This window comes from Vibrio proteolyticus NBRC 13287, from assembly GCF_000467125.1.
Taxonomy (GTDB): Bacteria; Pseudomonadota; Gammaproteobacteria; order Enterobacterales; family Vibrionaceae; genus Vibrio; species Vibrio proteolyticus.
Map to the genome: position 1 here is coordinate 113,511 of NZ_BATJ01000006.1, position 57,671 is coordinate 171,181.

Consider the following 57,671-nt stretch of genomic DNA (forward strand, 5'->3'; position numbering starts at 1 on the left):
ATCCGTATTGTCAAACATGATCATCGAACCTTGTTTGATTGACGCTCGCAACTGAGTCTGTTTGTGCTCATCAAAGGGATAATCTGTGGTACTGATGTAGCTCACTTCTTCCGCTTCAATGAAGTCGTACAGTTCATTACTCAGTGGTGTGATTGGGGCTGACAACCATGGGGTGGTTTCAACCGTCTCAGAAACCACATCGACGTGAGCTGGTATGGGTGAGACGGACGCGACAGTTTGGGTGTCATCGGAGTTTGAGGCTGGCACCACTGCTGTCTCAGTGGGGGGAGTCTCATTTTGTGCCTCGATGGCTGCTTCAATGTCGGCTGGCGACGTCGCTGGTGTCGAACTCAACCAGAGGATGCCGAGTGCGGCACACACGGTCAGCGCGCTACCAATCAGGAGTGATTTTTTGTTTGCCATTGGAATTATCTTGCCGTTATTCGTCGCAGGAAAAAGCCGGCAACCACACGTCATCAGTTTGTGGCCACCGGCAAAACTGTTAATGGTAGAGCGCGTCGTTCCAGGCGATGGTTACGGCTCGGCTGGTTTCGGTCCACTGACTGTTGTCGTGGTTTTTCTTCCAGGTATTTTCTGGAGTGGTGTACCAACTGCACCAGTCGCGACCAAAGTAGTAGTTGGTTTTACGCCAGCCTGCGACCAGTTTGATCTCTGTTGTTTCCTGACCATCCTGAATGTCATTTTTACGGTAAACCGCGCCGACCTGTGGTTTGAAGTCAGAACGCATGACAACAGGCAGTTCGTTATAGTCAATCAGGTTGCCCATGTCGCAGCTGGTCCAGCGATACAGTAACCAGTCTTTTGCTGGCGTGTGGTTACGGATGGTGCGGTTTTCGATTAACCAACTGATGCTCTCGTTGGTCTGGTTAAAGTCCGCAACCGTCTGGAACTCTGGTTGATCGTAAGTCACTCGATTGCTCCAGGAAATACCACCGTTTATTGATGGAGACTGTGACGCGGTAAAGCCCAGGTTAAAGTCCAGCGATTCGCTTACCGATGCTGTCGCAATGGTATTTTCCGGAGCGTGACTCATATGACGCAGAGGTGCACCATTGAGGTAGCTTAACGCCAACTTAAACGCTGTTGGAACCGTGTAGCGGTAATCCCCACCGAACGCGAACCCATAGATTTGTTCTTTGTTCGGAACGTTCGTCATATCGAAACCTGAGCCGCCGTTTAGGATCAATTTCGCTTCTTTGGCGCCATTAGGCAGTAAAGTCTGATTCCAGACGTTTTCCAGGGAGTAAATTAAGCGGATTTTTTTAGCGCGAGCGTCGCTATCATCCAGTTCTAGCAGGGTAGAGGTGTAAGCTTTCAGCGTGTCTTCAGCGTGTGCAGGTGCCAAAGCGCCAACCAAAGCGAGTGCAATGACACTCGCAGAAAGGTGCCGTTTTTTCATTGTTGTGTCCTATTTTAGGCTGCTCATAAAGTTTATTTATTATTTTCTAATAAGCTTTATGAGTATTTTCTTATATGGATGTTTATTGATTTTCACTTAATAAATAAGCCCGTGGAGTTTGCTTTTTATATTTTAATAAAAAAAGGAAAATAACGAATTAGTGGGATTAAGATCTCATTATGTGCGACTCTACATCTTAAATAACAATGAATTAGCATTGGTTTAATAAGTTTATTCTATTTAAGTTTATTCTATTTAAGTTTATCCTGTTTTTGTTATCGCTTATTTAAATGGTTTATTTGAAAATAAAACAGGAAGAAATAATTAATAATTTTTCGTTGTTTATTTATTTTATTGTAATTGTTAAATAATAAAGGCAGGTGCTGCCTGCCTTTATGGGGGAGATATTTGAAGGCGGTATTTATTCACATGGTGGTGCCATATGAATAATAGCGAGACCACCCAGTGATGTTTCTCGGTATTTTTTATTCATATCTTTACCGGTTTGATACATAGTCTCAATGACCTTATCTAAAGAAATAAGGCATTTACTGGTTCGTTTGAGTGCCATTCGGGATGCATTGATGGCTTTGACGGCACCCATGGCGTTTCGTTCTATACACGGTACCTGCACCAATCCGCCGATTGGGTCACAGGTCATACCCAGTGAGTGCTCCATGGCGATTTCCGCAGCGATGCACATCTGCTCGTTACTGCCGCCACGCAGTGCTGTCAGGCCCGCGGCCGCCATGGAGGAAGACACGCCAACTTCGCCCTGACAACCGACTTCAGCTCCGGAAATCGATGCATTAGTTTTGTACAGGATCCCGATGGCTCCAGCGACGGCCAAAAAATCTTTCAATTGTTTGGTATCAAGTGTTTTGATAAAGCGGTGGTAGTACATTAAAACCGCAGGTATAACGCCCGCGGCTCCATTTGTCGGTGACGTGACCACTTGACCGCCCGCTGCATTTTCTTCGCTAACGGCAAAGGCAAACAGGTTAATCCAGTCCATGATTTCCATCGGGTCATTTTCGATAGCGGCGTTCGCTTCAAGCTTTTTGAGCAGGTTGGGGGCCCGGCGTGTTACGTTCAGTCCTCCTTCCAGAATACCTTCGGTTTCAAAGCCACGTTCCATACAGCGGCTCATGACCCGCCAAATCTGCTCCGCCTTCTGGTCAATGGTATCCATGTCTTGAAACGCCAATTCGTTGCGCAGCACCATGCCGCCGAGGCTCAGCCCGTTTTGTTCAGCCAGCTCCAGCATTTCTTCGGCGCTACTAAACGGGTACTCCACGCTGACGCTCTCTTCTTTACTGCCGTGTTCAAGTTCATCGGCGGTGGCGATGAAACCGCCGCCAATCGAGTAATAGGTTTCGAAACCAACCTGATTACCGTGCTGGTCAAATGCTGTAATCGTCATACCGTTTTCATGCAACGGCAGGTTGTCACGATGGAACAGAATGTCACTGTCGTAGTTGAAGGTGATGATTTTGTCGCCGGACAACGCGAGTTTGCCGTCATCAATGGCGGTGCGCATCGCTTCATTGGCACTGGTAATTTTAATGGTGTCCGGACGGTTACCCAGCAGACCGAGAATGACGGCACGATCCGTATGATGACCTTTGCCAGTCAGAGATAATGAACCGTAAAGATCGACTTGAATACGCTCAACGAGCCGGAGTTGAGGCTCTATCAGGCGGGTAAACTGATAACCTGCGATCATAGGCCCATTGGTGTGAGAACTGGAAGGGCCGACGCCAATTTTGAAAATATCGAATATTGACAGCATATAATTTTTACCTACTACGACAGTGCTAAGGGCAACCACAGCGATACAACAGTACTGAGCATCAGGTGGGTTGTGCGAATAAGTGCTTCTGGTTATTTATAAATTTTAGTTGTTGGTCAGGCTTTTTGCTCTCTGGTGGTCTGACAGACTTCTTATGGTGTGTCATTGACCTTCGCCTGCTTTCCTACAGAGAACATTTAGTCAACTGGCCGTTTATTGAGCAAGGCTAAACCACGTTAGCACAACGACAGAGGTGCAAATACCGACGAAGTTTGAGGTTACTTAAAAAATGCTTGAGCGATCATTGTTTCTGCGGGGGAGGGATGGCTCAGACGAGCTGAGCCATAATGATAAGCCGATGGCTTCAGGCACGAGTGCGTTTTTTCATCCACCAGCCAATCGTCACACTGATAATGCCGATGGCGAGCGTGATCAAAGGGGCCAACATCAGTAGCATCGTCACGGGTTTGGATAACGATTCTGGCAGGAATTTAAGGCTGTATCCCAGCAAGACCAGAATGGCAATCCATAATGCTGAACTGATGGCGGCGAGATGGATAATACGGTAACCGTTTTGTTCCCGTAGCCCCATGACCAGAGGCACTAAGGAACGCACAACCGGCAGAAAGCGTGCCAGAAAGAGTGCCACCAAGCCGTACTTACCCAGCAATCGGTCGGTAGTGGTGAGATGTTGCTCGGGAACGTGTGTGAGCCACTGTCTTACACGCGGCCAGTATTGCAGTTGACGCCCCTGATAATACGCCAGCAAACTGCCCAGCCAGGCGGCGACCGTCAGCACCGCAATGATGGTGTACAAGTCGATGACGCCGAGTGCGGCAAGGCTGCCACTGAGTATAATGACACTGTCGCAAGGCAGAGGAGCCGCGGGTAGAAAAGCGCTCTCTAACCAGATGATTACCCCGATACACACGTATAAAGAAAGCATGCTAGTTTGCGTCAGCGCGTCGATGTTTTGATGCCACAAGGCATCCACAATATTGATTACAGAATGAAACATAGGCTTACCTGAAATTGAAATGGGAACAAATAGCGAGGTAAAGCGGTTGTCAGGCCTGTAAGTAGCGGTATTGCAGGTGCAGGAATCGATAGCGTTTATGCCAGTGTCGGTCTCGGCATACGACCTGGCGCAACACGACAGAGATCAGAGTCGCGAGCAGTAAAATCACGCAAGCCAGATTGGTCAGATCGCTGAGTAAATCACTGTCGGCTGAGAGCGTATTCTTATCCGGTGCTTTGCCATAGTGGCGTGAATTGGCAGCAGGAAGAATCGCTTGTTGGAGATAAAACGCTTCGTTTAACCAGTGAGAGGAATGGTGTTGTTCGGTCAGTGACTCTGGGGTGAACCTTGCTTCGCCACGCTCATTTTTTAGGTGTGGCAAGGCAGATGTCATCAGCGACATCAACATCACCACCAATAAAAACGGGCCTGCGCGAAACAGTTTACAACGAATCATACTTCACAACTCACTCCGGTCTGGCCCGAGTATGTGGCGGGAATCGAGAAAAAGCAACGCAAAACTCGGTTGGGTTGTCATGCTCTGCAATAATGGGACAAATCGGCCTTTACATTGGAATGGGTATGATAGACCGCTTAGTGATCGTGTTGGGTAAACGCTTGGTCGGCAATCAGTTAACGCCTGAAGGCGAAGCGAGAATCTGTGCCGCGTTTGAAGCGCTGAGTCATTACGATGTGAATCGTACGGTGTTGGCAATATGCGGCGGCTACAGCGATAGTCAAACACAATCTGAATCGGCGGCGATGAAAACGCGGTTTGAGTCTTTGTGCCTGGAAACAGGATGGGATTTCCCGCCCGCTCAGGTTGTGATCGAGCAGCGCTCAACCAATACGATTGAGAACATGACCTGCATGGCACAAACGCTGCTTTCATCTGGCGTGGTCAATGCCAGTCAAACGATAGCGGTTACCTTGGTGTCTACTGATTACCATCTGAAACGGATTTTGATGGTCGAAAAGCAGATGCCCGAGCAGGGGTTACTGCGTCTTTTGATTGAGCGTTGCGCGCAGCATGGCTTGCATTTGGACATCAGCCTCAGTCAGGCCCAACACGTGGCTGCGCCTTATCCGTATGCAGGCGAGCGCGGGCAGCTATTTGCACTGGTTGATCAGTTAACACTTTATCGTGTGTTTCTGGAAGGTTACCAGAATCGCTGCTTTCGTGACAATGTCACAAATCGGCATCAGGCCGTATTTTATCAGACGCGAGATACGTTGCAGAGTGTCAGTGATCGCTTGAATGATGCGCAAGCACCAGCACTGGTGAGTGTGGCTGGGCTGCTAGGCGAAATGATGATGCTGACTAAACCGCCGCTCAGACCAGAATTAGTCAGCGATGCGTTGATGGTGTTTGATCATAATTTGACGCTGTTGAATCGCTGGTGTGACCCAGAGCAAGGCCATGTTGGGCGCTGGTGGGGAGCTCGCTGAGGTCAAATCGAAAAAGGACACCCTGATGGTGTCCTTTTCTCATTCTTGCCAGGTGATCGATTACTGAGCGTCTTGCATCGATGTATTGTCGGCTTTTTTCTGATGTTCGCGGTAGTATTCCCACTGTTCAGTGCGGTCATTTTCAGAGAAAACACAGTAGGTGACGCGTTGGTCGTTCTCGGTGACGGTTTCCAGTTTGCCATCTTGTTGAACACAGTACACCGAAGCCGGGTTAGCGATAGAGGTATACTCTTTTACGTCGTATTTATCAGGTTCATTCGAACAACCTGCCAGCAGTGCAGCGGCTGCCCCTAGCCCCACCAATAGATAGGATTTCTTCATTTTGTACTCCAAGGTAACTGAAAGATTGGCCTTGCCAGTATAGACAACCTTATGAAAAACATTGTCTTAAGTGTGTCAAAAACGCCGAAGAGGTCTAAGAATTCGCCGACATATACCAGTGGCACGGCGCCAAAATTCCTTCAGTCGCAATTTCACGACAGCTGTTATGGTGAAAAAAAGTCGCTAACTCCCAGTCTGTACTAAAGTTTTATGAACAGAGACGGAGTGCCGCAATGATCAGGGTCGACCATAAGAAACGTTTTTCTTTTCCGTTGCACATACACATATCGACGCTGTTTGTGGTGTTGATTCTCTGTATGAGCCTGACGCAAATCTGGCTCACTAACCGCAGTATGGAAAGCGTGCTGCTTGAGGCAAATAAAAAAATCTTTTCTCGGATTGCCAGCGAAACACACGGCACACTGAAAGCTCAGTATGATCCTGCCTTGTCCGCCATCAGTGCGTTCCGACAAGGTAACTTAGCCAGTGCCAGCTCTTTTAACCAACGGATTGAATACGTGTATGAAATTGGCAGCTTGTTACTGGAGTACCCTCACATCACCTCTTACACAGTCAGTTATCCAAATGGTGACTTTTTTGTGGTGAGCCACCTGAGCACACCGCAATACAAAGAGGACATGAAGGCACCAGCACATGCTCGTTTCGTTGCCGCCAGCTCCAGCGTGTATTCCAACCGCTTTGTTATGGCGTTTTATGACACGGATTTTCATGAACTGTACCGGACGACTGAACCCTCCGACAACTTTGATCCCCGCACGCGGGACTGGTTCAAGCAATCTGTAGTTGAGGAAGCGCGCATCTCAGATCCGTATTTCTTCTATCGACTGCAAAAGGTGGGGCTGACCATCCACCGTAAAGCCGCAAATGGCACCGTGTTTGCAGCCGATGTACTGTTGCAGAATCTCTCCGACTCGCTGCGAGAAACCTTAGTAGAAAAGTCTTCGGTCAGGGTGCTGTTTGATGATCACCAACAGGTTTATGCCTTTAGTGACCCGAGCTATTTTGACGTTCAGAACCGCAGTCTCAACAATCGCCGCATTTATCTCAGTGATCTCAACTCCCCGATGATCACCAGCGCGGTACAACAGCAATCTAAAACCAACGCTCTGGGTGAGTTTGAATACAATGGGGAGCAGTGGTTCGGCGCGCTGGCGGATGTGGAGTTTTACCCAGGTAAAACATTACATTTGCTGATGGCGGCAAAATCGGATGAGCTGCTGCACCAGGCACAAGTGATTCGACGCAATACCGTGTATTTGTCGGTTGCTCTGATTTTAATTGTGATTCCGTTGGCGTATTTGATTTCGCAGATGATAGCAAAGCCGATTCGCCAGGAAACGAATCGGGCACGCGCGATCGAACGGCTCGATTTTTCGACAGAAAATGGCATTTACTCGCGCGTCAGAGAGATTTATCAGTTGCGTTCATCATTACAAAGTATGCAGGCGACACTGCAACGCTTTGTGATGCTGACCAGCCGGATTGCGCATGAAGCGGACACTGACAAACTGCTGCATATGGTGTGTGACGAAGTGAGTGATGCGATCGAAGCCAAAGGCGTCTTTCTGTATCTGCTGGATTCCGAACATCATCTGCTGAAGCCCCGGCATGTTTGGTGGGAGGAGGCAGACCCTTTGGAGCTGAGTGCATTCGAAAAGAAAAACATGCCTACTCAACGCGCCAGTCATTTTGTCCGCGATGTTTTTATTGCCAAGCAACGCACGGTACTGGACGGTAACAAGGTGCGAGGTATGCCGTCGTCGGTGCTTAAATCCGGTGAGCAGGGCGATTACGTCTTTTATCCTTTGCTGGACCGACAACGTCAGGTCATCGGCACTTTTGGGGTATTGTACAAAGGAGAGCAGCGACAGCAGTATTTGGAGCGCTATACCCACTATATCGAAATGTTGATCAGTTATTTATCGGTGACACTTGATACGCGCAAGTTACTCAAAGATCAGAAGGCGTTACTGGACTCAACCATCAAGTTGATGGCGAGTGCGATGGACACCAAATCCCCATATACTGGCAACCACTGTCAACGTGTCCCGGTGTTAACTGAATGGTTGAGTAAGGCGGCGCATGATTCCGATCGTGAGCCATTCAAAGCATTTTCGATGAGCCCCAACCAATTCGAAGAGTTACACATCGCGGCGTGGTTACACGACTGTGGCAAGATCACTACGCCAGAGCATGTGGTCGACAAAGCCACCAAACTGGAGACTATCTACAACCGGATTCATGAAATACGTACCCGGTTTGAGGTGCTTAAGCGCGATGTGGAACTGGAAGTATGCAGACGATTTCTACCGCCGGTACTGCCTAATGAAGCGATGCAAGAAATGGAGCAAAGAATGGGTGAACTGGACGAGGAGTTTGCCTTTATCGCGGACCTCAATCAGGGCGAGCAGTTTGTCATGGACGAAGATGTTGAGCGGCTTAAGCGCATCGGACAACGAAAATGGTTGCGGACCATGGATAAGTCACTCGGATTGTCATGGGAAGAGAGCGACAGGCTGGTCCAATCCACAGTGAAAACCCCAGACTTTGAACACTTGCTGGAAGACAAACCAGAACACCTGATTGCGTGGAAAGGCGATCGGACTCGTGACGCACGCTTTAACCTCCAGCCAACGCAATATCAGGCGAATCAGGGCGAGTTGTATAATTTGTCGGTCAAGCGCGGGACGTTGAATGAAGAAGAGCGCTTTATCATTAATGATCACATTGTACAGACCATTGTGATGTTGGAGTCATTGCCGTTTCCGAGTCACATGCGCCGGATCCCGCAAATCGCGGGTGGGCATCATGAGAAGATGAACGGGCAGGGGTATCCACTGGGGCTAAAAGCGAGCGAGATGCCACTGACTGCACGGGCTATGGCGATAGCCGATATTTTTGAGGCGCTGACCAGTACAGATAGGCCTTATAAAAAAGCCAAGACCTTATCGGAATCGCTGCAAATCATGACGCGCATGGTGGCCGATGAGCACATCGACCCGGATTTATTTCGTTTGTTTATTGAGTCAGGGGTATACATGCAATACGCGCGGGCATTTTTAAAGCCCGAGCAGATTGATGACGTTGATGAAGCTCAGTACTTATCGTACTGAGCGGGGCCGTTGGACTAGACTGGCATAACGCGATTTCGGCCGAGGTGTTTGGCCTCGTACAACTGCTGATCTGCCCGGTCGACCAGAGACAAAGCGCTTTCACCCGCTTCCAGCTCAGCGACACCAAACGACGCGGTGATATTGCCGACCGGATCGCCAGTACGTTTATTCTTGATTGACAGCTTTTCAATGGCCCGGCGCAGTGTTTCGGCGAACTGGCGTGTGATTCGCAGTGATTTGTTCGGCACAATCACGGCAAACTCTTCACCGCCATAACGATAGGCGGTAATGCCTTCACGGCAGGAGAGTTGCAAGCGACGAGCGAGACTCTTAATGATGGTATCGCCAAATAAGTGGCCATAGGTATCGTTAAAGCCTTTGAAATGGTCGATATCGAGCAGGATCAGACTCAGATTCTGGTTGGCCGCGCACAGCGTTTCCAGATCTTCATCAAACGCACGGCGGTTGTAAAGGCTGGACAGGCTATCGAATAGCGCGTCCTGCTGTACCTCAGCCAATTGCTCTTTGAGGCGACGGATCTCGCCACTGGCCGTGTTGAGCTGGCTGTTAAGAAAACGAGTGGAATGACGAATTTCACGTGATTCGGTCACCAAATCACGTACTAATCCCATCACGTCTTCAATGGACATGTTTCCGTTATGCGCTGCTTCGAGCTGATCAATTTTCTTATCAATCATCGTGGAAAATGCAGACGTATCATCCAGCGTGTCTGACATGGTGCTGGAGACTTCGTGCACCAGCACTTCGATATTCGAACGCAGATCCGAAATACTGGTCTCGGCTTTGGTGGCTACATAGTTGTTGTACAGCATTTTGTTGGTTGCTGGCGGGCAAATACCCAGCTTGTCCAATACGTTATCCATTTCCACTGTCAACTGTGGAATCGCATTGTCAACATAGGTATACCAAAGCGCATAATTTGCAGGAGTCGCTGCGACATGATTTTTCATCATCAGCGGCACTGCTTTCCGTAGGTTAGCAGTGGATTTTTTAAACTCGTCGTTGGCCATCTGTCGTTATTGTCAGGCAATCCTTTATTAGAACGCGTAGGTTACCCTAAAAATTGGCTATTTTCTTTAGTATTAGTAGGGTTTTTGAGAGGAATTAGACATTTATTTGATGTCTGATATTCCGGTGACTTTCGATCTCTGACGTTATCATTAATTTGTTGCAGTTAAACATGATCAAAACCAAAAAAAATGCGTAATCATTAGAAAAAGTTACTCATATTTATCATGGCAAAAACAGGCATTTATTGAATCGCAATTGATTGATTACGATGTGGCCTCAAACTGGGGAAATTGGCAATATCTAGCAGGAGTGGGCGCCGACCCAAGAGGGCATCGTCATTTTGATTTGGAGAAGTAGACTCAGATGTATGACCCGAAACAGCGATTTATTCAACGTTGGAAGACTGTCACCGGTATTGACGGGCGAGATGTGGCTGACTGGCCGCGGGAATACCCGGGGAATTCGCAATGAAATTTCGGCGTGTGCGATTCATTCTCGGCGAGCAACTCAATCACCAACATTCCTGGTTCGAGCAGGTTGACACGCAGACATTATACGTCATCGCGGAACTGCACCAGGAGCAGAATTATGTCCTGCATCATGTTCAGAAGCAGTGTGCGTTCTTGGCGGCCATGCGTCAGTTTGCCAATGCGCTGACAGAGGCCGGTCATGAGGTGCACTACCTCGATTTGGACCAGACTGCACGCTACCGGGCTCTGACAGAGCTGTTGGCTGACGTCTGTCAGCAGGCTGGGGCCGAACTGTTGCAGTATCAGCGGCCGGATGAGTACAGGTTGTTGACTCAGTTGGCCGATTTTTCGCCGCCCAAAGTGGTTGTCGACTGTGTGGACAGCGAGCACTTCCTGTTGAATTTTGATGAGATTGACCAGCAGTTTCCGTGTGGAAAGCACGTACTGATGGAGCATTTCTATCGCCGCATGAGAACCCGATTTGATTTGTTGATGGATGAACAAGGCAAACCGCTGGGTGGGAAGTGGAATTTTGATGCAGAGAATCGTAATAAACTTAAGACCAGCGACCTTGAGTCATTGCCTCAACCTTTGCAGTTTGCCAATGACGTCAGTGAAATCTTGGAGCGACTACAGCGTCATCAGATCGCCAACTTTGGCCGGGCCGAGGTGGCTTTGTTGTGGCCGGTTAGCCGGGCTCAGGCGCTCACACAGTTGGCGCATTTTTGCCAGGTCTGCCTGCCAAACTTCGGGCGATTTCAGGATGCGATGACGTGCCAGCATCCGAGCCAGTGGAGTTTGTACCACAGTCGCCTGTCATTCGCACTGAATTGCAAGCTGCTCTCGCCGCTCGAAGTGGTTGAGGCAGCGATTGATACCTTCCATCATGCCAAAGGCGCTATCAGCCTGGCTCAGGTTGAAGGCTTCGTTCGACAGATCGTGGGCTGGCGGGAATACGTACGCGGTATTTACTGGGCAAATATGCCGAGTTATGCGAAGCGCAATCTTCTGAATGCCGGCCGACCGTTGCCAGAGTACTTCTGGAACGCACAAACACACATGAACTGCGTCCATCATGCGGTGTCGCAGTCGCTTAACTATGCGTATGCCCATCATATACAGCGCCTGATGGTGACCGGGAACTTTGCCATGCTCGCCGAACTCAATCCGGATCAGGTGGATGCATGGTATTTGGGCATTTATGTCGATGCTCTGGAGTGGGTAGAAATGCCCAACACTCGCGGGATGGCGTTGTTTGCCGATGGCGGCATCATTGCGACAAAACCGTATGCGGCCAGCGGCTCTTACATTAATCGGATGAGCGACTATTGCTCATCGTGTCGCTATCGAGTGAAAGAGCGCAGTGGTGATCTCGCTTGCCCGCTAAACAGTCTGTATTGGCGATTTATGGTCAAGCATCGCGACCAACTGGCAAATAACCCGAGGATCGGCATGATCTACCGCAATTGGGACAAACTTACGGCGGAGGCTCAGGATGCTATTCTTGCTACTGCAGAGAAGAATCTACAACGACTTGAGAGTTTGTAAGGTGTAAGGGGAACAGTGCTACATGGAGATTCTGATTGTTGGCGGAAATGGCGGGATTGGCCGAGCGCTGGTGAAGGAGGCATTATCACGATTTTCTGGTGCGAATGTGCATGCCACTTATCGCCGTGAATGCCCGGAAATGGTGGCCGCTAATCTTATCTGGCATCGGATGGACGTGGAAAATGAATCTTCGATCGAGCAGGTGGCTTTATCCATGACCCGTTTGGATTGGATCATCAATACCGTCGGGCTGCTGCATTGTGATGGTCAGATGCCGGAGAAGAACAGTCAGTCCGTTGAAGCGGGTTTCTTTATGCATAATATGATGGTCAATGCGCTGCCGACCTTGCTACTGGCTAAACATTTTCGTCCTCTGCTCAAAGGCAGCCGTCAGCCACTGCTCGCAGCGCTGTCCGCCAGAGTAGGCAGTATTTCAGACAATCGGTTAGGTGGTTGGTACAGTTATCGAGCTTCGAAAGCGGCCTTGAATATGATCATTAAAACACTGGCTTTGGAATGGTCAAGAACCCTGCCTGCCAGCGTGGTGGTGACGTTGCATCCTGGAACCACAGATACGCCGTTGTCGGCGCCATTTCAAAGTAAGGTTGCACCTGATAAGTTGTTTACACCCGAACGGGTGGCCCGCGATTTGTTGACTGTGCTCAGCTCTTTGAAGGCGACAGATAGCGGGCGATTTCTGGCCTACGATGGGAGCGAGTTACCCTGGTAAATGAGTAAGGCCGCATGAGCGGCCTTGAATTTAGTGCTTGTCGGCAGATTTCTGGCGAGTACGACGACAACGTTCAGAGCAGTACTTGACGTCTTGCCAGCAGTGTTGCCACTTTCGGCGCCAGTAAAACGGTCGTTGGCATACCGGACAAATCTTACTGTTCAGATGACATTTTACGTGTGCCATATGGTTGTCCTGACTCAAGATTACGGATGAATACTTGGTCAGTCATACGTGCTTCGGCCGCCTGACAGATCACGCCGCGTGTTCGCTTTGGTAATTCCCAAGTAGCGCGTTGTAGAAGTCGCTGTCGTCCAGTACCCCCACCAGTTGCTGATTTTCAACCAGTAGGATTGGGTGGCCGCTGCGATGCTTGAGTTCAATCGCGTCTCGCATATCAATGTCTGGTGTTGCGGCCAGCAGCATGTCTGAATTGATGTCGTCCAGGCTCATGCTGTCGTCCCAGTGCACAAGCGTCAGGTCGCTATCGCTGTGGACATTAAATGCCGAGTTATCCGACTCCACCCAAGTTTCACTGCTCTGACAAACCTTCCAGCGGTTGCCCTGCTGTTCCAGTGCTGTGACTGGTTGCATCAGAGAGCGGCCCTTTAGCACGTTGAGCGGGTTGGTGTGGGCAACGAAGTCTTTTACATACTCAGTTTTAGGAGTCAGAACGATCTCTTCCGGTTTGCCATGTTGAATCAGACGGCCGGACTCCATAATTGCGATGTTGTTGCCGATTTTCAGCGCTTCATCCAGGTCGTGGCTGACGAACAGAATGGTTTTGTTCAGCTTGCTTTGCAGCGCCAACAGCTCATCTTGGAGCTGCGCTCGGATAAGTGGATCCAACGCGGAAAACGGCTCATCCATCAGCAAGATATCGGTGTCCATCGCAAAGGCACGTGCCAGACCGACACGTTGCTGCATACCACCGGACAATTCGTGAGGGAACTTGTCTTCCCATTCCGCCAGGCCGACCATTTCCAACTGTGTGCGAGCGCGCTCACGGCGCTCGGCTTTACTGACGCCCTGCATTTCCAGGCCAAATGCAACGTTGTCGAGTACGCTCAGCCATGGCATCAAAGCAAATTTCTGAAAAACCATCGAGACACGGTGGGTGCGCAGTTGACGCAGAGTTGCTTCGTCACACTGTGCTAAGTCAACCTGATTGTCTCCGTCTTTCACTTTAAGCGCACCACGGCTGATGGCATTGAGCCCGTTTACTGCTCTCAGCAGGCTGGATTTACCTGAGCCGGACAAGCCCATTAACACGCAAATTTCGCCTTCTTTGACGGACATGCTGACGTTGTCGACACCGACGACCTGACCGGTCTGATCGATGATTTCCTGGCGGCTTAAACCTGAGTCCAGCAGCGTCAGTGCTTTTTGCGGAGCGTCGCCAAACACGACGTCCAGTTGTTCAATTGTAATCGCGTCCATGGGTTAGGCCTCTTTGTTATTCTGATTCGGAGTTTTACACAGGCGGTCGAGAATGATGGCAACCAACACAATCGCTAAGCCCGCTTCGAAACCCTGAGAAATGTTCACGGTGTTCAGGGCTCGGATTACGGGTTTGCCCAGCCCGTCAGCCCCTACCAGAGCAGCGATTACTACCATAGATAGCGACAACATAATGCATTGAGTAATACCGGCCATAATGCTTGGGAGCGCCGCAGGCAATTCCACTTTAAACAGCAATTTCATTCGGCTGGCTCCGAAGGCTTTGCCCGCTTCCACCAGTTCTTCCGGTACACGTGTCATTCCCAGATAGGTGAGTCGGATAGGGGCGGCGATGGCGAATATGATCGTTGAAATCAAGCCCGGTACGATGCCTAAGCCGAACAAAACCAGTGTCGGGATCAGATAGACAAAGGTCGGTACGGTCTGCATCAGGTCCAGAATTGGCCGTAACAGGGTGTATAACCAGGGTCGATGGGATGCCATGATCCCAAGAGGTACGCCAATTAATACGGAAATCGTTGTCGCTGCAAACACCAGGACAAAGGTTTCCAGCATTTCTTGCCAGTAGCCCAGATTGAGTATCAACAGTAGTGCGGCGACAACAAAAACGACCAGAGATACTTTGCGATGCAGATACCACGCCAGCGCTGCCGTGATAGCGATGGGCAGTGCAGGGGGCATCCATTTAAATACGTCGACTAGGAATAAAATCACAGTCTCTAAGAAATACGAAATCGCATCAAACAGGCCGGAAGCGTTCATGGTTAGCCAGTCAACACCGGTCTCCATCCATTGGCCTAGGGGAATTTTGTGGTCAGTTATTATATTCACGGTATTACCTTTTGGACGGTGGATTTGCATCCACCGTCTCCTGTATGTCTTATGCGTTGTCCAGATACGTTGTTACGGCTTGAGTCGCCTCTTTGCCGTCGAGCGTCTTCACGCCTTTAAGCCAGGTTTGTACCTGTTCTGGGTGTTTCTTCAGCCATGCACGTGCCGCTTTGGCTGGTTTTTCGTTCTGGTTGAGGATGGCTTCCATCAACTCGTTTTCCATCTCAAGGCTAAACTTGAGATTTTGCAGCAATCCGCCGACGTTTTGGCATTCGGAGGTGTAACCTTTACGCACGTTGGTGTAGACGCTGGCACCACCATAGTTCGGACCGAAGTAGTCGTCACCACCGTCGAGGTATTCCATATCGATGTTGCTGTTCATTGGGTGCGGTGCCCAGCCCAGATAAACAATCCACTGATTGCGGCGTACTGCGCGTGCAACCTGCGAAACCATGCCCGCTTCGCTTGACTCTACCAGGCTGAATGAGTTCAGTTTGAAGGCATCAGAGTCAATCATGGATTGGATCAGGCGGTTGCCGTCGTTGCCAGGTTCGATGCCGTAGATGCGGCTTTTGAATTTGTCGGAATTTTTGGCGATGTCGGCGAAGCTTTTCACGCCAGCGTCGTACACGTATTTTGGCACGGCCAGTGTGTACTTGGCGCCTTCAAGGTTAGCGCGCAGTGTTTCTACCGTGCCTGCGTCGCGATACTTGGCAATGTCGCCTTCCATGGTTGGCATCCAGTTGCCAAGGAAGACATCAATATCACCGTTGGCCATTGAAGAGTAGGTGACCGGAACCGACAGCAGGTCGATCTTGGTTTTGTAGCCCATGCCCTTCAGCAGTTCGGTGGTGACGGCGGTGGTCGCGGTAATGTCCGTCCAACCAACGTCAGCAAAACGCACGGTTTCACATTGGTTGGCGTAGGCACCAAAGGCCGTCATCGAACACAGTCCGAAGGTGAGCAGAGTTTTTTTCGTCGTAGACATGATTTTTCCTTGTAATGATTACTGACTTTAAAGTGCTAAAAATTAAGAGATGTCTTCCAGCTCTCTTACTGGCGGATGGAGTCTTTGCTTGTCCTGCCAGTCAGGTGCAATCCATACGGGCACGTTGGATGGCGCCAATTCGGGTTTACCTAAAATGAAATCAGCTGCGCGCTCGGCCACCATGATGGTAGGCGCATTCAGGTTGCCGTTTGGAATGGTCGGGAAGACAGAAGAATCGACCACTCTCAGGTTGTTGATCCCGCGGACCCGACAGTGCTCATCCAGCACAGCCATTGGATCGTTGTCGCTGCCCATTTTGCAGGTGCATGACGGGTGATATGCGCTTTCCACGTTCTCTTTCACCCACTGGTCGATCGCTTGGTCTGATGTCACTTCAACGCTTGGCTGAATTTCCGTGCCCCGGTATGCATCCATCGCCGGTTGTGACAAGATTTCACGGGTCAAGCGTATGCAGTCCCGCCAGTCTTGCTTATCCTGCTCGGTGGAAATGTAGTTAAACAGGATCTCCGGTTTAACGTGCGGATCACTTGAGGTAATGGCTACGTGACCGCGGCTTTCCGGTTTGTTCGGACCGACGTGAACCTGGAAGCCGTGTCCATCGAATGCTGCCTGGCCGTCATAACGCATTGCGGCAGGCAGAAAGTGGTATTGAATGTTTGGCCATTTCAGACCTTTGCGTGAGCGGATAAAGGCACAAGACTCAAAGTGGTTAGTGGCACCCAGCCCTTTGCGAGTCAGAATCCACTCTGTACCGATCAACCCTTTACTGACCAAACCCAGCTTGCTATTAAGCGTGATCGGCTGCTTACACTCATACTGAAAATACACTTCTAAGTGATCCTGAAGGTTTTGACCCACGCCTGGCAGATCATGCTCAACAGGGACACCTGCATTCTCCAGTACAGTCTTCGGGCCGATGCCTGACAACTGAAGCAGTTGCGGTGAACCGACCGAACCGGCACTGGAGATCACTTCACGTGCGGCGAAAGCTTTCATCACTTTGCCGGACTTTTCGAATTCAATGCCATACGCAGTGCGGTTCTCCATCAAGATTTTCCGTGCCACAATGCCTTTCATCAGCGTCAGGTTCGGGCGTTTCAACGCACGGCGCAGATAGGCATTTGATGTGGAGGCACGAACACCGTTTTTGACCGTCATGTGCATCGGCCCAAAACCTTCCTGCTGGTAGGCGTTGTAATCGTTGGTGTCCGGGTAGCCCGCTTGCTGACCCGCATCAATAAATGCCTGATACAGGGGGTTTAACTGCATGTCATTGCCGTTGCAGGTGCCAAGTGGCCCATCGCCACCTCGGTATTCGTTTTCTCCGCCAATCCAGGTTTCCGCGCGGCGGAAGTAGGGCAGACAAGCCTGATAGTTCCAGCCAGTGGCGCCATGGGTTTCCCATTCGTCGAAATCGCAGGCATGACCACGCACATACACCATGCCGTTGATGGATGAGCTGCCACCCAGCACTTTACCCCGTGGACAGTGCAGGCGGCGTCCGTCCAACCCCGGCTCAGGTAGCGACTCGAACTGCCAGGCATACTTTTCCGTATTCATTGGATACGACAGTGCAGTAGGCATCTGGATAAAGATGCTGCGATCTGTGCCGCCGGCTTCCAGCAGCAGGACGCTATGCTCGCCGGATTCGCTGAGACGATCAGCCAAGACACAGCCGGCCGAGCCCGCGCCGACGATAATATAATCGTAGCGTAGTTGCATAGTTGTTGTTCTCCGGAGGTTTAAGCGTAAGGGCTGGCGAAGTCGCCGAGCTCTATCAGCACGCTTTTCGTCTGGGTATAGTGGAGTAGGGTTTCCGGCCCGTTTTCTCGGCCGACGCCTGAGTGTTTGTAACCGCCGACCGGCATCTCTGCTGGAGAATCACCCCAGGTGTTGACCCAACAGATACCCGCCTGAAGCTGGTGGATAACACGGTGAGCGCGTGACAGGTTTTGAGTGAACACGCCTGCGGCAAGGCCATAATCGGTATCGTTCGCACGGCGAATTACTTCGTCTTCATCGCGGAACGTCAACACCGACATCACCGGACCAAAAATTTCGTTTTGCACGTGAGGCATGTCATCGTTGCAGTCCGTAAACACTGTCGGTGCGACAAAGTTACCGTTTTCCAGGCCGTGACCTGTGACGCGGTAGCCACCGGTCAACAGCGTCGCGCCGCTGGCTTTCGCGGCTTCAATAGCGCCGAGTACTTTTTCAAGATGCTCGGTCGAGATCAGCGCGCCAATTTGGGTTTGCATGTCCATAGGATTACCGACAATCAGCTTCTCGGTACGGCTTTTCAATTGCTCGATGAAACGGCCATACAGGCTTTCGTGAACAAAAACGCGCGTACCATTGGTACACACTTCACCCTGAGTGTAGAAGTTAGCCACCATAGCCGCAGAAACAGCATGATCCAGGTTGGCATCGTCAAAGATGATCATTGGCGATTTTCCGCCCAGCTCCATCGTCACGGATTTGAGCGTTTTTGCGCTGTCAGACATGACGGTTTTACCCGTACCGGATTCACCCGTGAACGACACTTTTGCAATCAAAGGGTGGGCAGTCAGCATCTGACCGACACGGTAGTCGCCCTGAACTACGTTAAAAACGCCGTCCGGCATGCCGGCTTCAGTGAAGATCTCTGCCAGTTTCAATGCGGTCAGTGGGGTTTCTTCTGACGGTTTAAAAATCATGGAGTTACCGGCGGCCAGAGCAGGGGCGGATTTCCACATCGCGATTTGAATCGGGTAGTTCCACGCGCCGATACCGGCACAGATGCCAAGTGGTTCGCGACGGGTGTAGAAGAACTGGTTTTCACTCAGCGGTTGTTGTTCGCCTTGCATAGCAGGTGCCAGACCAGCGAAGTATTCAATGACATCGGCACCCGTCACGATGTCCACTTCGGTGGCTTCCTGCAGAGGCTTACCTGTATCGAGTACTTCCAGCTTTGCCAGTTCGTCATTTCGTGCTCTAAGGATTTCGACAGCTTTGAGCAAAATGCGGCTGCGCTCTACTGGTGTCATGGCAGACCAAACTTGAAATCCACGCTGCGCTGATTCGATCGCTGCTTCCACGTCGGATGCCGACGCTTGACCGATTTCTGCGATGGCTTCGCCGTTGGCTGGGTTGTAGCTGATAAAGCATTCGCCTGAGGTCGCTTCAGTGTGCTGACCGCTGATGTATTGTGATTTCTTTTCCATATGCATGCTGACTTAATTTATTTTGATTTAATGATGGAGTTGTCATAACTCTCGTCTGGCGACCGGAGACTCAATCAGTAAGCCTGGCCGGCGTAAAACGTGAGTTGTTTGTCCAGATAATCGTTGATGATGGTTCGGGCTTTATCTGCGTTAATACCGTCGGGGTTGAGCGCCCCGCGTAGCCAGATACCATCAATCAGTGATGCAATGCCGTGCGCAACCATCTCTGCGGTATCACCCGGCAACAACGCTTTTAATTCAATTCGTAAGTGAGAAAGCAGGCGTTTCTCGTTCACTCGCTGCAGGCGCTTTAATTCCGGGTCATGCATCGAGTAGGACCAGAATGCAAGCCAGGTTTTTGCGACTTTATTTTCTGCCTGATAACCGACGAAGTTGCCGTCGATAATGGCATTGATACGTTGTAGATGCGCTTCTTTGGGCAGAACTCTTAACCGAGAGGTTACCGTTTCAGACAACTGGCGCAGAATGGCGCGCATGGTCTCTTCCAGAAGGCCATGTTTGCCGCCGAAGTAATGATTGATAATACCAGTCGACACACCGGCCTCCTTGCTGATCAGGGAGATGCTGGCATTGTGTAGACCGACACGTTCAATCACGGTCATGGTGGCATTCACCAGTTGTGGTTTTCGGATGTCTGGCATACCGACTTTTGGCATTGTCAGGTCCTTTTTATTTTTAATTGAACGATCGATTAAATATAAAATGCCTCAATTATCATTAGAGTTCAAATGATAATTTGAATCGATAACCATGCTGGTGTTGAGTGGATAGGATGTTAAGTTGTTTTATAACAATGACTTGGTGTGTGATTTGATGATTTGTTTAGAGGTGTAAAAATTTGATCTGTGTTGACATGGTAAGCAGAATCTTTCGTGTTTTAACGAAATCAGGCTCCGTGATTGGAGCCTGTGAAAAGGGGGGGATCAGTGTTGGGTAGCTTGGTTATTTTCGCGCTTTGGGTGGCGAAGTGCCATGATGGCCTGAGGCAATAAAGACATGACAATCATGCCGATCATCAGGCTGTACTGGAACGGGCTGAACGATTCGTTCATCAATAACAGGCCAGTGACGATGCCGGCAATCGGGTTCGCAATGCCGCCAAAGGTGAAATCCACCACTGACATACGCTGTAACAGCCAAACGTACATGCCGTAGCCGAGCGCGGTATTGAGACCAATAACCCACATCAGGCCGCCCAAATTACGCAGCGAGAAGTGTTCAACGACGTTCGCGTATTGCTGTGGTGCCATGATTGCGTGCACACCAGATGCGATGCTCAGAATGATTCCTCCAAGGATCAGCTGCCAGGTGAGCACTGTCCACCAATGCATGCGATTGCCCAGAGATTTGGTGATGCTACTGCCAATCACAATACACATAATGGCAGCAAACATCGCGCCTAAACCAATGGGGTTGAGTGAGATGGAGCCGGGATCAAACAAGAACCACGCGAGAACGATCAGCACTGCACCGCAACTTGCTTGAATACCGTTTGGACGGCGTTTGCTGACCACCCAATGATACAGCATGGCAAAAACCGGGACGGACACCATTCCAACACCTGAGATGGCCGAAGGCAGAGTCAGCGCCATAACAAATATCAAGCCGAAGAAAGTGGCAATATTGATCAGGCCAAGCACAAACAGAATCTGCCAGTCTTGTTTTTTAGGCAGGGAGGGCCGAACCAGCAGCAACAGCAATCCAGCGGGTAACGCACGGAGCGCACCCAGCAACAGTGGCGGCCAATCGGGCAGAGTGAACTGCGTTACCGCATACGTCGTTCCCCAGAAAAACGCGGGGATCATTGCGAGTAGTATATTCATTTAAATATATCTTTATATCGAGATAATTTTGTGGTGAATGTAGCGCTAAAAGTTCTGTTTGTAAAGTATCTTTATGTTAAGATATTCACCGCTACAATAAATCACAGGCGGAGAATATTTGATGGACGCAATTGATCGTTTGGTGGATCAGTGGGCAAGAGAGAAACCAGAAATGGACACCGAACCGATGGCCATTATGGGGCGATTAATGCGCATAGCCAAGTACATGGAAGGTCAGGTTGCTGATCTGCATAAGCAGTATGATTTGAAACTTGGTGAGTTTGATGTGCTGGCCACTCTGCGCCGTAGTGGGGAACCTTATCGGCTTACTCCCTCAGAATTGATTGATTCGATGATGCTGACTTCAGGTGCAATGACAAATCGTCTTGATAAGCTGGAAACAAAAGGTTTGATTGCTCGTGAACACAGTAAAGAAGACCGCCGTAGCGTCACTGTTCAGTTGACACCTGACGGTTTCACACTTATTGACAGCATCATTCATGAACACCTTGACGTGCAGCACCGGTTGGTAAAAAGTCTTACTGCCAGCCAGAAAAAGCAAGTCAACCAAATCCTTAAAGTGTGGCTGGCTCAGTTCGAATAAATGTCAGGAGAGCACATGAAAATCAGTCAGTTGGAACTGCAGCTTAATCAGTATATGGGCGCTGAAGGTTCATATCCGTTCGGTCCAGAAGCGTTAGTATTCAAAGTTCGCGGCAAAGTATTCGCCATCCTGGCTGAACGGGAAGGAAAAGAGTACGTCACGCTGAAAGCAAAGCCGGAAGATGGCGAGGTGCTGACTTCCCAATTCAGTGATATAACGCCGGGTTACCACATGAACAAGCGTCATTGGATTACGGTCTATTTTAATGGGGATGTCGAGGACGGTATGGTCGCAGATTTGTGTGAACGCTCATACCAGCTTGTCGGCAGTTCGCTCAACAAAGCGCAGCGAGAAGCTCTGGGTTTGGTACCCAGAGCTTAGGGACATTACGCAGTGGCACGATTGCTTTCAAGTGTCGCTGCGCCTCTCAGCATGGCTTCAATCAATTCGCCAGCATTGAATTTCTCCAATGCTTCGTGCGCCCCGACCTGATGAGCTCGGTCAAGGCAGATTTCGCTGGAAAGGGATGTATGCAGAATAATATAAGCCTGGCTTAGCGACTTGTCGTTCTGAGTTTCAAATGCGAGTTCGTACCCATCCAGCCCCGGCATTTCAATATCACTCACCAATAAATCTATCGCTTCACCCTGTGCGGCGGCATCACGCATCAACTCAATCGCGTCCATCCCATTCTTACAGATCCGATAAGGGATATTGATGCTGTCGAGTGCATCGGACAATTGCTTACGTGCGATGGAAGAGTCGTCTACTAGCAGAATATTGAGTGCTTTCAGGCGCTCGCGCTCAATGTCTGTCAGCATCGGGATTTTGGCCGACTCGTACTGCGGGTAAATCTTAGACAGCAACAGTTCAACGTCCAGCATCTGCACGATTTTGTCTTCATAACGGGTAATGCCCGTGACAAATATGTTGTGCCCGGCACTGGTGGGGGCCGCTTCAATGGTGCGCCAGTTGCACTCAATAATCTTCTCTATCGAGCGGACCATAAACGCCACTACGGTTCTCAGGCAGTCGGTCACGATAAGGTAGCAATTTTTATACTCTTCCGGTTGAATAGCGCGAAAGCCTATCGCTGCGGCCATATCAATGACCGGAACCGTTAGATTGCGAATCGTTACCGTACCAACAACCAGATGATGAGAATAGGGGATCTGAGTCGTTGGCATATAAGGCACAATTTCCCGAACTTTGAGGGTGCCAATAGCAAACAGCTGTTTTTGCATGTTGAGTGTGAACATCAACATGCCTTGAGACTGGTTTGCTTTACTGATTGTTTTTGCCATAACGGTTCTCAAAACTGATACTTATGAATCATGTTACCCGAAACCTGGTCAGGTTGAAATCGGCCTGCAAGCAATAACCGGACTGAGTGCGGTTTTATTGATCTGTGCAAAGCTCCGCACAGGGTGAAGTACACCAAGACTTAGGCTACAATCCCCGCCATTGCATTTAACCGGGGTCTATCATGGCACAGACAGCAGCAGCACTGCATATATTGGTGAAACACAAAGAACAAGCTGAAGACATCATTAAACAGCTAAAAAAGGGCGCAAAATTTCAAACGCTTGCGAAGAAACATTCGCTGTGCCCCTCAGGTAAACGCGGCGGCGATCTTGGCGAGTTCCGTAAAGGCCAAATGGTGCCACAGTTCGATAAAGTGTGCTTCTCTGGAGAGACTTTAGTACCTCATTTGGTGAAAACCAAATTTGGTTGGCATGTTGTAAAGGTGTTGTATCGCACGTGAGGTTTAGAGTCTGCGTAGTCATTTTAATCTGACGGACGCATGCCTTAAACATATCTGTCCTGACTCGAACATGATTTAACATCATGGTAAGCATAATTTGAGCTGCCATGATCAACTCATTTATGCCCCAAAACGAGTTACGAACTAAAGCTCAAACAATGAAAATCAGGTAGCTTTCATATACAAAAGCAACGATTAGGCAAAAGGCAAGACATAACCCCGCTGTCGTTTTTCTTATCCTTTGCGCCCATGCTCTATTGGACTTGTGCATAGTACCTATAAGGCTTAGTAGTTACTGAGGGGGACTATAGGGGAACTATTAACCCGTTTGGGGTGTCGAAAGGTGAGTAGTAAAAACTGGTGTGTAGTCTAAAATTTAATCGTATAAAGTTTACTTATTGTAAACAATGGTGTAAACCTACTGTCAATGGATTAATCGGTAGGTGGGAGGAGAAAAATGATACTTGATAGTCCTTCAATGACTACTTCGGACAATGAACGTCTTCGCCACGAGTATGAGTTATACGCTCGTCGTAAACAAGAACTAGCAATTAAAGCTCGTTTGACTAGCAACGATGTAATCGACGTCGATGTTACCTCTCTCGTTGACAGCTTCAAAGTTAAAGCACAGCTAGAGGCTGCAACTACCACTGGTCAGTCGGGTGGTGTGAAAAGCGGTCGATAACCTGCAATTTTTATTTACAGACTCAAGGTTTTAGTTAAGGATGATTAAACCAACAGTACTTCTGTTGTTTGTATTTGGTATTGCAGGTTATGGTTTTCTTAGCCAATACCCCAAGTATGCCCACAGTCTCAAACGCAGTACAGGCTACCATACATTTTTTGTTACTACTGCTTTTGGACTCGTTTTATTTGCCATCTCTTCTGCTACCTACGCGCTGATGTACGAAGTGGGAGCACGGATAGGGATTGATTTTGATCTAGGTCGTTGGATACTAGAGGAAGCCCTTTTCCATGAGAACCCTAAGCAATCAGATATAGCTCTAATGGATATCTCACTTCTAACAGTAATGTTGGGGTGGACGACTCCCCATGTCTTGTATACTGACTCTCGTCGGATAGGTGAAGCTAAAGATTGGTTGAAAGAACTCATAGAGCGTTTTTGGGTTACTCGTCTACCATATGAGTCGATAGTAAACACTATAAGAAGCGTCAAGGATCGCCACGGTGGTAATATGACGGTTGCGTATACCAGTGATTCAGAAAGCACTGAAATTTCTAGGCTACTTGCAATGTCCCTAGAGCATAGGCTGCCAATACTTTTCACTATGTCGGATAACAAAGTTTTCGTAGGTTTTCCTCTCCACATCCCGATCAAGTCTCATAATGATATCTATATACTGCCTATTGTTAGTGGCTTTAGATGTACTAAAACTCGTAAGTTCAAAAAGGTCACGGAGTATATGCCTGTTGTTGATATGTTGGTGGAAAAAAAGAAAGCAGAGTTTAAAAGGGTTGTGATGACAAAAGGGGAAAGTGAGGATAACGTTGATTCATTTATTAACGAAAACTCCGAATTCTTTACGAGAGATGAGCAGTGGAAAAGTTCTCTGTAGCACTACCTTGTAGAGAAATTATCCATGCTCATCTTCATGATCTTGAGCTTGAGGCGACATTCCGTAAGTTGGAAATTGATGTAGATGAAGATGGCGTTACATCCTCTGACCAGACCAAACAACCTCACCAATGATGTCAAAATCAGCTCATATTATATCCTCACGACTCAAATCCCAAAGTTCACAGCTAATAAGGTCAGGTCTTTCTTATTTCTTAGTAGGTTTTTCCATACTTGAAATAGTCCATAAATCGCTAGTTTAGGTTGACCACTCACAAGGCTTTGACCAATTGTGAGTTTCGATATCGACACGCCGACTGTTCGATCTGATGATCGCAACTTTAATGCGTCAGTTGGCCTAATTTTGACTCAGCTTGAGGCTGTAACTCGAAAATGTCCAAAATGTGTTTGTGTAGATTCTCCGTCACAGTTACTGCATGAGATGCTGTGAGAGTGCATCGCAATGAACACGTTGCTAAGGTGTTGTATCGCACTTAAGCCCTGGACAACCTAAATACTTTGACCGAATATTCTGGTAAGCGTGATTTTAACGCTTCTAATCGCTTGCATAAATTGAGGTTTCCCCCTCTTCTTTTAGCGAGTTTTATCGCTCATTTGCATCTTGTTAATAGCAATTTTCCTGAACATATCTAATGTGTCTCAAAGCAGTAGTCTACCCTGGCTTATATTGGCTCTCGTTCACAAGCGTACGCTAAGTTAGAGAAAGAGGGTACAACGCAAATGGGTGAATCGAATGCGAGTGCTTCACTCGGCAAGGGCACTCTGAGTGTGTGGGAAGTACATGGCTCTAATATCGCGCCCACTGAGTAACTGAAAATTTCTAGGTTTGGTGGCATCTCTGTTGTACAAGGTTCTGAGCTTAATTTAATTCAGTGATATTGATATAACAAAAATTCGGAATAAAAAGGCCGCGCAATGACACATCATTGGCGGCTTTTTATATACGATTAGCCTTTCGAGTTCTCGGATACGTCGACAGAGAATTCTTTTTCAGCGATGGTTTGGTTGTTCAGTTTTACTGCCACAGTCCACTTACCGGCCACTAGTTCTTGATTGGACTCAAATTGCCACATCACGTAGTTTTGACGACCAAAATACAGTGTATCGTTCCAACTGCTGGACGTTGAACCATTAATAGCAGGATGAGTGACTTCGATGACGACTGGCAGGCTGCTTTCTACAGTCGCTTGTGTAGAGCCAGCGCTGAGTTTGATCGTTTGCGTTGCTTTGTAACGGAAACCAAAGAACTGACCTATTTTCGCCGTTACAGTGTCAGAGTCGTCCTGGAAGCTGTAACCCACAACCTGATTATTATTTACGATCGGCGTAGCCTGGCCAAATTGATTGATAAGAACGGTGGCTGCTGCGTTAGTTTTCGTTTGTTGCGCCTGAGTGGACTGCGTTTCAAGGGTAGATGTACAACCACCCAGCAGAGTTAAAATAGAAAGTAAGCCAATTACCGACATTTTATTGTGAATCATCGTTGTTCCTTTTTGCTCATATCAAACGAGCTTTTTGTTTATGTGAATAATAGATTGAAAACGGTTAAATAGTATATAAGTCCATATAAAATAAGACAATTAACAACAGAAAATATTTTCTTCTTCGAGTGAAGCTGTCCCGCTGTCACCAGCACATACCTATCTGATAGAAAGGTAATTCTTACCTTGTTTATTGAAAAGGCAATAGTCTTTAACTAATTGATTTTAATTTGTTTTTTAAGGATCTACTAATGCGAATCTTTCCGTGAATAGTCACAAGTTGATGCTATAATTGTTGCATATGGTGATGACTGAGAACGTAATGATGAGCAATGTTGAGCCAAGTACAGACTACCGACCAAGCAAAAGACTCAATGCAGAAGATATAGTTATTGTAGTGATCATCGTTACTACTTTGCTCCTGGCGCTAATATCAACGGCTTTATGGTTTCTCGAAGATCCTATACTTATCCCACCTCCAATTATTTCGATTTTTTTGGGTATTGCTGTCGCCGCAGTATTATATCGATTTTTAGGCGGAGTCAGTGACGCAACATTTAAAGTTGGTGCACTCAGAGTTACTGGAGCCGCAGCGATATTAATTTTCGTTGTGTGGTGGGCTGACGGTAAGTTGGAAGCAAACAAACCAATGCCAGCCGTAGTGCCTTTTGATTTAACTAAACATTCAATTCCAGAAGTGGCGACTTGGTTTGCTGTAGATAAAGAAACAGGTCGGCCCATCAAAGTTACCTTCCCGCCGTTTAATCAAACACATGAACCTCCCCAAATGGCCGAAATTAATGGGAAGAGGAGGAAAAACGTTTTAGCTTTGAACAAAGAAGGGGAGTTGATCATTGTTAAGTCAAATGAAAGTGAGGGTAGAGTTTTAGGCTCAGTAGATGTAAATGAAATCAATAAGCTCGATTTCTACGATACATTTTCTCTTCAATTAAAGTCATATAGGGTCGTGTCATTTGGACCAAATGATAAAGTAGATATCAATAAGGATCTTCCATTCATTCTCGAGTCAAGAGGATTTTACGATAACTATAGTAATATTTACGTGATTGATAAGACAACGAACGAAGATGTAAAAGAGCTAAATATGTATCTAAGGGAAGCGAAAGTCATTGAGTTTCTTAATCGATATTACCTAATTAGTGTTGTTCAGGTTAACCATGAAAGTTCTTCGGTAGATCCTTACGCCAAAATCTATGTGGCCGAAATATTGGTCAGTCATGATGACAAGTTATAGGCTTTCCACCTAACGTAGGAGGTGCCCAACAACAATAGTTTCCAAACCTTTGAGTAAACAGAATCCTGTTCAACGCTTAGAGGTGAGCCGCTTACACAAAGCGGGACGCTGAGCTATTCCTATGCTGAATTGCTCCGGTGATGGCCTCAGCAGCAATTTCAGAGACGCTGTCTCAGTGATACTGCATTTTCATGTCGATTGTGGTTAGTATTCTAGACACAGAATGGTTGTTTGTGCTTTTGTATAAGATGTGTGTCCCCCGCACGATGGCTTGTGGTGCGGGGGAGCGAGTACAGTTTCAACTAGAGATCAAAACGATCCGCGTTCATGACTTTGCCCCAGGCGACAACAAAATCTTCGACAAATTTATCTAAGTTGTCGTCTTGAGCATACAGTTCCGCGTAAGCTCTGAGTATTGAGTTGGAGCCAAATACCAGATCAACACGTGTTGCTGTCCATTGAACGTCACCGGTACTGCGGCTGCGAATTTCATAGAGATTATCACCAACCGGCTCCCACGTGTAATTCATGTCGGTCAGATTGATAAAGAAATCATTTGTGAGCTGTCCGACTCGGTCGGTCAACACGCCGTGTTTGCTGCCGTCATAGTTGGTGCCAAGCACACGCATTCCGCCAATCAGAACCGTCATTTCTGCGGCCGTTAAACCCATTAACTGAGTGCGGTCTAACAGCATCTCTTCTGGCGTTACCGCATAGCTCTGTTTTAGCCAGTTACGGTAACCATCGTGCAGCGGCTCGAGAACTTCGAAGGACTCTACATCTGTCATTGCTTGCGTGGTATCACCGCGTCCAGGAGAAAACGGCACCGTTATAGGAATACCTGCGGCCTTGGCGGCCTGCTCAATACCCACGTTGCCTGCCAGTACAATGACGTCTGCCACGCTCACACCGTTCTCACTGGCGATGCGTTCCATCACTGGTAATACCCTAGACAGGCGGTCTGGCTCGTTACCTTGCCAGTCTTTTTGAGGTGCGAGACGAATCCGGGCACCATTTGCGCCGCCGCGTTTATCGGATTGACGGAAGGTACGTGCGCTGTCCCATGCTGTTGAGACCATGTCACCGATCGACAGTCCACTGGCGACAATTTTTTCTTTGACTGCGTCTACGTTGTAGTTTGTATTTCCTTGGGGAGCCGGATCTTGCCAGATTAGATCTTCTTGAGGTACTTCCGGGCCAATATATCGGGCTTTTGGCCCCATGTCTCTGTGTGTTAACTTGAACCACGCACGGGCGAAAGTATCGGCAAAGTACGCCGGATCTTGCTGAAAGCGCTCCGAGATTTTGCGATATTCAGGGTCCATCTTCATCGCCATATCAGCGTCGGTCATGATTGGGTTGTGTCGCACCGACGGGTTTTCCGGGTCGACGGGTTTGTCCTCTTCTTTGATATTGACAGGCTCCCATTGCGAAGCGCCTGCGGGGCTTTTATTTAATTCCCAGGCGTAGTCAAGAAGCAGATGGAAATAGCCGTTGTCCCATTGAGTGGGATGCGTGGTCCAGGCGCCTTCGAGACCACTGGTGACCGCGTTGCTTCCAACACCGCGAGTGGTTTTGTTTAGCCAGCCCAGACCTTGATCTTGAATGTCTGCACCTTCAGGCTCTGGCCCCAGATTGGCCGGGTTGCCGTTACCGTGCGCTTTCCCGACGGTATGGCCACCAGCAGTAAGCGCGACCGTCTCTTCATCGTTCATTGCCATGCGGGCGAACGTGATACGAACATCGTGTGCGGTTTTGAGCGGATCGGGTTGACCATCGACGCCTTCAGGATTGACGTAAATTAAGCCCATCATTACGGCGGCAAGTGGGTTTTCCAGATCTCTTTCACCTGAGTAGCGGCTATGCGGATTGTCTGTCGGGGCTAACCATTCTCTCTCTGAGCCCCAATAGGTGTCTTTTTCTGGATGCCAGATATCGTCACGACCAAATCCAAAACCGAACGTTTTTAACCCCATGGATTCGTATGCGATTGTTCCGGCGTAGGCGATCAAATCTGCCCAACTGAGTTTATTGCCGTATTTCTTTTTGATTGGCCAAAGTATGCGACGGGCTTTGTCCAGGTTGGCATTGTCTGGCCATGAATTGAGGGGAGCAAAACGAAGGTTACCGGTGCCCGCGCCGCCGCGTCCATCGGCGATTCGATAAGTCCCCGCAGCATGCCAGGACATGCGAATCATTAGTCCACCGTAATGGCCCCAGTCTGCCGGCCACCAAGGCTGGCTATCGGTCATTAAGGCGATCAGATCCTGCTTCAATGCTGCAAAGTCGAGTTTTTTAACTTCTTCCCGGTAATCAAAGTCATGCGACATCGGATTCGTTTTGACATCGTGCTGGTGCAAGATGTCGAGGTTGAGGGACTTGGGCCACCAGTTTTTTTCAGTTCGATCCTGAGTGGTCATGGATCCATGCATTACCGGACATTGGCCAGCGGAATGCGCTTTTTCCTGTGACATGTGTATTCTCCCATTATTGGCGATGTGCGAGTGCTAGTCGGTACAACTGGTGAACAACACGGGCATAAGGTACGAGTCTGTACGGTTAACAAGATTAGATACATCCTTTTATGGTTGTGGATGCCAGTTATTTTTGTAAAGAACGTAACATCCAGGCGGTTTTCTCATGGATTCGCATTCTATCGGACACCAACGCAATGCTGGACTCATCATCGGCCTGCTGCGCAAGCTTTAGAACATGACGAGCGGTTTTCACTACGTGTTCATGGTTTCGGGTAAGGATGTCGATCATTTCCGTTGAGCTGGGTACGCCTTCGACTTCTCTGATGGCGCTTAACTGCTCGAAGTCTCGGAAAGTACCGGGAGCTGGCACATCCAGTGTGCGGATTCGCTCCGCGATGTCATCTACCGCAGTCGCAAGCTCTGTATACTGTTCTTCGAACATCAGATGCAGTTCTCTGAAATTCGGACCTTCCACATTCCAATGAAAATTATGCGTTTGTAGGTAGAGAGTGTAAGAATCTGCGAGAAGGCGCTTTAATCCTTCGGCTGTATTCAGTCGATGCTCTCTGTCAATCCCGATATTAATGTGTGTCATGTTCACTCCCTTTAATACCGCTCAGTGCTGTTATTTACTAAGTGCTACAAAAAGTATTGAGTACATGCAGTGATTTGTAAAAATGATAAAAATGAATGTTACGTTCGAAAATTTAGATGGCTGAGCGAACCTTGTGGAACTGATGCGCGCGTGTTCAATGTTGTTTCCTGCAGCGATTGGTATGGTGGTTAAGTGAGAGATTGTTTGGCGATACGAGAGAGCACCTCCAAGCTGGTCACATCCGCGTAATTGGGACGAAAGGCCAGTGCGATGCGACGATGTGGCCCGGGCTCATTAAGATGAACGGTCGATAGTACCGGATAGTGTGTCACCAGTTGCTCTAATGCCATTTCCGGGATCAAGGTCGTCCCCATGCCGCTCATTACCATCTGAATCAAGGTATTGAGGCTAGTTGCTCGGTATTCCTGATTGGCCGTTTGCTCAGAGAGCCGGCACGCGTCAAGGATATGATCTTTCAAGCAGTGGCCCTCTTTCAGCAGCATCAGGTTGGTATCCTGAAGCTCTTCGGACGCGATGTCAGTTTGGTCTGTGTGTTTTTCACCTTCCAGTGCAACCCAGTAAAAGTCTTCTTGCCAAAACTCCAAGGTGAGCAAGCCATCACAAGGGTAGGGAATGGCCAGCACTGCGGCATCGATTTCACCACTGTGTACCATGTCCACCAACACGTGTGATTGCTCTTCTACAATATCGATTTTGGCGTTTGGATACTGTTTTTTGAGCGTGAGTAAAAGCTTAGGCAGCAGGTAGGGAGCGATGGTCGGAATCATGCCAACAGAAAGCGGAAAACAGAAGGGTTGGCCATAGCTGTGATCGAGATGTGTCATATCTTCAAGTTGAAGCATGATGTTTGATGCTTTGTCGAGCACCTCTCGGCCGATCGGTGTGACGAGCACTTTCTTATTGTCGCGTTCAAAAATCTTAATGCCAAGCTGTTTTTCAAGCTCACTGATGCCCGTGCTTAATGTGGATTGACGAACATGACAGAGTTCGGCCGCTTTGCGAAAATGCAGAGTCTTCGAAACGGCCAAAGCATACGTTAATTGTTTAATGGATAGCATGCGGCCCGCCTGTCGGTATGATTTCGTTCCTTCATCAAAGTTATTTTAGATGATTGAAACGCGTTTATTTGGTGCTGCCGAGCAAAATCGATGGGTACCTACCATCCTTCGGCACGACACCGTTTTTCAATATCTAGCGCAACGAGTTGGACTTCGTGCTCAAGGTAATGCGTGGAGCTTGCCATTTGCAGCATATCTTCAACAAAATGATCAGGGCGGATCATGCGGAGTGTGCTTTCGTTTTTACAAATGAAATCGACGCACGGTGAGCCGTGGGCATCGCAGTACTCAACGATATACGTGGCGGCAGTTTGGCGGTTGAGCTGCTGATTGAGTTCGAGCATCCAGTTGAGGTACTGTTCCCCAAGCCAGCTGGAATAGTGCTGGTTAAAGTAGCGTTTGAGCGATTGGTAATTGAAATTGTCAGATCGTCGATACGTAATTTGTGAGCGGGTGGGTTGCTCATCGTCAGACGGGAAGTACAGCTCAGAGGGCAACTGATAAGGGTAGCGCTCTTCTATCCAGGTATCGATGGCTGATTTGACGTGATTGAGAATGTAGTGGAGTGCACTGTATAGCCGACCATAAACAAGTTGGGATTGATAATATAGCCGCAAGTGTTCCCCGTTGTACTGATTGATGTAATTTTGCGGGATCTTACAATTTAGGCTGGAGTCATTGACTCGCTTGAAACTGGTTGGGGGAATATCGTTATGCATCAGCCAATGTTGATGTTCTCGCCAAAACGCGATATCCATCGCCAAAAGATCTGGCCAAATTGATACACCGAGTTGGGCGCGCATTGGATCGCTCAGCGAAAGAAAATCAGCACCTTCACCATGCAATTTTTGCAATTCGCTGTTGAGCTGGTAGATGGTTTCGGGCGCGGCTTGCTGCCAGAGGCGCTGCTTTTCTTCGTTACTCTTGCTTTCTGAGTACCCTGGCAGATAACGTTCATAAAGTTGTTGTTTCAACATCACTACTCTCTGAAAAGGTATCTGTTGTTACCAAGTATATACGTTTAAATGGTACGCGTAGTTCTTTCGTGTGGGAGAGCGCGTTAGTTAGAGGGTGAAAATAAGCACTGACTTGAAGCGACTCAGCCAGACAAAAGAAGCCTTCACCGCAGTATGCGCGGCGAAATTTACAATGTCTGACTGATGGTCAAGATCTTTTCTCTCAACCAGCGGTGTGCCAGATCGGCGTTCATTCTTGGGTGCCAGAACATTGAAATGGTGATGGAGGGGAGGTTAAACGGCAGTGCAAAGCTATGCATGTTTTTCCTCAGGCTTTCCGTATGCTTTGCCGGAACGGTGGCGATAAAAGGTGTGCTTCGTGCTAATGCGACCGCGCTGCTATAGCTGCCAACCAATGCGCGAACATCAAGTTCATCTTCTGGTTTATCTAACAACGAGGCTAAGTGATGGCCGCGTTGACCGTTACGACACACGCCAATGTGACCCGCTTGCAGATACGATTTTTGTGTAATGGTCTTCCTGCTCAGGGAGTGACCTTTTTGAACCACGCCGATGAATTCGTCATCAAACATTCTTTGCACAATCAGCTCGGGATGAGACAACTCGCTGAGTTTACCCGTCTCAATATCGACCGAGCCATCTCTCAGGCTATTACCTTGGGCGGTTGCGTGAGAGAGAAAACGGATCCGAATACCGGGCGCTTCTTCGGCAATGGATTGGATCAGTGTGCCGCCGATACTTTCCACAAATCCATCGCTGGTTAAGAGTGTGAAGGTACGTTCGATCTCTCCGATGTGTAACGAGGTCACGGGTCTGAGTACCTCTTCAACCTCTGAACTTATTCGGGCCACCTGAGCCTGAATCTCCAGTGCACGTGGCGAGGGAACCAGCCCTCGGCCTGCTCGCACTAGAACAGGATCGTCCATCGTGTCACGCAAACGCGCCAAGGTCCGGCTCATTGCTGACTGACTCAAGTTCATTCGTCTGGCGGCGCGAGCAACATTTCGCTCTTCAAGAAGTACTTTCAGTGCCGGGATTAGATTTAAATCGATGTCTTTCATTATTCAGAGTGTGGCGTTCTGTGCATTTTATAAGTGTAGTTCATGCGTGTTCCGCCATTCAATGCTGGTGGATAAAATTGATCGAAACTTAGGTGACGAGCAAAAGGAACGCCCATGAAAGCCAAGATATCTAAACTTGAACAGCCCGATACATTACCATTTGGTAAACGACTGGCGCTCTGCGGTCTGGCGATGGTTGTGCTGTTATCTTCCTTCAATATCAGTGTAGTTAACGTGGCATTACCAGATCTTGCGAACACGTTTTCGGTGGCGATGTCCGGAGTTCAGTGGCTAACCATCAGCTATTTGCTGGCGATGACATTGTTGATGCCTGTTGCGGGAATGTTAGGAGACAGGTTCGGAAGAAAATCACTGGTACTAAAAGGATTAGGGATTTTTCTTGTCGGGACCGTAGGCTGTGTTTTGTCGGACAACCTCGTTCTTTTGATTGCCGCACGCGCTATTCAAGGCGTAGGGGCTGCATTGCTGATGAGCTTGGCGATGAGTTTTGTCAGCGATCTGGTTCCGTCGTCGAAAATGGGATCCGTTATGGGTTTGCTGGGCACTACTTCTGCAGTGGGTACTGCACTGGGACCTGTGTTGGGCGGTGTACTGATCAGTCATTTTCACTGGAATACGATATTTTACGTAAGTGTGCCAGTTGGAATCTTGGCTTATGTGCTGCTGAGTCGCTTATTACCCCATTCCGCCTCAGAAGTTCCGAGTACATCCATTGCTGCTTCTTGGGTTATTCAACTGCAACAAAATCATCACCTTTTACGTAGTTGCATGGCCAATTTTTTGGTTTCGGCGGTGATCATGTCTACGATGGTTGTTGGTCCTTTTTATCTAAGTAACGGGTTGCAACTGAGCCCCGAAAAAGTAGGGCTCCTGATGGCAATTGGCCCTATCGTTGCTGCGATAGCTGGTGCTCCGGCTGGTCAGTTAACTGACCGAAAAGGCGCTGCATTCGTTATTTGTGCTGGCCTTATCAGTATGATAGTTGGCTGCTTGTCCATCGCGCTGAGCGCCCAATCGACGTCAACACTAGGGTACATGGCATCGTTGGTCCTTATCACTGCTGGATATGCGATGTTCCAAGCTGCGAATAACACCGCGGTTATGAAAAATGTCAAAAAGAGCAACAAAGGCATTACTTCTGCTCTGCTTAATTTTTCGCGAAACTCAGGTTTAATGACCGGAGCTTCAGTGATGGGGTGGGTCTATATGACGGCCGCTGTTCGCATATATGGTGAACAAAATTCATCTATTTTCGGTTTTACGATTACATTTTTATTAGCGTCAGGGCTTGTAGCATTCGCAATGGCAGGAATCTTTACAGGGAAAGAAAAATAGGGAGTAACCACCTTGTTGTTATAAGAAACAGGAAGGGTTGAATTATACGAAATAAAATAATGAAAAAGTTGAAGTGACAATTTTAAAACTATCACTTCAACTTGGTGGCTATTTTTGTATAGATTGTTTTTGGGTGGGATAATCAATGGAATGTTTTTGTAGATGCTCATAGAGCACTGTTTGCTTTTACGTCAGCTTCTTATGTGTTTATTCTCTTCGTTAGTGTTGAATTTATATTGGCTAGTTATCATTGTTTCATTTAATTAACATGTGAGTATTTTGTCTATTAGTGGTAATGAGACCCTGTCCACAATATTAAAACATGTCTTAGTTTCATTTTCAGATAAAATGACAGGATGCTCCATTCTGATTTTCTAGTCTTTCCGTGTTATTTCATAAACAACCTCTCAGTTGGTCGTTCTTATCGGCAGTTTTATCTAGAGGTTCTGCAATTGCCAAGATTGTAATATCTGCTGGTAAAATCCGAGTTATTTTCGTCAGTGTTCTGTAGTAATGAATCCGTCAGATAACCCTATCTCACAAACAGAATTTTTATCTCGAATCGGCTGGATCCGCGAAGTGCATCCTGAAGGCAATCGCGTCAAGATCGATTTTGAAGGTAACCCAGTTGGACAAGCAGTATGGAGTGCCGTAGGAAGGGCATTTACCTATGCCGATATCCTACTTGCCATTGATAACCAGTTAGATTGTCGCATTGAATTTATGGCAGGGGATATCAGTTTGCCGATCTTAGTTGATATCTATTCCTCTTTGCTGGCTAAAGATGAACTGGTATTTAGAGCCAAGCGCATGACGATAGAGGGTAAAGAAGAAGTCATTCTTCGTTCTGGGGACGCTCAAACTCGGCTTCGTTCCAACAACGCTTCCGTGCGTACCGATGCGGTTTACATAAGCAGCACTGCAGAAAAAGTGCAGAAAATAAACGCAAAGAAAGTCACCTTAAATTAACAATCAACTGCCCAGGAGTCGTCAATGGCTGTCACAATTAATGCAAACGGACTGAGTGTTGTTCATAAAGGTTCTGGGGGAGAGGCGAATGCGTCCGTACCTGATGTTTGTCTTACCAAAGTAGGCAAACCTATCGTGCCTATCCCATATGGGAACAACGCCAAGTCATCCGACTTAGCTGACGGTAGCACGACTGTAGTTGCTGATGGGGGCAACAGCATTGCATTAAAAGGCAGTAAGTTCTCAAAAAGCACTGGGGATGCGGCTGGCGACAAAAAAGGGGTGGCGTCCGGTACGATCGAAGCGGAGGCTGAGTTTGTTACCGCCTCATCTAATGTATTGATTGAGGGTAAAGGCGTCGCGCGTCATTCGGACCAAATGACGATGAACAAAGCCAATACCATGTGTTTCGGTGTGCAGAATCCGTCAGTCAGTGTGGATGAGGAAGCTGAGAGCGAATGCGATTTGCACGTCTGTGTGCGCTATCCCAATGGGCAACGCCTGACGAATGCAGAATATGCCTTAAAAGACGAAGGTGGTGCGTCTTTGGGGGCAGGGCAACTGGATGCGCGTGGCAAAAGCAGTGTTTCTGGCCTGAAGCCTGGCAAAGCGGTGATTCAGGTAGAAGAAAGCCGAGACGACTATGCGCTTACCCCCGTGAGAAGAGAAAACCCTCATTATTTAGCATCCATTCCCGATGGTGACTTTTTTGATATTGCCAGCAAAGGTCAGCGTGGCTTCTGGCAGCCGACTCGTATCGAAACCGGTTTGACGCCATGGGGGAGTATCGGGCAGTGCTTGAGCAGCGACGTATTTTTTCAGGATATTGTTGAAGCCGAAACAAAGCGCCACTTTCGCCACTTGCATCCGGAAACCACATACAACTTCGGCACGGTGAGTGATGCAGTTATTGGTAATCTGAATATGCCGCTTCCTCATACGACGGAAACCTTGTTGGCCTATTCAATGCCATTGAGTCTGGAGGAAGGTGAGTTACTCTCGGTGTTATTGCGTCTTGCGCCTCACGAAACCACCGATCGCATGCTGGCTTATATGCGAGCTCGTGGAACGGGCAACCCGCAATCCTACCTCGGTGGTTATGATTGGCGTGGTGCCGAGAAAACCATGAACGATGAGCTGGATAGTTTAATCGGCAAAATCAAGCAGCGCTTGGCCTTCCTAAAGGGAGAAGCGAGCAAGTTGCAATATGCCTATCTGTCGGAAGAGGTGTTTGACAAGCATATTGATACGATCAGCACTTACGCCAAAGGGTTGCCAGAGCTCGTTTCTGGAGTCTTCACTAAAATGCAATCCAAGGCCTCGACACTGCTGTCTAACACCAGCAACGTGAACGTGATTAAAGCGCCTGGCAATACCTATTCTGCAGAGGCAGGTGTGATAGAAGCCGTTGTCAATACCACGCAAAGCGTCGATTTGGTTGAACCCTATATGAATGAAGTGCCCGGGAAGATAGATAATGTGTTGCCTATCTATCCCGTGCGTTACGGGTATGCCAACTTCTTTGATACCATTCTGCCTGCTCAGGCGCCGCCGACTTTGCCTGAAATGGCGAGTGCTTCCGGCCTCAATGAAACTGGTGGTTATATTCTGCGCCTGCTGCGTGAAGGTTGGATTTACATCAAAGAAGAGGGGGATAAAGACCAACTGCATATCTTCCACTACGCTCAAACTGAAACCGCCACAGGCGTGATCGAAAAGTTCGAAAAATACTACTTTACCAACGAAGAAAACGCCCAAGATGGCCTAACGCTGGATACCTCATCCGGTTCGAACTTCTATCCGTTTGCGTTTGTTACGGCTGGTACTAAACAGATCTCCATTGCGTATTCCGAGCATGAATGGTCTGCCGCCGTCATTGACAACATGAACGACGATGAAGAACTGCGTAAAAAGGCTATGCAGCAAGTGGATTTGAGTTCGCCGCAAACCGAGTTTAGCCAAGAGGCGACGCAAGAGAACATTAGCGCTTTGGTTGAGGACTATCGTAATAACGATGAAAAATGGTTAGCAGACAAAGACAGTGCTAAACCAATGCCCCATGGCCTTGATTTGGCAACCACCACACTAAGTTATCACCTTGCTGCTGAAGGTGTGGTAGAAACCATGCAAAAAAGCCATAGCGAGCATAAAGACGGCACATTGGTGGCTTTGTTTGACCCTGTCGGCCGTCAGCGAGATATTGCCAATAAGCTCAGTATGACGATCGCTGAGGGGCAAGCCTATCAACAAAACAACCTCTATCCATTGACGATAGGAACCTATGCCAAAGCCTGTATGGACAGTACGGTGCCTGAAGTCAGTAAAGCCGCGCAAGAAAACCTTGATACACAAGCATTAACTGACTTTATAAATGCAAGTCAAGTCAAAATGGACAAGATTGCTAAAGAAACTCAGCAGTGGCTGAAGATGATGGATTACTTTGTTGCTGGAGAGGGAGCAAAAGACGAGATAGGGTCGCTGACTTTTTACCTGCAACATTATTTTGATGTTCGCCAAGAGGGCATAGTTAAACCGGCGTTGGAGCTGGCTAAATTGATGTTCTTGCTGGGTACACTCTTTGAAGGCGTGACCGCCAGCGAAGAAGGCATGGAAACCTTGGACGATTGGGTAGGTCAAGCGTTTATGACTGAGGCACTAACACCTGAAGATAATGCGGTGGGTGCCGCCTTTAAAATCGCAGAACGTATTTTTACCCAGTGCCAAGGGGGAAGTTGGCGTCAGTTGACTGGTGATGCGGGCAATCATGTTTTGAGTTCTATGGGGACTTTTTTGGCACGGATGCCCATTGCTTTTGATTATGTGGGCAAGCAAAGCGGAAAATGGGCCAAAATAGCGGGCAATGCAGGGTTGGAGAGATTTTATCGGACGACATTTCCTTCGATGCTCGATGCGCTTTTGGGGTTAAAAGTAACAGGAAATCGAGTGTCAGTACCTTTTGATGAGGTTGAGTCGCTGCTTGAGAAGCAGGCAAGAAAAGGCCGAGCTGCCGCGATATGGCAAAAGACAAAAACCAACTGGCATGAGCGTTTAATTGATTGGTCGGAAGTGAAAGCGGATGCGAAAGAGCAGCGCATTTTACAGCTTCTTGAGTTTGAGCCCACACCAACCTGCCCGAAGATAATCAAAACAATAATTGATAATCTTGAGAAGGCAACAAAACCAGCCAGCAAAACAGCCGTTCACATAAGCGCTTCTGTCGCTGATGCGGGGTTTGCTGCTTGGTCTTTTTTCCTTAATGTGGGGGCAATGTATGAGATGGGCACTCAAGAAGAATTTGCAGCCCTAGACCCAATTACCAATAAAGATGAGCTTTATCGAATGCTTAAAGTAAGCTCTACATTAAGCGCTTTGGTTGCCGATAGTGCGGCGCTGGCTAGATATGGCGCGAAATCGATTAATGCCACCGCTTCAATGCTTAACAGAGGGCTTAACGCTAATATGATACAGAAATACCTGCCCACGTTGAGTACTCAACTAGCCGATAAGCTGGGGCTAGCTAATGTTATGGCCCATAGCCAACATATGAATAATACCCTCGCTAAAGCACCAATAAAAAGTCTCGTTGTAGTCGCAACCTTAACTTCTGCTTCTAGTTATGGTTGGGATGCTTTGAAAGCCAAACGAAGTGGGAATACTGATTTAATGATAGGGAACGTGATGGGGGCTGGCTTTACGTTATTTATGTTTGGAACTTTATTCAGTGGTCCTGTTGGTTGGGCATTCTTTCTTGTGGGAATGGCAGGCTTGATTTGGAGTGATAGTATTATCTCGCGTTATACAAAAACGGGAATAGAGAATCTGCTTTTCAGGTGCTTCTGGGGTAAAAGTGAGGATTATTCATTTTGGAGTTTTATCGAGAGAGAAGACGCAGAGTTAGTCAGACAAAGACTCGAGCTTTATTCGTCTAAAGATAAAAAAGACACTTATTCTCAGTACCTGAAAAAAGCCTTTGAGATAGAGTCTCAAGAGTTTATTAATTATTTCTACTGGCCACAATTAAATATCGAAAGCACAATTATTTCACCAGGGGTTATGAGAGCAGATAAGCTTTATACGTACCACTTTGTCTTGCCAGAGTTTAAAATGGGTATTTCTCAACTTCATGGCAGTATGGTTAAAGAGTTTTATGATAGGTCTGGGCTTGTATCAACAGTGCCAATGACAGAGAATTTTAAACTCGCTTTGCTTGATGCGCTAAATAACCCACAGCAGTATCAGTTGAAAGAGGACGGCCTGCATTTAACCGTGAAGGTTGAGTGTTTATTTGAGCAAAGTCGCGCAATCGCAAGTGACCTTAGCTTAAAATGGTGTTATGAGCCAGAACCGTCATTGGTGGTGCCTAAACGTAAGCTAACGTCATCAGGTGATATAGATGGTCTGATGATAGGTATGATTGATGAACGCCCTAACAATAATGATTAAGGATTTGCTATGAAACGTCGATTTTGGGGCATGTTTACCACTAAAGCTCAGCCTTTTTCCAAGTGGTGGCAGGAATTTCGCTCTGAGGTAATTGTCATTCCTATGGAAGACCCACTCGACCCTATAGTGTCGGTAGATGATAAAGTGCTAACGGTAAGAACAGGCTACCATAACCGGCGCGATGCGATCCTTATTCCGCTGATGCTGGTGTTTAGCTTTTTTTCGATTTTAGCGCTTAATGATTGGTTGCCTAATTTTGAGCATAAAAAGAAGAAAGCATACGAAACGCTAGAGTTTGTTTCTCAACAGAGGACTCTTAAAAATCCAATGTCTTACATTGATGACCTTGAGGAATATGCCAATGCAATACTTAATGAAAATGGTGAGGTGACATGGTCAACTTATTTAAGGGCTAAGGAAGTAGAAGGCAAACTTGAGAGTTTTATGATTGGTTTTCTTCTTTTATGCTTTTTTTTATTACCGAGCATTGCTATGTGGCTCATTTTCTTTCTGAAACCCAGAGATGCCGAAGTCTACTTTGACCGCGAACGCCAAATTGTTTACTCGTGGCGTCATGGAAGGGTTGGAGCGGCCTGCTTTGATAAAATGGGGTTGATTGAAAACCAAGTTGGTATCAATATCGTGTTGCAGTTTGAAAACAAAAAGCAGAAGGGCTATCGCCCGATGGCGATTGTCGGTATTGATACTGGTAAGCTCGCTTTTCATACCGAAGCCGATACTACCTATCCATTAGCGCAAATCCTCGCTTTTATGGACCATGGTAAAAGTGCAGTGATCACTGGCTCCTCTTTTAAGCGCAAACCCGCCAAGTTTTTCTGGCGCGTGGATCCTAAACCAGACAACCTTGAACAACGCGTTAACGCCGCTCTTAAAGCCGAAGGGGATTTGGTTCATCACTACCAAACCCGCAGACCAAAAGGGCACGCGATATAGTTGACAGGGCGCTTTAATATTTATCTTTGGGTTGGTGTTAAAGCGCAAGTTAGTCTGCTCGGGCTATCTCCACCTAGGATTAAAAATGCAAAGAACCGATCAATCAATGCCATGGTGGAAAAGGCGCCATGCTCAATGGTTAACTAATTGACGGCAAGAGTTTAAAGACACTATTAAGCTTGATGCATACGCAAACCCTGGTGAGCCGATAGTGTCAGTTGATGATAATGTTCTGTCGATTCGCAATGCAGGACATAATATCCGAAAACTTACTTTTTTGTTTCTAAGAAACCAAAGCTCTTCGAACAGAGGTTGGAGAGAATACTGAATAAAGAACATGAACTGCCCGCTATCTACAAGGCAAAGAAATTGTAGGGGATGCTTATAAATAATAGGTATGTTACAGAAACTAATATTAGGCATGATTGATGAACGCCTGAACAATAATGATTAAGGATTGATTATTAAACGTCGATTTTTGGGCATGTTTACTACCAAAGCTTAGCCTTTTTCTAAATGGTGAAAGAAGTTCCTTGCCGAGGTGAACGTGGTGCCCACGGAGGAGCCGCTTGATCCTATTATGTCTGTCGACGATGAAGTCTTGTCTATCAGAACTGGCTACCACAATCGGTGTAACTATTACCTAATGCCTTGGATGCTATAGAAGTTCAGGGACGCCTGGGTAGATTTATAGAGGGTGCTGTGCTTTTAGCTTTAATGTGGTTTTTAGTAATTAGCATGTGGCTGATTTTCTTTCTAAACTGAGAGATGCTGAAGTATATTTTGACCGCCAACGTCAAATTGTTTATAGCTGGCGCCATGGCTGAGTGGTCGCGGCCTACTTTGATAAAATAGGTTTAATTGAAAACCACTCAGGTATCAACCTTGTGTTGCAGTTTGAAAACAAAAAACTAAAGGATTAGCGCCCGATGGCGATTGTTGGTATTGATACAGGTAAGTTAGCCTTTCATACTGAAACCGATACCACCTACCCATTGGCGCAAATACTCGCCTTTATGGAGCATGGCAAAGAAGCGGTGATTACCGGAGACTCATTTAGAAGGGAGCCAGCAAAATACTTCTTACGTAAAGATAAAAAGCCGGATAACTTTGAACAACGCGTTAACGCGGCTCTTGAGGCAGAAGGGGATTTAGTTCATCACTACCAAACCCACAGATTGAAGGGACATGCTATCTAAAAGATCTTCAGTCGCTGTGTAAGCAGCCGGAAAGCTCAGTAGTGTCTAAGTAACCAATGTCGCTCGTTTTCTGAATGACGCAGACTAGCTCATCAGAAACAAGACCTGTATCCCAGCTATAATAGGCCTCTCTCAGCTCTCAATCCTTGGTCAAGTATGGTGAAATTCTAAGGTCTTAATGGTACTGTACTGAACAGTTTTATTAGAGTCAGATTTTGTTATGCGTACTTCTACACAGCAGAAAAGAACCCGAATTATTGAAGTGGCGACGGAGCTTTTCATTGAGCAGGGTTACAAAGACACCTCGCTGGATCAAATTGTCGCGATTTGTGGTGGTTCTAAACAGACACTATATCGTTACTTTTCGAACAAAGAAGGGTTATTTGTTGAGGTCTTGGCACACAATACGAAAACCAGTTTGGAGTCGGCTTTTCGGTTGTTCGAGCGGCAAAACGAATCGTTGCAGGGGACGTTAGAAGATTTTGCCGGGAAGTATCTGAGAGGTATCTGCTCGAATCCGATCTTATCGTTGTATCGCATTATCTCTGCGGATTTTAACAAGCATGATTCTGTGCCAAATCAGTTTTGGCAGGATGGCCCGGTTCGCATCCATCAGTATTTGATTGAGTTTCTGAAAACCGACACAGTTAGCCAGCATTTGGACATTGAGGATGCGGATCTGGCGTGCGCACAGCTTCTCGCTTTGATTAAGTTGGATTATCAGAACATGGCGTTACTGGGGTTTGAGTTTCTGAGCGATGAGCAGTTGAATTGTCATGTAAGTAAAGCGGTGAAGGCATTTCTGGCGCTCTATCAACGCGAGAAATAGTAAAAGGGAGCGATTCGCTCCCTTTTACTATTTCTGAGTATGGGCGTAACCTTCCTATCTTTACCGCATGTTTGATTCTTTCTTGGCTACCAGTTTCTTGCCCACGAGCAGAATAGGGGCGAGCACCAGTATTGATACGATGAACATAATCAGCGAATTGTTCAATGCTAATGTTATGGTTTGCTCTTTCACTACACCATGAATTTGACTCATACCAAGAGCCTGTTGAGGCAGATATCCATTGGTGAGTAGCTCACTATTCAGTGCGTGTTGGTAGGCGGAGAAGCTTTGGCTGGATGCCTCCAGAGTTCTTCCCAGCTCTCCTGAGGCCTGAGCACTATGTTGTTGAGTTACACGTGATAAAAATGCGCCGCCAATCACACCACCCATGGTACGAAACAGATAGAAATTGGCGATGCCTTCCAGGCGATCATCCGCATTAAAGTACATCAATACTGCTATCGTTACTGATACGTTGAGCATTCCAACGCCAAAGCCACGCAGTAGCATTGGCAAAGGCAAGGATTCCGCACCGGCATAGCTTGGCAACTCACTGAACTGTTTTACGGATATCAGGAGCATCAACACACCGAAGGGGACTACAGCATCAGCAAGCTGACGTCGAAAGTAGTAAACCAGAACACTCACCAGCATCCCTGCTACCATCGCGACGAAAGAGGGCAGCAGGGCGTGTCCTGCACTGAGCGCGTTGTAGTGGAGCGCCTTTTTAAGAAAGTTAGAAAACAGCGCGGAGCTTGCCATCACAGCAAACCCGGCCAGAAAAGCGTTGTACATAAACACATTCGTTTTGAATCTGGCGTGTATCTGCATGGAGGCCGTATTCTGGTGACGGTGTCTGACGAGTAGGTATACGACTAATAGAATTAAAGCAGCGGTGATGGCCGCTAAATGCGCAAATTGTACAGAGTCGAACCAGTTGTAAAAGCCGCCGCGCATGAGTAGGTAAATGGTCAGACTGATTGCGGCGGTGGCAGGGACATAAAATAGCGCCCCCGATTTCTTTTTGGTTTTGAGCGTCACGGATATGGGCTTAAACAGGCTGAGGATGATCAGTGCTGAGAAATACAGCCATGATGCCAACACGCAAAACAGTGACCAATTGAATTGTTCCAGGACATCTGCCACCAACCAGGGATACGCTCCCATTGGAAGCAACGTTGAGAACAGTAAGGTCAACGCAATGATGGCCGGCATCCAACGTGCGTCAAAGGTGTGGAGTAAAAGCAAGTTGATCGTAACCAACATTATACTCATGGAAAAGCCGGCGCATACCCAAGTCAGCCAAAACAGTCCAGGAAGTGGCATTGGTAAATACAACACAATGTTGCAGGCCAGCCCGCCTCCCAGCGCAAACATTAAAAGGCGGTACGCACCAAAGTGCCGAACTAAGAGTGGAGAAAACAGATAACCGAGGACTTGAGCGATCATCATTGCGATTTTAACGCGGTCTGTTTCATCCAAAGAGAGCCTGAATGTTACCGCCATTTCGTGAGACATTTCAGTGAACATTACGGAGTTAATGCCAAACGCTGCCAAAGCAAACAGAGCCAGAAGTAGCAAAGGGGTTCGATTTTTCATCGGCGTTTAACCTTACTCAGAGATATCAATGGAAACTTCCGCGGAAAGGCCCGGATAAATGCGTTGTTTCAGTGATTCCGGGATATCCAGTTCAATACGCACGGGCACTCGCTGCACGACTTTCACAAAGTTACCGGTCGCGTTTTGTGGCGGTAGTAAGCTGAATTGTGCTCCGGTTGCTGGCGTAATGGAGGTGACTCGCCCGCGCAGTGGCTTGTCGGGATACATGTCTAACGTTACTTCAACGCCTTGCCCAGGCAAAACATGTTCCAGTTGGGTTTCTTTGAAGTTCGCTTCCACCCAAATGTAGTCTGGGACCATCACGATCAGCCCCATTCCGGGTTGGACAAGCTTACCTACCTGTACTTGTCTGTCGGCAATAAATCCGTCAAAAGGCGCTTGGATGATGGTGCGTTCTAATGCGATGTTTGCCAAACGCAGGTTAGCTTCAGCCTGTTGCTTCTGCGCAGTGAGTTGCTGCTTATTGACCAACAACGCTTCGTACTGCTTTTGCTCGGCGGTAACCGCCAGTTTGGCTGTTTCCAGACGACTGTTGGCTTCAATGGCGCGTGTTTTTTGCGCTTCGTATTGGTTCTTGCTTACCGACTGCTTTTGTACGAGACGAGACAATCGTTTGAACTCGGCCATTTGGTGGCGGGCGTTAGCATCAGCACTGTGGATTGTCTGCTGTGCTTGTTCGATCTTTACCAGTTGCATCTCGGTTTTTGTCTGATTCGCGCTTAGCGCGGTATTGGCGACCTCCAGCGCAGAGCGCGCAATTTGTTGATTCGCAACAAAGTCTTCATCGTCAATAGAAAATAGGGGATCGCCTTTGCTGACCCACTGATTGTCCTCGACAAAAAGTTGGCTGACTTGGCCACCGACCTCTGGTGATATCGCGGTGACATCGGAGTGAATGTACGCATTATCGGTGGTCACTATGTTGGGTTGATAGAACGCTATTCCGGCAGTAATGAGTGAACCGACAATGAGTGAGAGTGCGATAACTTTTTTCTTCATTTGGAGAACCTGAATTAAATAACTCCGACAAACTGTACTGTACGGTACAGTTTTAGTAAAGTGACTTTTGATCATTCTGGAGGAGAAGATCCACAAGATGGTGAGTTCGAAAGGTTGATGTGTAAGGCAGGTGAGGGAGGGTTATTTAGAGCAATTTATTGAAAAAACGTAGCGAAAAGGGAAATGCCTGCATGGCTGTGACTGAAGCATTGGTCACGGAGGTCTTTTGTATCAATATGGTGGCTACGCAAGCACAACGCCCGCCGAGTTGGCGGGCGTTGTGACTCTGGTTTATGCCACTTCGGGGACGGGTTTGTGGATTTCGTCCAGCGGATCGGGCTCTTTTTTGACGGGAGCAATCTGACCTTCTTCAACGGCATGTTGGTAGCAGCCGCTGAGTTTAATGGCCAAGTACATATCGGCCCGCAGAATCACACCACTTTCACCGACGGGGACACCGCTGAGCTCGCACCACTGACGCAGACTACGCTTCCGCCCGGCCAGGATCAGTCGTATTCCTTTTTTGCGCAGGATACTTTGAACATCCGACAGCATGGCCATCACGCTCAAATCGAGGTGAGTAAAGCTGGCCACGGCGTCAATGATGACGCACCCAGTATCGGCTCTATTTTGTTCCGCCTGCTCCAGGATGCGACGTTTGAAATATGGCGCATTAAAGTACGTCAGGGGGGAGTTAAAGCGGAAAATAACGATGCCCGGGATCGGAGTGGCTTTGCCTGAATCATCGATCGTGCGGATGGTGCCAGCATCGTCCAGCCCGAGCATTTGGTCGCTCGGTCGCATCACCACACGGATAAACTGAAACAGGCCAAGGAGCACGGCCAGAGTAATGCCCGGGATAACGCCGATCACCAGCACAGAGACAAAGGTGATGGTGGCAAGAATAAACGCATCTTTATCGCGCTTTCTGAGCGACCAGATGCCTTTCAGGTCGAGCAGAGATGTCGAGGCAATAATCAAAACCACACCGAGCGCCGCGATAGGGATGTATTGCAACGGTTGATAGATAAATATCGCAACCAGAGCAATAACAACCGCTGCAATGATTTGGACCAGTTGTGATTTGCCTCCGTTGGCATCGTTCACGGCGGTGCGGGAATCGGCGCCACTGATAGCAAATCCTTGTGAAAACGCCGAGGCCAGATTGGCAAACCCGAGAGCGCGGAACTCCCTGTCAGCATCGATATCGTACCCGTTTTTAGCAGCGAAACTGCGTGCGGTGAGCATCATACTGACGAAACTGACCAGAGCCAGGTTGAGTGCGGGCATGACCAGCTCTCGACTGACACCGATATCAAAAATCGGCGCCTGAAAAATAGGTAAGCCTCCTTCTATCGCGCCGACCACTTGCACGCCCATGGTATCCAGTTGCGTTGACCAAACCAAAAACGTCGCAACGATAATGGCGATCATCGCCGCAGGCCAGTTTGGTCGGTAACGTTTGGAAGCAAAGTAGATGGCGGTGGTCACCAGAGTGATCATCAGCGTTTGCCAGTGCACATCCAGCAGCAAAGAGGGCGCTTCAATTAACCGCTCAAGCAAGTAACGCTGTTCAAAATTCAATCCAGAGACCTTAGCAAACTGGCCGACAATGATAGTGAGCGCCACACCGTTGAGTAGACCTAGCAGAATGGGGCGTGACAGGAAGTCAGCGAGAATGCCGAGTTTAAAACGACTCGCCAGTACGCACCACAGACCTGTCATGGCGGTCATGGTCATGACCAATTGCCAGTGTTTGGTGGCGTCACCGGCCGCTAGAGGTGTGACGACGGCTGCGATAACTGCACAGGTTGCGGCATCCGGTCCAACAATCAACTGACGGGAAGTACCGAATAACGCATACACCATCATCGGCAGGATACAAGAGTAGAGGCCGACGATGGCCGATACGCCAGTCAGCTGCGCGTAGGCAATGGCGACGGGCAGTGCGACGGCCACGACGGAAAATGCTGCGCGCGCATCGTCTTTTAACCACTTCCGTTCATAGTGTTTAAGTTGATAGAGTCCGGGCATCCACTGCTGCAACAACAACGCCGTTTTCAATTCTGCTAATCCTTATCCAATTAGATGAATACACAAAGTATGATTTAAGCATAACTCAAGATTCACAAAGGCAGATAGCTAATTTACTGATTCCTAAATGGTAAGTTTCAAACGTGTCGCGAGCGTGATAAACAGCATGGTGATTGACGAGCGTACAGTGTTACAGTGAACACCGGGATAAGTACAACGTAGCTGATTGAAAAGGAGGGCAAACCATGAACGAGAAACCCAATACCAGCGCGCAGCGCGTGCAAGACTTTCTGGCTGATCGGGGTTATGAGTTAGTGATCAGGCAATTTCCCAGTTCAACCCGTACCGCTCTGGAAGCGGCGCAAGCCATTGGTTGCGATGTGGGTCAGATTGCGAAATCATTGATCTTTCGCTCGGAAACAACGGGAGAACCTGTGCTGGTGGTCGCGTCTGGCCGCAATCGGGTCGACATGAATAAACTGACCGAACTCACTGGCCTAACGCTTGATAAAGCCAATGCCGGGTTTGTAAAACAAGCCGTTGGATTTACCATTGGTGGCGTTCCGCCGGTCGCGCACCTTCGTCCGGTAACGACCTTTCTTGACCAGGATCTTAAACAGTATTCGCAAATTTGGGCAGCCGCGGGCACGCCCAATTCGGTGTTTGCGTTAGACACCTGCCATCTGGAGGAGATGACGCAAGGACGCTGGTTGGAAATTGCGGAATAAAAAGCCCGGCAGATCACCGGGCTCTGGTTGCCAGTGTTTGTCGGGGAGAAGTTATGCCACCATTTCATCGCAGAAAAGATGGGCGAAACCAATCCCGTTCATGGCACAACTTTCGTCAACATCAGATACGTCACCACTGACCCCGACCGCGCCAAGAATGTTTTTTTCAGCGTCGCGGATCAGCAGCCCGCCGGGAACCGGAACCATGTTTCCGTGTGCGAGTACATTGACGGCGGAGATAAACGCGGGTCGATTGTCTGCATCCTGAGCGAGTTTTCTCGATGAACAACCGAGTGCCAGTGCGCCCCAGGCTTTAGCTATCGCAATGTCTGGGCGCATCATGCTTGAGCCGTCCTGACGCTGTAGCGAAATCAATTTACCTCCGCTGTCGAGTACTGCGACGGTCAGAGGCGCACTTTGGGTTTTCAGGCCAGCCTGAAACGTGCCATCGATGATGGCTAGCGCTTGTTGTAGAGTCAAACTTCCCATGTTATCTCCTGATTTTCTCTTCTACACGGCTCCTAAGAGCTCGTAACTTGGAAGGGTCAGGAAGGTGGCGAACTCGCTGGCTGTAGACAGCTTGAAGAAAAGGTCAGCAGTTTGTTCAAAGCGGCCAGCAGCATAACGAGCTTCACCCACTTCCTGTTTGATGGTGTCGAGTTCCTGATACAGCCATGTATGGAACAGTTGTTTGGTAAATTGCTGGCCGTCATCCAGCGTGATGCCGTGATGAATCCATTGCCAGATGTTTGCCCGTGAAATCTCCGCGGTTGCGGCATCCTCCATCAGGCCATAAATAGGTACACAACCGTGGCCCTGAATCCAGGCCTCGATGTAATACAACGCGATGCGGATATTTTTCCGTACACCGGCTTCATCACGGCTACCGTCGCAAGGTTGCAGCAGGGTGGCTGCGCTGATCTCGTGGGTCGGGCTGACAAAATCGAGTTGATTGGGTTTACCCGATAGATTTTTCTCGAACACAGACATGGCCAGGTCCACCAGTGCAGGGTGCGCAACCCATGTGCCGTCGTGCCCGTTGAGTGATTCGCGCTCTTTATCCTCTATGACTTTTGCGGTTACGCGCGCCATTTCAGCCGGGTCCTTAGCAGGAATAAACGCAGACATTCCCCCCATGGCCAGTGCGCCGCGCTGATGACAAGTGCGTACCAGTAACTGGCTGTAGGCATTGAGAAAGGCTTTATCCATTCCAACGACATGACGATCCGGCAGGATACGATCTGGGTGATTTTTCAATGTTTTGATGTAGCTGAAGATGTAGTCCCAGCGCCCGCAGTTCATAGCGACGATGTGATCACGCATGGCATATAACATTTCGTCCATTTGGAACACTGCAGGTAAGGTTTCGATCAATACCGTGGCACGAATAGTCCCTCTGGCAACGCCGAAGTGATCTTCGGTAAAACGAAATACATCGTCCCACCATTGTGCTTCTTCCATACTTTCCAGCTTAGGAATGTAGTAATAGACACCCAGCCCTTTTTCGGCGCGAACTTGGTGGTTATGGAAGAAGTACAGTGCGAAATCCATCAGGCAACCGGGGATCGGTTTGCCGTTAAACTGGATAGATTGCTCAGGCAGGTGCAGGCCGCGTGGTCGAGCAATCAATAGGGCAGGGTTGTCCGTCAGCTGATAGTGTTTATTTTTGTTCTCATCATAGTAGCTGATGGTACCCTGATTGGCATCTCTGAGGTTAATCTGGCCTTCCACCATATTTGCCCATGTTGGAGAAGAGGCATCCTCAAAGCAGCACATAAAAACCTTGGCACCGGAATTCAGCGCGTTGATCACCATTTTTCGATCTACGGGGCCGGTGATTTCGACCCGACGATCTAAAAGCTCCGGTGGAGGCGTCGCCACTTTCCAGCTTTTATCCTCACGGATGGCTCGTGTGTCTTCTCTGAAGTCTGGCAGTTCACCGCTGTCAAACCGCTGCTGCAGTTCAGAGCGAGCCTGTAACAAAGCATCGCGTCTCGGCGCGAATTCGTTCACCAGCGTGTGCAAAAATGCCAGTGCGTCCTGAGACAAAATCGCGCGATAGTCAGAGTTATCCATGTTTCCCGTTACGTGCAGACAGCCTGTTTGTTCTTGTTCCGCCACATCGTTCAAACCCATTGTTTGTCTCCTTTAAACAATACTGATTGATATTGTGTACAAAAATAACCTTGTACGAATACTTATATTTTATTCGATGTAAACAATCAAAGGTTATTTAACATTTATTTTTCATTTGTGATTTTGGGAAAATATTTTTACGTAAAGATAATTCATGTAAAGCAATGATTTCTAAGGATTGCGGGGTAAGCAGATGCTTAGAATGATTGCTCGATGTTGAAAAAATGTTGCGTTCAGGGGTTGCGAATTTCTGAAGATGATTCATAGTACACAAAGTTCTTTTGAATTGTATACAATCGAAAAGGGGGTTCGAATGGCTAAAATGAAGGCAATCGAAGCAGCAGTAGAAGTGCTGAAAAAAGAAGGCGTGGACATTGCCTTCGGGGTTCCGGGTGCGGCGATCAATCCCATGTACGCGGCGATGAAAAAGCTGGGTGGCATTGATCATGTGTTAGCGCGTCACGTGGAAGGCGCTTCGCATATGGCGGAAGGCTACACCCGTACTAAGCAGGGCAATATCGGTGTCTGCATCGGAACATCAGGCCCGGCAGGGACGGATATGATCACCGGGTTGTACTCTGCAGCTGCAGACTCGATTCCAATCCTTTGTATTACGGGTCAGGCTCCGACGTCCCGACTGCATAAAGAAGATTTTCAGGCTGTTGACATTGAGTCGATTGCTAAGCCAGTCGCAAAATGGGCGACCACAGTGCTTGAGCCCGCTCAGGTACCACGAGCCTTTCAACAGGCGTTTCATCTGATGCGTTCTGGCCGACCAGGCCCGGTATTGATTGATCTGCCTTTAGACGTACAACTGGCAGAAATTGAATTCGATATCGAGACGTATGAACCGTTGGACGCTTATCAGCCGAAAGCGACAAGGTCGCAGGCGGAGAAAGCATTGGAGATGATGTGTTCATCGAAGCAACCGGTGATCGTTTCCGGTGGCGGTGTCATCAATGCCGGAGCGTCAGATTTGTTGCAGCAATTTGCTGAGATTACGGGTGTACCCGTTATTCCAACGCTGATGGGGTGGGGATCGATTCCGGATGACCATGAACTGATGGCGGGTATGGTGGGATTACAAACTGCCCATCGCTACGGGAATGCGACACTACTGGCATCTGATTTCGTTTTCGGTATCGGCAACCGCTGGGCGAACCGCCATACCGGTTCATTGGATGTGTATACCAAGGGCCGCACGTTTGTGCACGTAGACATTGAGCCTACCCAAATTGGGCGTGTCTTCTGTCCGGACTTAGGCATTGTGTCGGATGCTAAAGCGGCCCTTGAACTACTTGTCGATATCGCCCGTGAATGGCGCGACGCCGGTAAATTGCCAGCTCGTGGTGACTGGGTCAGTGATTGTCAGCAGCGTAAAGCAAGCATGCTGCGCAAGACGCATTACACCGAAGCGCCTATCAAGCCGATGCGTGTGTATGAAGAGATGAACAAAGCGTTTGGTCGTGACACCTGCTATGTCAGCACGATTGGTTTGTCTCAGATTGCTGCGGCTCAGTTCCTGCACGTGTATGAGCCGCGCAACTGGATCAACTGTGGCCAGGCGGGCCCGCTGGGCTGGACAACACCGGCGGCTCTGGGCGTACGTGCTGCAGATCCGAGTCGAGATATCGTGGCCATTTCAGGGGACTATGACTTCCAGTTCATGATCGAAGAGCTGGCGGTCGGTGCGCAGTTCAACTTGCCGTATATCCATGTGCTGGTGAATAACTCCTATCTGGGTTTGATTCGTCAGGCCCAGCGCCAGTTTGACATTGACTACTGTGTACAGCTTGCGTTTGAAAACCAGAATGCGCCAGAGCTGAATGGTTACGGTGTCGACCATGTGGCGGTTGTTGAAGGCTTGGGCTGTAAGGCTATCCGCGTGACGGATCCCGAGCAGATGCAGGACGCATTTGCACAAGCGAAGACACTGATGGACAAACACCAGGTGCCGGTTGTGGTCGAAGTAATCCTAGAGCGTGTGACCAATATTTCAATGGGTGTGGAAATCAATGCGATTAACGAATTCGAGTCGCTTGCCGAGGGCATCAATGATGCACCAACGGCACTGGCCCATCAGCAATAATTTCCATCGACAAACCAAACAATCTGCTGGCTCTCTGTTCGGGATCCAGCCTGAAAAGGACATCACAATGCCAAAATTTGCTGCAAATTTATCCATGCTGTTTACCGAAGTCGATTTTCTCGATCGTTTCAAGGCGGCCGCACAAGCTGGCTTTCAGGGCGTGGAATACCTGTTCCCGTACGCCTTTGATGCAGGAGAGATTAAGCGAAAGCTTGATGATAACCAATTGACTCAGGTGTTGTTTAATTTACCAGCCGGAGACTGGGACGCCGGTGAGCGAGGAATTGCCGTTGACCCAACTCGGATAGAGGAGTTTCAGGCCGGGGTCGCGATGGCCATTGAATACGCAAAAGTGCTGGGAAATACCCAAATCAACTGTCTGGCGGGGATCACGCCAAAGGGCGTTACCCCGCAAGATGCGCATGCTACTTTTGTGGTTAATCTGCGTTATGCCGCACAAGAGCTGAAAAAAGCAGGTATCAATTTGGTGATTGAAGCCATCAATACCCGTGACATCCCGGGCTTTTTCCTCAATACCACTGAGCAGGCCAAAGCGGTCATCAACGACGTTGGCAGCGACAACTTGTTCATCCAGTACGACATCTACCACATGCAGATCATGGAAGGTGACATCACGCCAACCGTTAGCGCTAACATCAACCAAATTGCGCATGTGCAACTGGCAGATAACCCTGGCCGACATGAGCCGGGCACTGGTGAGATCAACTATCCGTTTGTGCTGAGTCAGCTCGATCAACTGGGCTATCAGGGCTGGGTGGGCTGTGAATACAAACCGCAGTCCACCACCACCGATGGACTGAACTGGATGAATCAGTATCGCTAACCAATACAGTTAAGGAGAACAGAATATGAAGATTGCATTTATCGGTACCGGCATCATGGGTAAGCCTATGGCGCAGAATCTGCAAAAAGCCGGACACGACATCATCCTTTCAGACCACTTTAATCAGCCACCGAGTGAGCTGGTGGAGGCTGGCGCTTTGGTGTGTCATTCCCCTGCTCAAGCGACTGAACTGGCGGACGTAGTGATTTTGATGGTGCCAAACACACCGCAGGTCGAAGAGGTTCTGTTTGGTGACAACGGCATTGAAGCGGGTCTGAACTCAGGTGGTGCAGCAGGTAAGCTCGTGATTGATATGAGCTCTATCTCACCTATCGCGACCAAGGCGTTTGCGGCTCGCATCAACGAAAGTAGTGCAGCCTATTTGGATGCACCGGTTTCCGGTGGTGAGGTCGGCGCAATTAATGCGGCGCTGAGTATCATGGTCGGTGGTAGTCAGAGTGCGTTTGATAAAGCCCGTCCGCTTTTTGAGGTGATGGGTAAGAACATCACTCTGGTGGGAGAAAATGGCGCAGGTCAGACTTGTAAAGTGGCGAACCAGATTATCGTGGCATTGAATATCGAAGCTGTGTCTGAAGCACTGGTGTTTGCTTCTAAAGCAGGCGCGGATCCGGCGCGAGTGCGTCAGGCTTTACTGGGTGGTTTTGCCAGCTCAAAGATTCTGGAAGTTCATGGCGAACGCATGGTGAATGGCACCTTTGACCCTGGCTTTAAGATAGCACTGCACCAGAAAGATTTGAACCTGGCACTGACCGGTGCGCAAGAACTTGACGTTGCACTTCCCAATACAGCCACCGCGCAGGAGCTGTTTGAAGATTGTGCGGCGATGGGTGGAGAAAACTGGGACCATTCGGCGCTGATCAAAGCGATCGAAAAGCGTTCTGGTCACTCAATCCGCGACTAATCCCTAGTGGGATAACGGCAGGTGCTTCCTCTCGCCTGCCGACTTCAATTCCTTACTAAATCGCGTAGTTTCGTCTCCTTTTATACGCGTTCCCGTCGTAAGGCAAAGGGACAGAGCGGACTCCTTTCGCCGCTTTGAACTGCAGGCGCCCGGCGCCTTACTTCGGGATTTTTCTTTTCTGTCATCTAAGGAGTGGCTGATGGACATCGAACCAAAACAATTTTTACACCAACTGTTCCAGAGTGCGGTTAATCAGGCTTTGCCCAAGGGGCACATCGCTCAGTATTTGCCGGATGAGTTGTTCACCTCACCGGCCAAAGGTCGCATCGTTGTTGTAGGGGCCGGGAAAGCTGGCGCGTCGATGGCGGCGGAGCTGGAAGCGGTATTTCAGGCGCGAGGTCAATCCCATTGGGAGCGATTGGAAGGCTTGGTGGTTACCCGTTACGGACATACTCAGGCTTGCGAACGAATTGAGGTCATCGAAGCTGCTCATCCAGTGCCGGATGCCATGGGTCTGGATGTGGGACAACGAGTGGTGGCTCTACTCGATGAACTGACAGAAAACGATACCCTGATATGCCTTATTTCAGGTGGGGGATCCGCATTGCTGAGCTTGCCTGCGGGCAACATCTCGCTGGCCGAGAAGCAGGCGATCAATAAAGCGTTGCTGAAATCCGGTGCCGCCATCGACGAAATGAACTGCGTGCGCAAACACTTATCGGCGCTCAAAGGGGGGCGTTTGGCAAAGCTGGCTTATCCGGCTCAGGTGGTCACACTGGCGATATCGGATGTGCCCGGGGATGAGCTCAGTGTGATTGCTTCAGGGCCGACGGTGCCAGACGCGACCACTCGCTTTGATGCGCTGGCTATCCTCGAACGGTATCAGATAGACATTCCTGCCAGTGCCTTTGAATGGCTCAATTCACCATTATCTGAAACGGTCAAACCCGAGGAGGCGTGTTGGGCACAGTGTGTCACTCATTTGATTGCGACGCCGCAAATGGCGTTGCAGGCGGCGGCGGCCGAAGCGGAAGGGCTCGGAATTACAGCCCACATTCTCAGTGACTGTATCGAAGGTGAAGCTCGTGAGGTCGCCAAAATGCACGCAGCGCTGGCCAAGCAAGTCGCGCAGAAAAGCCAGCCATTCAGCGCACCGTGTGTACTCATCTCCGGTGGTGAAACAACGGTGACAGTCAGAGGAAATGGGCGAGGAGGACGGAATTGTGAGTTCCTGCTCAGTCTGTATCAAGAATTAAATGGAACGCCGGGTATTTATGCTCTGGCGGCCGATACCGATGGCATTGACGGTGTGGAAGATAACGCCGGTGCCTGGATAACGCCAGACAGTGTTTTAAATGCTTCTAGCCTGAAGCTCAATGCAGAGCACTATTTGGCTGACAACAACAGCTATGACTTTTTCGAGCAGATCGGACAGTTACTGTTCACCGGCCCGACATTGACCAACGTAAATGATTTCAGGGCAATTCTGATTCTCTGACCAGACTCCTGTCACGAGAAGCTTTGCGGCACACTGAAGGGCATGAGCGGTGTGCCGCTTTTTTATTTCTCGGGTATAGGAGAGCAAAAAATGACAGCAAAAGTCGTACTACTCGCTATTTTTTATAACGAATTCTTGGTGTTACCTGAGCCATTGTTTAACATCAGACGTTATTAGGATGACTCGGGGGTGAAGCATGTCGCGCATCAGACGCAAAAATCAGGATTTGATCATCGAAGTGGCCAGCGAGCAGTTTGCAAAGCAAGGGTATGCAGCCACTACAATGGCCGATATTGCCAAAGCTGCTGAGCTGCCCAAACCCAATGTATTTTATTATTTCAGCTCAAAAGACAAACTCTATTACGCGGTATTGCAAACGGTGACTCAGCCTCTGCTGGAAGCCTCTAAGCCCATCGAAGAACTTGATGACCCGGTTGAAGCATTGAGCCGTTATATTGAAACGAAACTCAGAATTTCTCGCGATCACCCCCATGCCTCGAAGGTGTTTGCGAATGAAGTGATGTCGGGCGCTAAAGCATTACCAGAGGACATTGGCCAAGAGCTGTTTGAACAATCCCAGATGATTCTGAACAAGTTTCGAACCTGGCAGGAGCAGGGGTTGATGGACGCGGTGCCACCGCATCATCTTATGTTTGCTATTTGGGCCGCTACGCAAACGTACGCCGATTTTGGTTGGCAGATTTGCAATGTCATGCAGAAACCACAGCTTGATAATGATGACTATCAACAAGCAGCTCAGTTTATCACTCAACTGGTGATTCAAGGTTGTCATGTTCGTTCCCGCTGAGCAGTGACTCAGCGTTTCCTAGAGAAGTTGTTCGATGAATATGAAAGAGTTTTCCCTTCAGACGGGACT

49 protein-coding genes and 1 pseudogene (2 of these 50 cut by a window edge) are annotated in these 57,671 nt (G+C 48.5%); 23 read left to right on the forward strand and 27 right to left on the reverse strand.

Translation table 11 applies throughout. The annotated features are described in order from the left end of the window. From VPR01S_RS09270 to VPR01S_RS09290, 5 genes are all read right to left on the reverse strand, one after another. A protein-coding gene (locus VPR01S_RS09270) for a hypothetical protein (protein WP_021705059.1) crosses the window boundary here: on the reverse strand, window positions 1–423 show its 5' portion. The gene continues 252 nt to the left of window position 1, outside the view; the window shows 423 of its 675 coding nt (coding positions 1–423); it begins with the start codon at window positions 421–423; the stop codon falls past the left edge of the window. 79 nt (window positions 424–502) lie between these two features. After that, window positions 503–1,420 (reverse strand): leukocidin family pore-forming toxin, encoded by a 918-nt coding sequence (locus VPR01S_RS09275; RefSeq protein WP_021705060.1) that lies wholly within the window; start codon window positions 1,418–1,420, stop codon window positions 503–505. A gap of 421 nt (window positions 1,421–1,841) precedes the next feature. Then, a complete protein-coding gene (locus VPR01S_RS09280) occupies window positions 1,842–3,212 on the reverse strand; it encodes an L-serine ammonia-lyase (RefSeq protein ID WP_021705061.1) in 1,371 nt (456 codons plus the stop codon). A gap of 364 nt (window positions 3,213–3,576) precedes the next feature. Further along, entirely contained in the window at window positions 3,577–4,230 is a 654-nt protein-coding gene (locus VPR01S_RS09285; protein ID WP_021705062.1) for a DedA family protein, read from the reverse strand. Between the two features lie 49 nt (window positions 4,231–4,279). Beyond that, window positions 4,280–4,687, reverse strand: a complete 408-nt coding sequence (locus VPR01S_RS09290) for a hypothetical protein (protein ID WP_021705063.1) — start codon at window positions 4,685–4,687, stop codon at window positions 4,280–4,282. Window positions 4,688–4,812: 125 nt separating this feature from the next. Here VPR01S_RS09290 and VPR01S_RS09295 point away from each other — a divergent pair, with 125 nt between their 5' ends. After that, window positions 4,813–5,679 (forward strand): YdcF family protein, encoded by an 867-nt coding sequence (locus VPR01S_RS09295; protein ID WP_021705064.1) that lies wholly within the window; start codon window positions 4,813–4,815, stop codon window positions 5,677–5,679. Between the two features lie 60 nt (window positions 5,680–5,739). On the opposite strand, the gene VPR01S_RS09300 is transcribed toward VPR01S_RS09295, so the two are convergent. After that, window positions 5,740–6,021: a putative hemolysin gene (locus tag VPR01S_RS09300; RefSeq protein ID WP_021705065.1), complete on the reverse strand. Its 282-nt coding sequence runs from the start codon at window positions 6,019–6,021 to the stop codon at window positions 5,740–5,742. Window positions 6,022–6,254: 233 nt separating this feature from the next. Between VPR01S_RS09300 and VPR01S_RS09305 the strand changes: the two genes are divergently transcribed. Beyond that, window positions 6,255–9,155, forward strand: coding sequence for an HD domain-containing phosphohydrolase (locus VPR01S_RS09305; protein ID WP_021705066.1), 2,901 nt, complete (start codon window positions 6,255–6,257; stop codon window positions 9,153–9,155). A 14-nt stretch (window positions 9,156–9,169) separates the two neighbouring features. On the opposite strand, the gene VPR01S_RS09310 is transcribed toward VPR01S_RS09305, so the two are convergent. Next, window positions 9,170–10,186 carry a GGDEF domain-containing protein gene (locus tag VPR01S_RS09310; RefSeq protein WP_021705067.1) on the reverse strand — a complete coding sequence of 339 codons (1,017 nt, stop codon included), beginning with the start codon at window positions 10,184–10,186 and terminating at the stop codon, window positions 9,170–9,172. 220 nt (window positions 10,187–10,406) lie between these two features. On the opposite strand from VPR01S_RS09310, the pseudogene VPR01S_RS23235 reads away from it, so the two are divergent. The 3 genes and pseudogenes from VPR01S_RS23235 to VPR01S_RS09320 all read left to right on the forward strand — a co-directional run. Then, window positions 10,407–10,658: pseudogene (locus VPR01S_RS23235) on the forward strand (FAD-binding domain-containing protein); the annotation flags it as partial. Continuing rightward, complete coding sequence (locus tag VPR01S_RS09315) at window positions 10,655–12,205, forward strand: cryptochrome/photolyase family protein (protein ID WP_021705068.1); 1,551 nt, start codon at window positions 10,655–10,657, stop codon at window positions 12,203–12,205. The pseudogene VPR01S_RS23235 and the gene VPR01S_RS09315, both read left to right, overlap by 4 nt. Window positions 12,206–12,227: 22 nt before the next feature. Continuing rightward, window positions 12,228–12,935, forward strand: coding sequence for an SDR family oxidoreductase (locus VPR01S_RS09320; RefSeq protein ID WP_021705069.1), 708 nt, complete (start codon window positions 12,228–12,230; stop codon window positions 12,933–12,935). A gap of 30 nt (window positions 12,936–12,965) precedes the next feature. Here the strand turns inward: VPR01S_RS09320 and VPR01S_RS22220 are convergent, their stop codons facing one another. The 8 genes from VPR01S_RS22220 to VPR01S_RS09355 form a co-directional block, all read right to left on the reverse strand. Beyond that, the gene (locus VPR01S_RS22220; protein WP_081693150.1) at window positions 12,966–13,121 is read right to left on the reverse strand and encodes a DUF2256 domain-containing protein; all 156 of its coding nucleotides are present in this window, start codon (window positions 13,119–13,121) and stop codon (window positions 12,966–12,968) included. A 69-nt stretch (window positions 13,122–13,190) separates the two neighbouring features. Continuing rightward, window positions 13,191–14,375 (reverse strand): choline ABC transporter ATP-binding protein, encoded by a 1,185-nt coding sequence (gene choV, locus VPR01S_RS09325; protein ID WP_021705070.1) that lies wholly within the window; start codon window positions 14,373–14,375, stop codon window positions 13,191–13,193. Window positions 14,376–14,378: 3 nt separating this feature from the next. Beyond that, the gene (gene choW / locus VPR01S_RS09330) at window positions 14,379–15,227 is read right to left on the reverse strand and encodes a choline ABC transporter permease subunit (protein ID WP_040902519.1); all 849 of its coding nucleotides are present in this window, start codon (window positions 15,225–15,227) and stop codon (window positions 14,379–14,381) included. A gap of 49 nt (window positions 15,228–15,276) precedes the next feature. Then, entirely contained in the window at window positions 15,277–16,215 is a 939-nt protein-coding gene (locus VPR01S_RS09335) for a choline ABC transporter substrate-binding protein (RefSeq protein ID WP_021705072.1), read from the reverse strand. A gap of 42 nt (window positions 16,216–16,257) precedes the next feature. Continuing rightward, window positions 16,258–17,958, reverse strand: coding sequence for a choline dehydrogenase (gene betA / locus VPR01S_RS09340; protein WP_021705073.1), 1,701 nt, complete (start codon window positions 17,956–17,958; stop codon window positions 16,258–16,260). Window positions 17,959–17,978: 20 nt separating this feature from the next. Then, on the reverse strand, window positions 17,979–19,439 hold the full coding sequence (gene betB / locus VPR01S_RS09345) for a betaine-aldehyde dehydrogenase (protein WP_040902502.1): 1,461 nt from the start codon (window positions 19,437–19,439) through the stop codon (window positions 17,979–17,981). 74 nt (window positions 19,440–19,513) lie between these two features. After that, window positions 19,514–20,116, reverse strand: coding sequence for a transcriptional regulator BetI (gene betI, locus VPR01S_RS09350; protein ID WP_021705075.1), 603 nt, complete (start codon window positions 20,114–20,116; stop codon window positions 19,514–19,516). 267 nt (window positions 20,117–20,383) lie between these two features. Further along, window positions 20,384–21,283 (reverse strand): DMT family transporter, encoded by a 900-nt coding sequence (locus VPR01S_RS09355; RefSeq protein ID WP_021705076.1) that lies wholly within the window; start codon window positions 21,281–21,283, stop codon window positions 20,384–20,386. A gap of 121 nt (window positions 21,284–21,404) precedes the next feature. Here VPR01S_RS09355 and VPR01S_RS09360 point away from each other — a divergent pair, with 121 nt between their 5' ends. Together VPR01S_RS09360 and VPR01S_RS09365 are read left to right on the forward strand one after the other, a co-directional pair. Beyond that, window positions 21,405–21,887 carry a MarR family winged helix-turn-helix transcriptional regulator gene (locus tag VPR01S_RS09360; RefSeq protein WP_021705077.1) on the forward strand — a complete coding sequence of 161 codons (483 nt, stop codon included), beginning with the start codon at window positions 21,405–21,407 and terminating at the stop codon, window positions 21,885–21,887. A gap of 15 nt (window positions 21,888–21,902) precedes the next feature. Further along, window positions 21,903–22,268: an MmcQ/YjbR family DNA-binding protein gene (locus VPR01S_RS09365; RefSeq protein ID WP_021705078.1), complete on the forward strand. Its 366-nt coding sequence runs from the start codon at window positions 21,903–21,905 to the stop codon at window positions 22,266–22,268. 5 nt (window positions 22,269–22,273) lie between these two features. Here VPR01S_RS09365 and VPR01S_RS09370 read toward each other — a convergent pair whose 3' ends face one another. Further along, window positions 22,274–23,191: a chemotaxis protein gene (locus VPR01S_RS09370; RefSeq protein WP_021705079.1), complete on the reverse strand. Its 918-nt coding sequence runs from the start codon at window positions 23,189–23,191 to the stop codon at window positions 22,274–22,276. Between the two features lie 182 nt (window positions 23,192–23,373). Here VPR01S_RS09370 and ppiC point away from each other — a divergent pair, with 182 nt between their 5' ends. Both ppiC and VPR01S_RS09385 read left to right on the forward strand, forming a co-directional pair. Then, window positions 23,374–23,652 carry a peptidylprolyl isomerase PpiC gene (gene ppiC / locus VPR01S_RS09375; RefSeq protein WP_021705080.1) on the forward strand — a complete coding sequence of 93 codons (279 nt, stop codon included), beginning with the start codon at window positions 23,374–23,376 and terminating at the stop codon, window positions 23,650–23,652. A 725-nt stretch (window positions 23,653–24,377) separates the two neighbouring features. Further along, the gene (locus VPR01S_RS09385; protein ID WP_021705082.1) at window positions 24,378–25,229 is read left to right on the forward strand and encodes a hypothetical protein; all 852 of its coding nucleotides are present in this window, start codon (window positions 24,378–24,380) and stop codon (window positions 25,227–25,229) included. A gap of 967 nt (window positions 25,230–26,196) precedes the next feature. Here the strand turns inward: VPR01S_RS09385 and VPR01S_RS09390 are convergent. Then, window positions 26,197–26,730, reverse strand: a complete 534-nt coding sequence (locus VPR01S_RS09390) for a DUF3859 domain-containing protein (RefSeq protein ID WP_021705084.1) — start codon at window positions 26,728–26,730, stop codon at window positions 26,197–26,199. Window positions 26,731–27,052: 322 nt separating this feature from the next. Here VPR01S_RS09390 and VPR01S_RS09395 point away from each other — a divergent pair, with 322 nt between their 5' ends. Next, window positions 27,053–27,985 carry a hypothetical protein gene (locus tag VPR01S_RS09395; protein WP_021705085.1) on the forward strand — a complete coding sequence of 311 codons (933 nt, stop codon included), beginning with the start codon at window positions 27,053–27,055 and terminating at the stop codon, window positions 27,983–27,985. Between the two features lie 302 nt (window positions 27,986–28,287). On the opposite strand, the gene katG is transcribed toward VPR01S_RS09395, so the two are convergent. From katG to VPR01S_RS09420, 5 genes are all read right to left on the reverse strand, one after another. After that, complete coding sequence (gene katG, locus VPR01S_RS09400) at window positions 28,288–30,459, reverse strand: catalase/peroxidase HPI (RefSeq protein ID WP_021705086.1); 2,172 nt, start codon at window positions 30,457–30,459, stop codon at window positions 28,288–28,290. A 127-nt stretch (window positions 30,460–30,586) separates the two neighbouring features. Further along, window positions 30,587–31,057: a Dps family protein gene (locus VPR01S_RS09405; RefSeq protein WP_021705087.1), complete on the reverse strand. Its 471-nt coding sequence runs from the start codon at window positions 31,055–31,057 to the stop codon at window positions 30,587–30,589. Between the two features lie 188 nt (window positions 31,058–31,245). Next, window positions 31,246–32,136, reverse strand: coding sequence for a hydrogen peroxide-inducible genes activator (locus tag VPR01S_RS09410; protein WP_021705088.1), 891 nt, complete (start codon window positions 32,134–32,136; stop codon window positions 31,246–31,248). Between the two features lie 98 nt (window positions 32,137–32,234). Further along, window positions 32,235–33,113 carry a hypothetical protein gene (locus tag VPR01S_RS09415; protein WP_021705089.1) on the reverse strand — a complete coding sequence of 293 codons (879 nt, stop codon included), beginning with the start codon at window positions 33,111–33,113 and terminating at the stop codon, window positions 32,235–32,237. Window positions 33,114–33,280: 167 nt separating this feature from the next. Next, on the reverse strand, window positions 33,281–34,174 hold the full coding sequence (locus VPR01S_RS09420) for a LysR family transcriptional regulator (protein ID WP_021705090.1): 894 nt from the start codon (window positions 34,172–34,174) through the stop codon (window positions 33,281–33,283). A gap of 114 nt (window positions 34,175–34,288) precedes the next feature. Here VPR01S_RS09420 and VPR01S_RS09425 point away from each other — a divergent pair, with 114 nt between their 5' ends. From VPR01S_RS09425 to VPR01S_RS09450, 6 genes are all read left to right on the forward strand, one after another. After that, the gene (locus VPR01S_RS09425; protein WP_021705091.1) at window positions 34,289–35,530 is read left to right on the forward strand and encodes an MFS transporter; all 1,242 of its coding nucleotides are present in this window, start codon (window positions 34,289–34,291) and stop codon (window positions 35,528–35,530) included. A gap of 513 nt (window positions 35,531–36,043) precedes the next feature. After that, window positions 36,044–36,499 (forward strand): hypothetical protein, encoded by a 456-nt coding sequence (locus VPR01S_RS09430; protein ID WP_021705092.1) that lies wholly within the window; start codon window positions 36,044–36,046, stop codon window positions 36,497–36,499. 24 nt (window positions 36,500–36,523) lie between these two features. Beyond that, window positions 36,524–40,942, forward strand: coding sequence for a PAAR-like domain-containing protein (locus VPR01S_RS09435; RefSeq protein WP_021705093.1), 4,419 nt, complete (start codon window positions 36,524–36,526; stop codon window positions 40,940–40,942). A gap of 9 nt (window positions 40,943–40,951) precedes the next feature. Next, window positions 40,952–41,896, forward strand: a complete 945-nt coding sequence (locus tag VPR01S_RS09440) for a hypothetical protein (RefSeq protein WP_021705094.1) — start codon at window positions 40,952–40,954, stop codon at window positions 41,894–41,896. Between the two features lie 929 nt (window positions 41,897–42,825). Continuing rightward, window positions 42,826–43,095: a hypothetical protein gene (locus VPR01S_RS23050; protein WP_021705095.1), complete on the forward strand. Its 270-nt coding sequence runs from the start codon at window positions 42,826–42,828 to the stop codon at window positions 43,093–43,095. A gap of 220 nt (window positions 43,096–43,315) precedes the next feature. Continuing rightward, window positions 43,316–43,924 carry a TetR/AcrR family transcriptional regulator gene (locus tag VPR01S_RS09450; RefSeq protein WP_021705096.1) on the forward strand — a complete coding sequence of 203 codons (609 nt, stop codon included), beginning with the start codon at window positions 43,316–43,318 and terminating at the stop codon, window positions 43,922–43,924. Between the two features lie 60 nt (window positions 43,925–43,984). On the opposite strand, the gene VPR01S_RS09455 is transcribed toward VPR01S_RS09450, so the two are convergent. The 3 genes from VPR01S_RS09455 to VPR01S_RS09465 form a co-directional block, all read right to left on the reverse strand. After that, a complete protein-coding gene (locus VPR01S_RS09455) occupies window positions 43,985–45,523 on the reverse strand; it encodes an MFS transporter (RefSeq protein WP_021705097.1) in 1,539 nt (512 codons plus the stop codon). A gap of 12 nt (window positions 45,524–45,535) precedes the next feature. Continuing rightward, window positions 45,536–46,543, reverse strand: a complete 1,008-nt coding sequence (locus VPR01S_RS09460) for an HlyD family secretion protein (protein WP_021705098.1) — start codon at window positions 46,541–46,543, stop codon at window positions 45,536–45,538. Window positions 46,544–46,834: 291 nt separating this feature from the next. Next, complete coding sequence (locus VPR01S_RS09465) at window positions 46,835–48,577, reverse strand: SulP family inorganic anion transporter (RefSeq protein WP_040902524.1); 1,743 nt, start codon at window positions 48,575–48,577, stop codon at window positions 46,835–46,837. A gap of 245 nt (window positions 48,578–48,822) precedes the next feature. Between VPR01S_RS09465 and VPR01S_RS09470 the strand changes: the two genes are divergently transcribed. Further along, window positions 48,823–49,305 carry a YbaK/EbsC family protein gene (locus VPR01S_RS09470; RefSeq protein WP_021705100.1) on the forward strand — a complete coding sequence of 161 codons (483 nt, stop codon included), beginning with the start codon at window positions 48,823–48,825 and terminating at the stop codon, window positions 49,303–49,305. A gap of 51 nt (window positions 49,306–49,356) precedes the next feature. Here VPR01S_RS09470 and VPR01S_RS09475 read toward each other — a convergent pair whose 3' ends face one another. Together VPR01S_RS09475 and aceB are read right to left on the reverse strand one after the other, a co-directional pair. Beyond that, a complete protein-coding gene (locus VPR01S_RS09475; RefSeq protein ID WP_021705101.1) occupies window positions 49,357–49,794 on the reverse strand; it encodes a GlcG/HbpS family heme-binding protein in 438 nt (145 codons plus the stop codon). 21 nt (window positions 49,795–49,815) lie between these two features. After that, window positions 49,816–51,441, reverse strand: coding sequence for a malate synthase A (gene aceB / locus VPR01S_RS09480; protein WP_021705102.1), 1,626 nt, complete (start codon window positions 51,439–51,441; stop codon window positions 49,816–49,818). A 313-nt stretch (window positions 51,442–51,754) separates the two neighbouring features. Here aceB and gcl point away from each other — a divergent pair, with 313 nt between their 5' ends. From gcl to VPR01S_RS09510, 6 genes are all read left to right on the forward strand, one after another. After that, window positions 51,755–53,530: a glyoxylate carboligase gene (gene gcl / locus VPR01S_RS09485; RefSeq protein ID WP_021705103.1), complete on the forward strand. Its 1,776-nt coding sequence runs from the start codon at window positions 51,755–51,757 to the stop codon at window positions 53,528–53,530. 67 nt (window positions 53,531–53,597) lie between these two features. After that, a complete protein-coding gene (gene hyi, locus VPR01S_RS09490; RefSeq protein WP_021705104.1) occupies window positions 53,598–54,374 on the forward strand; it encodes a hydroxypyruvate isomerase in 777 nt (258 codons plus the stop codon). Window positions 54,375–54,399: 25 nt separating this feature from the next. Further along, complete coding sequence (locus tag VPR01S_RS09495; RefSeq protein WP_021705105.1) at window positions 54,400–55,296, forward strand: 2-hydroxy-3-oxopropionate reductase; 897 nt, start codon at window positions 54,400–54,402, stop codon at window positions 55,294–55,296. Window positions 55,297–55,495: 199 nt separating this feature from the next. Then, entirely contained in the window at window positions 55,496–56,794 is a 1,299-nt protein-coding gene (locus VPR01S_RS09500; RefSeq protein WP_021705106.1) for a glycerate kinase type-2 family protein, read from the forward strand. A gap of 196 nt (window positions 56,795–56,990) precedes the next feature. Continuing rightward, window positions 56,991–57,602 (forward strand): TetR/AcrR family transcriptional regulator, encoded by a 612-nt coding sequence (locus VPR01S_RS09505; RefSeq protein WP_021705107.1) that lies wholly within the window; start codon window positions 56,991–56,993, stop codon window positions 57,600–57,602. 34 nt (window positions 57,603–57,636) lie between these two features. After that, window positions 57,637–57,671, forward strand: partial view of a MerR family transcriptional regulator gene (locus VPR01S_RS09510; protein ID WP_021705108.1) — the 5' end (the start) only. 322 nt of this gene lie beyond the right edge of the window; the window shows 35 of its 357 coding nt (coding positions 1–35); its start codon is at window positions 57,637–57,639; the stop codon falls past the right edge of the window.

What these genes read in the sequence shown, in the direction of transcription:
- betB (WP_040902502.1), bottom strand. Translation starts at nt 19,439, where the DNA reads ATGGAAAAGAAATCACAATACATCAGCGGTCAGCACACTGAAGCGACC.
- VPR01S_RS09295 (WP_021705064.1), top strand. Translation starts at nt 4,813, where the DNA reads ATGATAGACCGCTTAGTGATCGTGTTGGGTAAACGCTTGGTCGGCAAT.
- VPR01S_RS09310 (WP_021705067.1), bottom strand. Translation starts at nt 10,186, where the DNA reads ATGGCCAACGACGAGTTTAAAAAATCCACTGCTAACCTACGGAAAGCA.
- VPR01S_RS09470 (WP_021705100.1), top strand. Translation starts at nt 48,823, where the DNA reads ATGAACGAGAAACCCAATACCAGCGCGCAGCGCGTGCAAGACTTTCTG.
- VPR01S_RS09280 (WP_021705061.1), bottom strand. Translation starts at nt 3,212, where the DNA reads ATGCTGTCAATATTCGATATTTTCAAAATTGGCGTCGGCCCTTCCAGT.
- VPR01S_RS09315 (WP_021705068.1), top strand. Translation starts at nt 10,655, where the DNA reads ATGAAATTTCGGCGTGTGCGATTCATTCTCGGCGAGCAACTCAATCAC.
- VPR01S_RS09440 (WP_021705094.1), top strand. Translation starts at nt 40,952, where the DNA reads ATGAAACGTCGATTTTGGGGCATGTTTACCACTAAAGCTCAGCCTTTT.
- VPR01S_RS09405 (WP_021705087.1), bottom strand. Translation starts at nt 31,057, where the DNA reads ATGACACACATTAATATCGGGATTGACAGAGAGCATCGACTGAATACA.
- betA (WP_021705073.1), bottom strand. Translation starts at nt 17,958, where the DNA reads ATGCAACTACGCTACGATTATATTATCGTCGGCGCGGGCTCGGCCGGC.
- VPR01S_RS09500 (WP_021705106.1), top strand. Translation starts at nt 55,496, where the DNA reads ATGGACATCGAACCAAAACAATTTTTACACCAACTGTTCCAGAGTGCG.
- VPR01S_RS09410 (WP_021705088.1), bottom strand. Translation starts at nt 32,136, where the DNA reads ATGCTATCCATTAAACAATTAACGTATGCTTTGGCCGTTTCGAAGACT.
- VPR01S_RS09285 (WP_021705062.1), bottom strand. Translation starts at nt 4,230, where the DNA reads ATGTTTCATTCTGTAATCAATATTGTGGATGCCTTGTGGCATCAAAAC.
- VPR01S_RS09420 (WP_021705090.1), bottom strand. Translation starts at nt 34,174, where the DNA reads ATGAAAGACATCGATTTAAATCTAATCCCGGCACTGAAAGTACTTCTT.
- VPR01S_RS22220 (WP_081693150.1), bottom strand. Translation starts at nt 13,121, where the DNA reads ATGGCACACGTAAAATGTCATCTGAACAGTAAGATTTGTCCGGTATGC.
- VPR01S_RS23050 (WP_021705095.1), top strand. Translation starts at nt 42,826, where the DNA reads ATGGCGATTGTTGGTATTGATACAGGTAAGTTAGCCTTTCATACTGAA.
- VPR01S_RS09290 (WP_021705063.1), bottom strand. Translation starts at nt 4,687, where the DNA reads ATGATTCGTTGTAAACTGTTTCGCGCAGGCCCGTTTTTATTGGTGGTG.
- VPR01S_RS09450 (WP_021705096.1), top strand. Translation starts at nt 43,316, where the DNA reads ATGCGTACTTCTACACAGCAGAAAAGAACCCGAATTATTGAAGTGGCG.
- VPR01S_RS09370 (WP_021705079.1), bottom strand. Translation starts at nt 23,191, where the DNA reads ATGGCAAAAACAATCAGTAAAGCAAACCAGTCTCAAGGCATGTTGATG.
- VPR01S_RS09300 (WP_021705065.1), bottom strand. Translation starts at nt 6,021, where the DNA reads ATGAAGAAATCCTATCTATTGGTGGGGCTAGGGGCAGCCGCTGCACTG.
- ppiC (WP_021705080.1), top strand. Translation starts at nt 23,374, where the DNA reads ATGGCACAGACAGCAGCAGCACTGCATATATTGGTGAAACACAAAGAA.
- VPR01S_RS09395 (WP_021705085.1), top strand. Translation starts at nt 27,053, where the DNA reads ATGATGAGCAATGTTGAGCCAAGTACAGACTACCGACCAAGCAAAAGA.
- VPR01S_RS09335 (WP_021705072.1), bottom strand. Translation starts at nt 16,215, where the DNA reads ATGTCTACGACGAAAAAAACTCTGCTCACCTTCGGACTGTGTTCGATG.
- VPR01S_RS09425 (WP_021705091.1), top strand. Translation starts at nt 34,289, where the DNA reads ATGAAAGCCAAGATATCTAAACTTGAACAGCCCGATACATTACCATTT.
- katG (WP_021705086.1), bottom strand. Translation starts at nt 30,459, where the DNA reads ATGTCACAGGAAAAAGCGCATTCCGCTGGCCAATGTCCGGTAATGCAT.
- hyi (WP_021705104.1), top strand. Translation starts at nt 53,598, where the DNA reads ATGCCAAAATTTGCTGCAAATTTATCCATGCTGTTTACCGAAGTCGAT.
- VPR01S_RS09320 (WP_021705069.1), top strand. Translation starts at nt 12,228, where the DNA reads ATGGAGATTCTGATTGTTGGCGGAAATGGCGGGATTGGCCGAGCGCTG.
- VPR01S_RS09435 (WP_021705093.1), top strand. Translation starts at nt 36,524, where the DNA reads ATGGCTGTCACAATTAATGCAAACGGACTGAGTGTTGTTCATAAAGGT.
- VPR01S_RS09275 (WP_021705060.1), bottom strand. Translation starts at nt 1,420, where the DNA reads ATGAAAAAACGGCACCTTTCTGCGAGTGTCATTGCACTCGCTTTGGTT.
- VPR01S_RS09415 (WP_021705089.1), bottom strand. Translation starts at nt 33,113, where the DNA reads ATGTTGAAACAACAACTTTATGAACGTTATCTGCCAGGGTACTCAGAA.
- gcl (WP_021705103.1), top strand. Translation starts at nt 51,755, where the DNA reads ATGGCTAAAATGAAGGCAATCGAAGCAGCAGTAGAAGTGCTGAAAAAA.
- VPR01S_RS09430 (WP_021705092.1), top strand. Translation starts at nt 36,044, where the DNA reads ATGAATCCGTCAGATAACCCTATCTCACAAACAGAATTTTTATCTCGA.
- VPR01S_RS09365 (WP_021705078.1), top strand. Translation starts at nt 21,903, where the DNA reads ATGAAAATCAGTCAGTTGGAACTGCAGCTTAATCAGTATATGGGCGCT.
- VPR01S_RS09360 (WP_021705077.1), top strand. Translation starts at nt 21,405, where the DNA reads ATGGACGCAATTGATCGTTTGGTGGATCAGTGGGCAAGAGAGAAACCA.
- VPR01S_RS09475 (WP_021705101.1), bottom strand. Translation starts at nt 49,794, where the DNA reads ATGGGAAGTTTGACTCTACAACAAGCGCTAGCCATCATCGATGGCACG.
- aceB (WP_021705102.1), bottom strand. Translation starts at nt 51,441, where the DNA reads ATGGGTTTGAACGATGTGGCGGAACAAGAACAAACAGGCTGTCTGCAC.
- VPR01S_RS09355 (WP_021705076.1), bottom strand. Translation starts at nt 21,283, where the DNA reads ATGAATATACTACTCGCAATGATCCCCGCGTTTTTCTGGGGAACGACG.
- choV (WP_021705070.1), bottom strand. Translation starts at nt 14,375, where the DNA reads ATGGACGCGATTACAATTGAACAACTGGACGTCGTGTTTGGCGACGCT.
- VPR01S_RS09505 (WP_021705107.1), top strand. Translation starts at nt 56,991, where the DNA reads ATGTCGCGCATCAGACGCAAAAATCAGGATTTGATCATCGAAGTGGCC.
- VPR01S_RS09455 (WP_021705097.1), bottom strand. Translation starts at nt 45,523, where the DNA reads ATGAAAAATCGAACCCCTTTGCTACTTCTGGCTCTGTTTGCTTTGGCA.
- VPR01S_RS09465 (WP_040902524.1), bottom strand. Translation starts at nt 48,577, where the DNA reads ATGCCCGGACTCTATCAACTTAAACACTATGAACGGAAGTGGTTAAAA.
- VPR01S_RS09460 (WP_021705098.1), bottom strand. Translation starts at nt 46,543, where the DNA reads ATGAAGAAAAAAGTTATCGCACTCTCACTCATTGTCGGTTCACTCATT.
- betI (WP_021705075.1), bottom strand. Translation starts at nt 20,116, where the DNA reads ATGCCAAAAGTCGGTATGCCAGACATCCGAAAACCACAACTGGTGAAT.
- VPR01S_RS09385 (WP_021705082.1), top strand. Translation starts at nt 24,378, where the DNA reads ATGATTAAACCAACAGTACTTCTGTTGTTTGTATTTGGTATTGCAGGT.
- VPR01S_RS09305 (WP_021705066.1), top strand. Translation starts at nt 6,255, where the DNA reads ATGATCAGGGTCGACCATAAGAAACGTTTTTCTTTTCCGTTGCACATA.
- VPR01S_RS09390 (WP_021705084.1), bottom strand. Translation starts at nt 26,730, where the DNA reads ATGATTCACAATAAAATGTCGGTAATTGGCTTACTTTCTATTTTAACT.
- VPR01S_RS09495 (WP_021705105.1), top strand. Translation starts at nt 54,400, where the DNA reads ATGAAGATTGCATTTATCGGTACCGGCATCATGGGTAAGCCTATGGCG.